The sequence below is a fragment of the Pseudomonas sp. R4-15 genome (genome assembly GCF_055768815.1).
The window spans coordinates 732,128-787,698 of sequence record NZ_CM147293.1; the positions used below are offsets into that span (position 1 = coordinate 732,128).

Here is a 55,571-nt window from a genome sequence, read left to right on the forward strand (position 1 = left end):
CATGATGTTCAAGGGCAGCTCGAAGACCGGGCCGGGCGAGTCCTCGTTGATCCTGCGCGACCTCGGCGCCCAGGAGAACGCCTTTACCTCCGACGACTACACCGCCTACTACCAGGTGGTCGCGCGTGATCGCCTCGGCGTCGCCCTGGAGCTGGAGGCCGACCGCATGGCGACCCTGGCGCTGCCCGCGGCGGAGTTCGCCAAGGAGATCGAGGTCATCAAGGAGGAGCGCCGGCTGCGCACCGACGACAAGCCCAGCGCGCTGGCGTTCGAGCGCTTCAAGGCGATGGCCTATCCGGCCAGCGGCTACGGCATTCCCACCATCGGCTGGCGCGCCGACCTCGATCGCATGCAGATCGACGAACTGCGCCAGTGGTATCGGCGCTGGTATGCGCCGAACAACGCGACCCTGGTGATCGTCGGCGACGTCAGCGCCGACGAGGTCAAGGCCCTGGCGCAGCGCTGGTTCGGCGGCATTGCGCGGCGCGAACTGCCTTCGGCCAAGCGCCCGCTGGAGCTCGCCGAACCCGGTGAGCGGCGCCTGACCCTGCACGTGCGCACGCAATTGCCGAGCCTGTTGATGGGCTTCAACGTGCCGGGCCTGGCGACCGCCGAGCAGCCGCGCCAGGTGCAGGCGCTACGCCTGGCCGCGGCCCTGCTCGACGGCGGTTACAGCGCGCGGTTGTCCGCGCACCTGGAGCGCGACCAGGAGCTCGTGGCCGGCGCCGGTGCCTGGTACAACGGCTACGTGCGCGGCGACAGCCTGTTCATGCTTTCGGCCACGCCCAACCCGCAGAAGTCCGTCAGCCTGGAGCAGGTCGAGCAGGGCCTTTGGAACGAACTCGAGGCCCTCAAGCAGGCGCCGCCGAGCCCCGAGGAGCTGGCCCGCGTACGCGCCCAGCTGATCGCCGATCTGGTCTATGAGCGGGACTCCATCACCAGCCAGGCCTCGACCATCGGCACCCTGGAAAGCGTCGGCCTGTCCTGGAAGCTGATCGACGAGGAGCTCGCCCAGCTCGAGGCCGTCACCCCGCAGGACGTGCAGGAAGCCGCGCGGACCTTCTTTACCCACAGCCGCCTCGCGGTCGCCTACGTTCTGCCCGAGGAGCGCGCTCAATGACCCGTCCCCGCCAAGCCCTGCTCGGACTCTTCCTGGTCATCCTGGTGGGTCTGCTGATCTACGCCTTCGGTCTCTCGGCGGGCAAGCCGGCGTTCCAGCACGCCAGCGCGCAGAAGTCGGACAGTGCCGCGCCGCGCCTGACGTCGCTGGCCGAGCTGGATGCCGAGGCGCCGCCGCGGCGCCAGTTGCAGATCCAGAGCTGGAAGACCGCCGAGGGCGCCAAGGTGTTGTTCGTCGAGGCCCATGAGCTGCCGATGTTCGACCTGCGTCTGGTGTTCGCCGCCGGCAGCGCCCGCGATGGCGACACCCCAGGGCTCGCCCAATTGACCAACGCGATGCTCAACGAAGGCGTGCCGGGCAAGGACGTCAGCGCCATTGCCGCCGGCTTCGAGGACCTCGGCGCGGAGTTCGGCAATGGCGCCTATCGCGACATGGCCATCGCCAGCCTGCGCAGCCTGAGCCAGGCGGATGAGCGCGAACCGGCGCTGGCGCTGTTCGCCCAGGTCGTCGGCCAGCCGACCTTCCCCGCCGACTCACTGGCGCGCATCAAGAACCAGATGCTCGCCGGTTTCGAGCAGCAGAAGCAGAACCCCGGGCGCCTGGCTGGGCTGGAGTTGTTCCGCAAGCTCTATGGCGAACATCCCTACGCGCACTCCAGCGAGGGCAATGCGGCGAGCGTGCCGGGGATTTCCGTGGCGCAACTGCAGGCCTTCCATGCCCGCGCCTACGCCGCCGGCAATACGGTGATCGCGCTGGTCGGCGATCTCGATCGCGCCCAGGCCGAGGCGGTCGCCGCGCAGGTTTCCGCCGCCCTGCCGAAAGGCCCGGCGCTGGCGGCGACCGTCGAGCCGCAGATCCCCGAGCCCGGCCTTTCGCACATCGAGTTTCCCTCCCAGCAGACCCACATCCTGCTCGCCCAGCTCGGCATCGCCCGGGGTGACGACGACTATCCGGCGCTCTACCTCGGCAACCAGATCCTCGGGGGCGGTGGCTTCGGCACCCGCCTGATGACCGAAGTGCGCGAGAAGCGCGGGCTGACCTATGGGGTCTACTCCGGCTTCTCGCCGATGCAGGCGCTGGGGCCGTTCACCATCAGCCTGCAGACCCGTGCGGAGCAGAGCGAAGGCACCCTCGAGCTGGTCCGGCAGATCGTCGCCGACTACCTGCGTGACGGGCCGACGCAGAAGGAACTGGACGATGCCAAGCGCGAGATGGCCGGCAGCTTCCCGCTGTCCACCGCGAGCAACGCGGACATCGTCGGTCAGCTCGGCGCCATCGGCTTCTACGACCAGCCGCTGGACCAGTTGGAACGCTTCATGAACCAGGTCCAGGCGTTGACCGTCGAACAGGTGAGGGACGCCATGCGCCGCCACCTGGATGCCGACCGCTTCGTGGTGGTCACCGCCGGGCCCAGCGTCGAGCAGCAGCCGCTGCCGCCGCCCACCGAGCGCCCGGCCGAAATGCCCGCCGGCGTCCCGGAGCACTGATGCAGGATAGGCACCACCGATCAGCCAACAGCAGGATGGGACAGCCGATGCGCGGCAAGACCGTGAAACCGCCCAGCAACGCCGCGGGCAAGGCCCATGGCGGCGAAGGCTCGCTACGGATCATCGGTGGCGAATGGCGCAGCCGCCGCTTCGCCTTTCCCAGTGCGCCGGGGCTGCGGCCGACGCCGGACCGGGTCCGCGAGACGCTGTTCAACTGGCTCGCCGCCTACGTACCCGGCGCCCGCGTGCTCGATCCCTTCGCCGGCAGCGGAGCGCTGTTCCTCGAAGCCTTGTCGCGCGGGGCCGGCGAGTCGCTGGCGCTGGACCTCAATGGCGAGGCGCTGGCCTCGTTGCGCCAGCATCTGGCGGCTCTGGCGTGCAGCCATGCGCAACTGGTGCAGGGCGATGCCCTGCGCTACCTGGAGAAGCAGCCGGCGCAGCCCTTCGACCTGGTGTTCCTCGACCCGCCGTTCCACCAGAACCTGCTGCAGCCCGCCTGTGCGCTGCTCGAAGAACGTGGCTGGTTGGCGCCGCGGGCCTGGATCTATACCGAGAGCGAGGCCGCGCCCTCCAGCCTGGGTTTGCCCGGTCGTTGGCGTTTGCACCGCGAGAAGGGTGCCGGGCAGGTCCACTACGCGCTGTGGGAGCGGGACATCGAGGGCTGAGAGCGGCTATGCGAATGGACTTCCACCCCGCGCGCTGGCTGCCCGGCGCGCACCTGCAAACCCTCTTCGCCCCCTTTTGCCGCCGTCCAGCGCAACTGGCCCGACGCCGCGAGCGCCTGTGGCTGCGCGACGGCGACTTCATCGACCTCGACTGGCACGGCCCGCACTCGGCCGAAGCGCCCCTGGTGCTGGCGCTGCACGGCCTCACCGGCAGCTCCTCCTCGCACTACATCCTCGGCCTGCAGCAGGCGCTGGAAGGGCTCGGCGTCGCCAGCGTGGCGATCAACTGGCGCGGTTGCTCCGGCGAGCCCAACCTGCTGCCGCGCGCCTACCATTCCGGCGCCAGCGACGACCTCGCGGAGGTCGTCGAGCATCTGCAGGTCACCCATCCAATGGCACCGCTGATGGCCGTGGGCTATTCGCTGGGCGGCAACGTGCTGCTCAAGTACCTTGGCGAGCGCGGCGACGATTGTCCGTTGCAGAAGGCGGTGGCGGTCTCCGTGCCGTTTCGCCTGGACCAGTGCGCCGATCGCATCGGCGAGGGCTTTTCGCGGGTCTACCAGGCGCACTTCATGCGCGCCATGCTCGGCTACGTGAAGGACAAGCAGCGGCTGTTCGCCCACCAGGGCATGCTCGATCGACTGTCGGTGCTCGAACGCCTGGGGCCGCTCACCGGGGTGCGCACCTTCTGGGACTTCGACGGCCGCATCACCGCGCCGCTGCACGGCTACGCGGATGCCGCCGACTACTATCGGCGCGCCTCCAGCGGCTATTTCCTCAAGGACATCCGCACCCCGACGCTGCTGCTGCAGGCCGAGGACGATCCCTTCGTGTTTCGCGGCAGCGTGCCCCGCGCCGAGGATCTGCCGATGGGCGTGAGCCTGGAGCTGCACGCCCACGGCGGACACGTCGGCTTCGTCGAAGGCTCCTGGCGCGAGCCGGGGTATTACCTGGAGCGACGCATCCCGCAGTGGTTGATGCAGGGCTGAGCCGGCGGTGGCTGGCAGCCGTCAATCCCAGTCCGGCGCGAAGTCGGGGTTGGCCAGGCGCTCGCCGCGATCGAGCGTGGCGATAGCGACCATTTCCTCCTCACTCAGGTGCAGGCGTTGTGCTTCCAGGTTGGCGGCGAGGTTCTCGCGCTTGGTCGAGGATGGAATCACCGCGAAGCCCAGTTGCAGCAGCCAGGCGAGGGCGATCTGCGCGGGGCTTGCCGAGTGGGCGGCGGCGATGCGTTTTAGGGTTTCGTCCTGCATCACCTTGCCGTAGGCCAGCGGCATGTAGGCGGTCAGATGCAGGTTCTGGCGGTTGGCGAACTCGACCAGTTTGCGGTTTTGCAGGAACGGGTGAATCTCCACCTGGTTGGTGGCGATATTGCCGGCGCCGACCGCGTCCTCCGCCTGTTGCAGTTGGGCGACGGTGAAATTGGAGACACCGATCTGCGCCGTCAGGCCTTGCTCGCGGGCCTGCAGCAGGCGAGGCAGGTAGTCGGCGATCGCCAATTCCTTCGACGGCCAATGCACCAGCGTCAGGTCCACCTGCTCCAGGCGCAGCTTGGCCAGGCTTTCCTGCAGGCTCGGTAGCAGTCGATCCTCGCCCAGTTGGTCCAGCCAGATCTTGGTGGTGACGAACAACTCCTGGCGCGGCACGCCGGACTCGGCGATGGCCTGGCCGACCTCGGCTTCATTGCCGTAGATCTGCGCCGTGTCTATGTGCCGGTAGCCCAGCTCCAGGCCCATGCGGACGGAATCGATGACCTGTTGGCCCTTGAGGCGGAAGGTGCCCAGGCCGAAGGCGGGAATGCTCATGGGGGTCTCCTGTGTGTCGTTGAATGCGGGTCCGGCATGCGGCTTTGCCGGCGGAACCGCGCGATCATGGCGTAGACCCGTCGAAGGTCCGGTCGTTTCATCGCGCTGGCGCGGCTGGAGAAGAAGCTCGCCACCACCCTGCTGCGACGTACCACCCGGCGCCTGGAGCTGACCGAGGAGGGCGCGGCCTTCCTGCTCCAGGCACGGCGCATCCTGGCCGATGTGGAAGCGGAGCAACTCGCACGGCGTCACCAGCAACCGGCGGGACGCCTGCGCGCGCTGGCCCTGGCGCAACCGCGCACTGGCGGCGCGCATCGCCTGCTTGCTCGACTTCCCCGCCACGCACCTGGCGAGCTGCAGCTGGAATGCGCGGCGCTGAGGCGCCGGTTACAGCCAGCCGTGCTCGGCGAGTGACAACGGCTCGCCATCACCGACGATGAAGTGATCCAGCACGCGCACCTCGACCAACGCCAGGGCGTCTTTCAGGCGCTGGGTCAGCAGGCGGTCGGCCTGGCTTGGCTCGGCCACGCCTGAGGGGTGGTTGTGGGTGAGGATCAGCGCCGCGGCGTTGTGCGCCAGCGCCCGGCAGACCACCTGGCGCGGATGCACGCTGGCGCCGTCGATACCCCCGTGGAACAGCGCTTCGAAGGCGATCACCCGGTGCTTGCTGTCGAGAAACAGGCAGGCGAAGACCTCGTGGGGTTCGTGGCGCAGGCGCGCCTTGAGGTAGTCGCGCACCGCCTGCGGGCTCTCCAGCGCGCTGTCGCGCGCCAGGCCCTCGGCCAGCTGCCGGCGGGCCATCTCCAGCACCGCCTGCAACTGGGCGAACTTGGCCGGGCCGAGCCCGGCGTGGGCGCAGAAGCCATGCAGATCGGCGGCGAGCAGCGCGCGCAGGCCGCCGAAGGCCACCAGCAGCTCGCGGGCCAGGTCCACCGCGCTACGCCCGGGCAGGCCGGTGCGCAGGAAGATCGCCAGCAGTTCCGCATCGCTCAGTACGGCGGCGCCGCGGGCCAGGAGTTTCTCCCGTGGGCGCTCCGTGGCCGGCCATTCCCGTATGCTCATTCCCCCTCCTTGGGCTCTCTGATCGCCTGGCGGCGCTGTGCTATCTTAGCCAGCCATCGCGTCTGGCCCGGCCTGGGCCGTCCAACACATGCGCGAGTTCACACAAAGGCGAGTCCATGCAGCGGTTGTATCGAAAACGCATCGTCCTCGGCGTGGGCGGTGGCATTGCGGCCTACAAGAGCGCGGAGCTGATTCGTCGGTTGCGCGATCAGGGCGCCGAGGTGCGGGTGGTGATGACCGCGGGCGGACGCGAGTTCATCACCCCGCTGACCCTGCAGGCGCTATCCGGCCATCCGGTGCACCTGGAACTGCTCGACCCCGCCGCCGAAGCCGGGATGGGGCACATCGAGCTGGCGCGCTGGGCCGATCTGGTGCTGATCGCGCCGGCCACCGCCGACCTCATGGCGCGCCTGGCCCAGGGCATCGCCAATGACCTGCTGACTACCCTGGTGCTGGCCACCGACGCCCAGGTCGCCCTGGCGCCAGCGATGAACCAGGCCATGTGGCGTGATCCGGCGACCCAGTCCAACGCCCGCGCGCTGAGCCTGCGCGGCCTGCACCTGTTCGGCCCGGCCGAAGGCGTGCAGGCCTGTGGCGACGTCGGCCCCGGGCGCATGCTCGAACCGCAGCAGCTCGCCGAGCTGTGCGCCGAGCGCTTCGTCAACGGCGTGCTCGACGGCCAGCACGTGCTGATCACCGCCGGGCCGACCCAGGAAAACATCGACCCGGTGCGCTACATCACCAACCATAGCTCCGGGAAGATGGGCTTCGCCCTGGCCGAGGCCGCCGCCGAGGCGGGCGCGCGCGTGACCCTGGTGAGCGGCCCGGTGCACCTGCCCACGCCCGACCGGGTCGATCGCATCGACGTGGTCAGCGCCCGCGACATGCTCGCCGCCTGCGAAGCCGCGATGCCCGCCGACCTGCTGATCGCCGCCGCGGCGGTGGCCGACTACCGCCCCGAGGTGGTCGCCCCGCACAAGTTGAAGAAAGACCCCGCCAGCGGCGAGGGCCTGTACCTGCAGATGGTGCGCAACCCGGACATCCTGGCCACCCTCGCGCAGCGCGAGGACCGGCCGTTCAGCGTCGGCTTCGCCGCCGAGACCGAGCACCTGCTGGACTACGCGTCGCGCAAGCTCAAGGACAAGAACCTCGATCTGATCGTCGCCAACGACGTGGCCAATCCGAGCATTGGCTTCAACAGTGAGGACAACGCCATCACCATCATCGACCGTACGCTCGCGCGCACGGATTTCGCCCAGACCAGCAAGGGCAAGATTGCCCGCCAGCTGATCGCCTTCATCGCCGACCGACTGCACAAGGCCTGACATGCACGCCCTGCAAGCCAAGATTCTCGATCCCCGCCTGGGTAGCGACTTCCCGCTGCCCAGCTACGCCACCCCCGGCTCCGCCGGCCTCGACCTGCGCGCCATGCTCGCCGAGGACACCGTCATCGCCCCCGGGCAGACGCTGCTGATCCCCACCGGCCTGGCCATCCACATCGCCGACCCGGGCCTGGCCGCGCTGGTGCTGCCACGCTCCGGGCTGGGTCACAAGCACGGCATCGTGCTCGGCAACCTGGTCGGCCTGATCGACTCCGACTACCAGGGCGAGCTGATGGTCTCCTGCTGGAACCGTGGGCAGAGCGAATTCACCGTCAGCGTGGGTGAGCGCCTCGCCCAGCTGGTATTGGTGCCGGTGGTTCAGGCACATTTCGAACTGGTCGAAGCTTTCGACGATAGCAGCCGTGGCGCCGGAGGTTTCGGGCACTCCGGCAGGAACTGATCCTCTTTCAGCAAGGAGTCGCGCATGGCCCTGTTTCGGCGCAAAGGCAAGGAGGTCACGCCACCGGCGAGCACGCAGGCGAACCCTGCGGAAAAGCGTCGGCAGCGTTTCGAGCCGCCTCCCTTGGCCGCGCTGGGGGTTCTGCTGCTGGGGGTGGTCGCCGGCCTGGGCCTGCTCTGGGTAATGCTCTTGCAGCCGGGCGCCAGCGCGCAACGCGACACCCAGGTGCGAGCCTGGGGCGAAAGCCAGGCCAGCGCTTTGCGTCAGCAACTGGCAGGGCTCAAGGCGGAGTTGCAGGCCGCCGCCGGCGATCCGCGGTGGCTCGCGGCGCTGGAGAGCGGAGATCCGGCGCAGGTCGAGCAGGCGCAACGCTCGCTCGGCTACCGCGCCGGGGTGGTCCAGGCATTCCTCCTGCCCACGGATGCCGACACGCCGGACGAAAGCGGCGCCGCGCCGCTCAACTATGCGGCGCTCGATCTGGCGCATCGCGCCGCGCGGCGCGATGCGTCGGGCGCCGTGGTGGAGGCGTACCGGGTTGGCAAGCGCTGGTTGCTGTACCTCGCCACGGCATTGCCGAGCGATCCGCAGGCGCCCGCGCGCGGGGTCCTGCTGATGGCCTTCGATCTGCAGCGACTGCTCGCGGGGCTCCCCGACTTGCCGGCCGACGCCGGACAACTGCAGTTGCTGCAGCACTTCGATCGGGGTCCCGAGCAACTGCTGGCCAATCGTGGTGGGCCGGCTGAAGGTACGCCGCTGACCCTGCCTAGCGGAAATCCGCCCTGGACGCTGCGCTTCACGCCGGCGGATAGCGCCTCCGTCAGTCCGTTGCCGCTGCTGCTCGCCGCGCTGCTGGTGCTGCTCGGTGGCTTGCTGGCCCTGCTGTTGCAGCAGCGCCGCCAGCAGCGCCTATTGGAGAGCGACGCGGAGCATCTGGATCAGTTATGCCAGGAACTCTACCGGGGCAAACCCATCAAAGCTGCGAGCTTGAGCCTGCCCGCGCTGGATCGCGTGGCCCGCTGGCTGTCGCGTCTGCCGCCTCGGCAAGCGGCCGTCACTGGCGCCGAAGCGCAGTCGGCGACCCGGCGCGCGCCGGCGCAGGCGTCTCAGGACTGGATGGATCCGCTGTTCCAAACCACGGACATACTCGACATCGACATCCTCGAGGAGGACCAGGACGCTCTGGGCCTCGAGGCCCAGGAGAGCCATCCCGCCATGAATGCCATGCCCCCGAGCATCCCCGCGAACATCTTCCGTGCCTACGACATCCGAGGCGTGGTGGGTGACTCGCTGACTCCCCAGGCCGCCTACTGGATCGGTCGCGCCATCGGCTCCGAGAGCCTCGCCCGTGGCGAGCCGGACGTCGCCGTCGGGCGCGACGGTCGTCTTTCCGGCCCGGAACTGGTGGAACAGCTGATCCGCGGCGTGGCCGAGAGCGGCTGCCGTGTCAGCGACATCGGCATGGTGCCCACCCCGGTGCTCTACTACGCGGCCAATGTGCTTGCCGGCAAGTCCGGCGTGATGCTTACCGGCAGCCACAACCCGCCGGATTACAACGGATTCAAGATCGTCATCGCCGGCGAAACCCTGGCCAACGAGCAGATCCAGGCGCTGCGCCAGCGCATCGAGAGCGGCGACCTGGCCAGTGGCGAGGGCAGCGTGGAGCCGGTGGAAATCCTCGACGACTACTTCACCCGTATCCGCGACGACATCGCCATGGCCAAGCCGCTGAAGGTGGTGGTGGACTGCGGCAACGGCGTCGCCGGGGTGATCGCCCCGCGGCTGATCGAGGCCCTGGGCTGCACGGTGATCCCGCTCTACTGCGAGGTGGACGGCAACTTCCCCAACCACCACCCGGACCCGGGCAAGCCGGAGAACCTCGAAGACCTGATCGCGCGGGTGAAGCAGGAGGGCGCCGACCTCGGCCTGGCCTTCGACGGCGACGGTGATCGCGTCGGTGTGGTGACCAACAAAGGCACCATCGTCTACCCGGACCGCTTGCTGATGCTGTTCGCCAAGGACGTGGTTTCGCGCAACCCCGGCGCGGACATCATCTACGACGTGAAATGCACGCGGCGCCTGGCCAAGCTGGTCAGCGGCTACGGCGGTCGTCCGGTGATGTGGAAGACCGGCCATTCGCTGATCAAGAAGAAGATGAAGGAGAGCGGCGCGTTGCTCGCCGGCGAGATGAGCGGCCACGTGTTCTTCAAGGAGCGCTGGTACGGCTTCGACGACGGCATCTACAGCGCCGCGCGTCTGCTGGAGATCCTCAGCCAGGAAAGCCGTGACGCGGAAGCCGTGTTCGCCGCCTTCCCCGAGGACATCTCCACCCCGGAGATCAACGTCAAGGTCACCGAGGAGAGCAAGTTCGCCATCATCGACGCGCTGCAGGCCAAGGCCGACTGGGGCGAGGCGAATCTGGTGACCCTCGACGGCGTGCGCGTCGACTACCCCAAAGGCTGGGGCCTGGTGCGGGCGTCCAACACCACGCCGGTGCTGGTGTTGCGTTTCGAGGCGGAAACCGAGGAAGAGCTCGAACGCATCAAGCAGGTGTTCCGCACGCAGATTAACGCGGTGGCCCCCGACATTTCGCTGCCCTTCTGACCTATCCTATGCGGCACCGCGCGCGACGCCTCGGCGTCGCGCTTTCATTTCCACTCCACATGAAGGTTGCAATGGAGCCACCCATGACCCTCAGTCGCGAAGACGCCTCGCAAGTCGCCCAGGTACTCTCCGAGGCGCTGCCCTACATCCGCCGCTTCGTGGGCAAGACCCTGGTGATCAAGTACGGCGGCAACGCCATGGAGAGCGACGACCTCAAGGAAGGCTTCGCCCGCGACATCGTGCTGATGAAGGCGGTGGGCATCAACCCGGTGGTGGTGCATGGCGGCGGCCCGCAGATCGGCGATCTGCTCAAGCGACTGAACATCGAGAGCCGTTTCATCGACGGCATGCGCGTCACCGACAGCCAGACCATGGATGTGGTGGAGATGGTCCTCGGCGGCCAGGTGAACAAGGACATCGTCAACCTGATCAACCGCCATGGCGGCAAGGCCATCGGCCTGACCGGCAAGGATGCCGAGCTGATCCGCGCGCGCAAGATGCAGGTCTCCCGGCAGACCCCGGAGATGACCAAACCCGAGATCATCGATGTCGGCCAGGTCGGCGAGGTGGTGGGCATCAACACCGGCCTGATCAACATGCTGGTGCAGGGTGACTTCATTCCGGTGATCGCGCCCATCGGCGTGGGCGCCGACGGCGCGTCCTACAACATCAACGCCGACCTGGTGGCCGGCAAGGTGGCCGAGGCGCTGAAGGCCGAGAAGCTGATGCTGTTGACCAACATCGCCGGCCTGATGGACAAGCAGGGGCAGGTGCTCACCGGGCTGACCACCGAGCAGGTGGATGCGCTGATCGCCGATGGCACCATCTACGGCGGCATGCTGCCGAAGATTCGCTGTGCCCTCGAAGCGGTGCAGGGTGGCGTGAGCAGCGCGCACATCATCGACGGCCGCGTGCCCCACGCGGTGCTGCTGGAGATCTTCACCGATACCGGCGTGGGTACGTTGATCACCAACCGTCGACGCCACTGAGGGCGAAGGCGCGCGGGCCTTACTGCGCGCCCACTTCCGGCTACTGGCTGCCGAGTAGTTCGGCGAGGCGCTCGCGGTCGGCGGCGAAGGCTTCCTGGGCTTCCTGGCGATCGCTTTCATAGCGTTGCAGGTCGCGCTCCAGGCGCGCCTGCTCGCTACGCAGATCCTGCATTTGCTGCTGGGTCGCCTCACTCACCGGGTTGCCGGCGCGCTGTGCGGCGGCCGCCTCGCTACGCAGGTTGCTCTGCTGCAGTTGCAGCGACTGCAGGTTGCCACGGGCGATGCCCGCCACCGAGTCGATTTCCGCCAGCTTGCGCTGCAGTGCGTGGTCGACGTCGGCCACGCTGCTGTACAGGCGCAGCAGCTTCTCGTCGGAGTGTTGCTGGGCACGCTTGGCTGCCAGCGCGGCGCGCTCCTCGGCGGTCGGTGCCGGCGGCACGACGCTGATCACTCGGCCTTGGCCGTCTAGCACCTGGTAACCCTTGCCGATGTACTGCGGCGGCACGCCCTGGCGATCGAGCACGGTCACGCCCTTGTCGTCGACGTAGCGATACAACTGCGCCGCCTGCACCAGAGGCGCCAGGCAGCAGAGCAGGCAGGCGAGAAGCGGGGAGTGGCGCATCGACGGCCTCCTCGAGGGGGTCAGGCGACGCCATAGCGAGCCCGATAGGCTTCCACGGCGGGCAGGTGCTTCTTCAGCTCGCGGTCGTCGGCAAGGTATTCCAGTACCTGGTTCAACGTGACGATGCTGATGACCGGCATGCCAAAGTCGCGCTCGACCTCCTGGATCGCCGAGAGCTCGCCCTGGCCGCGCTCCTGGCGGTTCAGCGCGATCAGCACGCCGGCGGGGCTGGCGCCCTGCGCCTTGATGATCTGCATGACTTCGCGAATCGCGGTACCGGCGGTGATCACGTCGTCGACGATCATCACCCGGCCGTTCAGCGGTGCGCCGACCAGGCTGCCGCCTTCACCGTGGTCCTTGGCTTCCTTGCGGTTGAAGCACCAGGGCAGGTCGCGACCGTGTTCATCGGCCAGCGCGACGGCGGTGGTCGCGGCCAGCGGGATGCCCTTGTAGGCGGGCCCGAAGAGCACATCGAAGGCGATGCCGCTGTCGGCCAGCGCGGCCGCATAGAAGCGCCCCAGTCGAGCCAGTGCCACGCCGCTGTCGAATAGCCCGGCGTTGAAGAAATAGGGACTGGTGCGCCCGGATTTGAGGGTGAACTCACCGAAGCGCAAAACCCCGCGCTCGATGGCGAAACGAATGAACTCGCGCTGGTACGCCTGCATGAAGAAAAGTCCCGGACGGCACGGATTTAGCTAAATGACTAGAGCTCGGGTATCATACACGCACGTGTTTTTGGGGGCCATTTATGCGGATCATCAGTGTGAACGTGAATGGTATTCAGGCTGCCGCCGAGCGAGGACTCCTCAGCTGGCTGCAAGCCCAGAATGCCGACGTGATCTGCCTGCAGGACACCCGCGCCTCCGCCTACGAACTGGATGACCCGGCTTTTCAGCTGGATGGTTATTTCCTGTACGCCAGCGAGGCCGAAGTGCCCGCACAGGGCGGTGTCGCGCTCTACTCTCGGTTGCAGCCCAAGGCGGTCATCTGGGGCCTTGGTTTCGAGCTGGCCGACCGTTACGGGCGCTACCTGCAGGCTGATTTCGACAAGGTGAGCATCAGCTCGCTGCTGCTGCCGTCCGGGATGGATGGCGACGAAGGCTTGAACCAGAAGTTCAAGTTCATGGAAGACCTCAGCCACTACCTGGACAAGCAGCGCCGCAAGCGCCGCGAGTACATCTACTGTGGCTCGCTGTTCCTCGCGCATCAGAAACTGGACGTGAAGAACTGGCGCGAATGCCAGCAGATGCCCGGCTTCCTGCCGCCCGAGCGCGCGTGGATGGACGAGGTGATCGGCAACATGGGCTATATCGACGCCCTGCGCGAAGTCAGCCGCGAGGGTGACCAGTTCAGCTGGTGGCCGGATAGCGAGCAGGCCGAGATGCTCAACCTCGGCTGGCGCTTCGACTACCAGTTGCTCACCGCCGGGATGCGTCGCTTCGTGCGCAGCGCCAAGTTGCCGCGCCAGCCGCGTTTCTCTCAGCATGCGGCGCTGACGGTCGACTACGACTGGCTGCTGACGGTCTGATCCGTGTAGCCGGGAAAACGGAAACGGCGCCCTCGGGCGCCGTTTTCTATTTCAGCCAGCGGATCGAGAAGGGGTAGCGATAGTCGCGCCCCTCGTTGGCGCGAATGCCGGCGATGACCACCAGCACCAACGCCACCAGGCTGACCAGCGCCATCAATGGAAAGCCGATCAACACCCAGGCCAACAGCCCGCAGAGGGCGAGCATCAGGCTGACGTTGATCTGGAAGTTCAGCGCTTCCTTACCCTGGACGTCTACGAACGGGTCGAGGTCCTTCTTCAACTGCCAGACCAGCAAGGGGCCGATGACGTTGCCGATCATCGGTGCGATGAACCAGCAGAACGCCGCGTAATGACAGAGCATGGCCCAGCGCCGGGCCTCGGGGCCCGGCGTCGGCACCGGCAGGTGCTCGGCCATCAGGCCTCGGCCAGCGCCGCGCGCTGGGCGTCGAACAGTTGCTGCAGGCCCTGGCGCGCCAGCTCCAGCATGGCATTGAGCTCTTCGGGCTGGAAGGGCGCGCCTTCGGCGGTGCCCTGCACTTCGATGAAGCCGCCGGCATCGGTCATCACCACGTTCAGATCGGTCTCCGCCGCCGAGTCCTCCAGGTAGTCCAGGTCGAGTACCGGCTCGCCCTGGAAGATGCCCACGGAAACCGCCGCGACCATCTGCTTGAGCGGATCGCCGCCCTTGCAGCCGCCCCGTTTCTTCAGTGCCTTGAGGGCGTCCACCAGTGCCACCATGGCGCCGGTGATCGACGCGGTGCGGGTGCCGCCGTCGGCCTGGATCACGTCGCAGTCGACGTAAAGGGTGAATTCGCCCAGCTTGCTCATGTCCAGTGCGGCGCGCAGCGAGCGGCCGATCAGGCGCTGGATCTCCAGGGTGCGACCACCCTGCTTGCCACGGCTGGCCTCGCGCTGGGTGCGCTCGCCGGTGGCGCGCGGCAGCATGCCGTACTCGGCGGTCAGCCAACCCTGGCCCTGGCCCTTGAGGAAGCGCGGTACACCGGACTCGACGCTCACGGTGCAGATCACCTTGGTGTCACCGAACTCCACCAGCACCGAACCCTCGGCATGCTTGGTGTACTGGCGGGTGATGCGGATCGGGCGCAGCTGGTCGGCGGCGCGGCCACTGGGACGCTTCATGGAAATACCTGCAAAGATCGGAATTAGCCGGGGGATTATAGCGGTGGCGCATCGTCGATTGGGCGTGGGTCCTCGGTGCGCTACAATTTCCGCTTTTCACCTGCCATCGGATAGATCCCCGCATGACCCACAGCATGACCGCCTTCGCGCGGGTCGAGCGCAACGGCGCGCAGGGCTCCCTGAGCTGGGAGCTGCGCTCGGTCAATCACCGCTACCTGGAGCCGACCTTGCGCCTGCCCGAGGCATTGCGCGATCTCGAGAGCGCGGTACGCGAAACGCTGCGCCAGGGACTCTCACGCGGCAAGGTGGAATGCACCCTGCGCTACAGCGAGACGACCGGCGAGGCGGCGCTGCGGGTCGATGCCGAGCGGGCGCGGCAACTGATTGCTGCCGCCGAGGAGGTCGCTGCGGCGATCGCCCGGCCGGCTCCGCTCGATCCGCTGGCGGTGCTCGCCTGGCCGGGCGTGCTGGTCAGCCAGGGCGTCGATGGCGAGGCGCTCGCGGCAGCCGCGCTGGAGGCCTTCGACGCGGCCCTGGCGCAACTGAAGGCGGATCGGGCCCGTGAGGGCGCCGAGCTGGCACGGCTGATCGGCGAACGCCTGGACGCGATGCTCGCCGAGGTCGCCACCCTGCGTGAGCTGCTGCCACAGATGCTCGCCAACCAACGGCAGAAGATTCTCGACCGTTTCGCCGAACTGAGCCTGGAGGCCGATGCCGGACGCCTGGAGCAGGAGCTGGTGATGCTCGCGCAGAAGAGCGACGTCGCCGAGGAGCTGGACCGGCTGACCACCCATGTCGGTGAAGTCCGGCGGGTGCTGGCGGGCGAGGGCGCCGTTGGTCGGCGTCTGGACTTCCTCATGCAAGAGCTTAACCGCGAGGCCAATACCCTGGGGTCCAAGGCCTTCGACCCGCGCTCGACGCAGGCGGCGGTGAACCTCAAGGTGCTGATCGAACAAATGCGCGAACAAGTGCAGAACATCGAATAAAGGCGGACTCATCATGGCTAGCGGCACTCTCTACATCGTTTCCGCGCCCTCTGGCGCCGGCAAGACCAGCCTGGTCAAGGCGCTCACCGAAAGCGATGGGCACATCCGGGTCTCCGTCTCCCACACCACCCGCGGCATCCGCCCCGGCGAGGTGGATGGGGTCAACTATCACTTCGTCGATCGCGCGCGCTTCGAAGCGATGATCGAGGCCGGTGACTTCCTCGAGCATGCCGAGGTGTTCGGCAACCTTTACGGCACCTCGCAGCGCTGGATCGAGCAGGCCCTCGCCGAGGGCGACGACCTGATCCTGGAGATCGACTGGCAGGGCGCCCAGCAGGTGCGTCGACTGATGCCCGAGGCGCGCTCGATCTTCATCCTGCCGCCGACCCAGGCGGCGCTGCGCCAGCGCCTGGTGGCCCGAGCCCAGGACGATGCCTCGATCATCGAGCGGCGCATGCGCGAAGCGGTCAGCGAGATGAGCCATCACGTCGAATTCGACTACCTGGTGATCAACGACGACTTCCGTCATGCTCTCGAGGACCTCCAAGCGATCTTCCGTTGCAACCGCCTGCTGGCGCCGCTGCAACAACGTCGACACGCCGAACTGCTGGCTCGCTTGCTCGACTGATCGCCTGCCTCTTCCACTTGGGCTGGCGATTTTTTAAACTAGCCAGTCGGCTCGCTATCACGAGTCGGCCCCATTCGCATCACTTTCCGAGGAACACCATGGCCCGCGTCACCGTTGAAGACTGCCTGGACAACGTCGATAACCGCTTTGAACTGGTCATGCTCGCCACCAAGCGCGCGCGCCAGCTGGCTACCGGCGGCAAGGAGCCGAGAGTCGCCTGGGAAAACGACAAGCCCACCGTCGTAGCGCTGCGCGAGATCGCCGGCGGCGAGGTCGACGAGGAATTCATCGCCCAGGAAGACCTGGTCGAGGAAGAGCCCTTGTTCGCCGCGTTCGAGGAAGAGCCCAGCGAGGGTCTCTGAAGCATGCCGGGTCGACGACCGCCGTCCTGCGCGGGAAGGGATACCTGACATGGCCGGTATCGAAACCTTCGCCGAGCGGCTCTCGACCTATCTGAGTGCGGAACAGGTCAACCTGGTCCGCCGCGCCTATTTCTACGCCGAGCAGGCCCACGACGGGCAGCGCCGGCGCAGTGGCGAACCCTACGTCACCCACCCGCTGGCCGTGGCGAATATCCTCGCCGACATGCACATGGATCATCAGAGCCTGATGGCCGCCATGCTGCACGATGTCATCGAGGACACCGGCATCGCCAAGGAAGCGCTCACCGCGCAGTTCGGCGAGACCGTCGCCGAGCTGGTGGACGGGGTCAGCAAGCTGACCCAGATGAAGTTCGAGACCAAGGCCGAAGCGCAGGCCGAGAACTTCCAGAAGATGGCCATGGCCATGGCGCGCGATATCCGCGTGATCCTGGTCAAGCTCGCCGACCGCCTGCACAACATGCGCACCCTCGATGCGATGCCGCACGAGAAGAGCCGGCGCATCGCCAAGGAAACCCTGGAAATCTACGCGCCCATCGCCAACCGGCTGGGCATGCACAACATGCGCGTGGAGTTCGAGGACCTGGGTTTCAAGGCGATGCACCCGATGCGTTCGTCGATGATCGCCAAGGCGGTGAAGAAGGCGCGCGGCAACCGCAAGGAGATCGTCGCCAAGATCGAGCAGTCGCTGACCGCCTGCCTCGAGCGCGAGGGCCTCGGTGGCCAGGTCAACGGCCGCGAGAAGCACCTCTACAGCATCTACCGCAAGATGCGCGGCAAGCGCCGGGCGTTCAACGAGATCATGGACGTCTACGCGTTTCGCATCGTGGTCGACAAGGTCGACACCTGCTACCGCGTGCTCGGCGCCGTGCACAACCTGTACAAGCCGCTGCCGGGGCGCTTCAAGGACTACATCGCGATTCCCAAGGCCAACGGCTACCAGTCGCTGCACACCACGTTGTTCGGCATGCACGGCGTGCCCATCGAGATCCAGATCCGTACCCGCGAGATGGAGGAGATGGCCAACAACGGTATCGCCGCACACTGGCTGTACAAGTCCAGTGAGGACGAACTGCCCAAGGCGACTCACGCGCGCGCCCGGCAGTGGGTCAAGGGCGTGCTGGAAATGCAGCAGCGCGCCGGTAACTCGCTGGAATTCATCGAGAGCGTGAAGATCGACCTGTTCCCGGACGAGGTCTACGTGTTCACGCCCAAGGGCCGCATCATGGAGCTGCCCAAGGGCTCCACGGCGGTCGACTTCGCCTACGCGGTGCATACCGACGTCGGCAACACCTGCATCGCCTGCCGCATCGGCCGACGCCTGGCGCCGCTCTCGCAACCGCTGGATAGCGGCGAAACGGTGGAGATCGTCACCGCCCCCGGCGCCCGGCCGAACCCCGCCTGGCTGAATTTCGTGGTCACCGGCAAGGCGCGTACGCACATTCGCCACGCCCTCAAGCAGCAGCGTCGCTCCGAGTCGATCAGCCTCGGCGAGCGCTTGCTGGAGAAGGCACTGGGCAGCTTCGATACCGCGCTGGAGCAGATTTCCATCGAGCGTATCCGCAGCGTGCTCGCGGAGTACCACCAGGATGTCCTGGAGGATCTGCTCGAAGACATCGGCCTGGGCAATCGCATGGCCTACGTGGTCGCCCGTCGCCTGCTGGCCAGCGAGGGCGAGCAGGCGCCGAGCCTGGAGGGCCCCCTGGCGATCCGCGGTACCGAGGGGCTGGTGCTCAGCTACGCCAAGTGCTGTACGCCGATCCCGGGCGATCCGATCGTCGGTCACCTGTCCGCCGGCAGGGGCATCGTCGTGCACCTGGAGAGCTGCCGCAACATCGCCGAGATTCGCAGCAATCCGGAGAAGTGCATCCCGCTGTCCTGGGCCAAGGACGTTCCCGGCGAGTTCAATGTCGAGCTGCGCATCGAGGTGGAGAGCCAGCGTGGCCTGATCGCCTTGCTCGCCAGCACGGTGAGCGCCGCCGACGGCAACGTCGAGAAGATCGGCGTCGACGAGCGCGACGGTCGCACCAGCGTCGTGCAGGTGCTTATCAGCGTCCATGACCGCGTCCACCTGGCGCGCGTCATTCGCAAACTGCGTACCCTGGCCGGCGTCATCAAGATCACCCGGGTCAAAGCCTGACATTCAGCGCCGGCCCTCTGCGCCGGCTCACAAGGAGTCCCCATGAGCAAGACCGTCATCAACAGCAGCAAGGCCCCCGCCGCCATCGGCACCTATTCCCAGGCGATCAAGGCCGGCAACACCGTCTACCTGTCCGGGCAGATCCCGCTGGACCCGCAGACCATGGAGCTGGTGGAAGGCTTCGAGGCGCAGGCCGTGCAGGTCTTCGAGAACCTGCGGGCGGTGATCGAGGAAGCCGGCGGCAGCTTCAAGGACGTGGTCAAGCTGAACATCTTCCTCACCGACCTGGGCAACTTCGCCACCGTCAATGAGGTGATGGGCCGCTACTTCCAGCAGCCCTACCCGGCGCGTGCCGCCATCGGCGTGGCCGCCCTGCCCAAGGGCGCACAGGTCGAGATGGACGCCATCCTGGTCCTCGAATAAGTCCTCCGACGGGGTTAGGCGCGTTCCCTCAGAGCGCGCCTAGCCCCGCCAGCAGCAAGCCGCCTCCCAGCGCCAGCAGCAACGCACCGCAGCCGCGATCCAGCCAGCGTACCTGTTGCGCCAGCCAGCCCCGCCAGCGCGGACGGTCGATCAGGCGTACCAGCGCCAGATCCCAACAGAGCACCACGCCGCACATCCAGGCCATCGCCAGCAACAGCCCTACCTGAGGCACCTGCGCCTCGCGCAGCAGGCCAAACAAGCCGGCGTAGAACAGCGGCAGCTTGGGGTTCAGGCTGCTCGCCAGCAGCCCCTGGTAAAGCCCGCGGCGCCAGTTGCCGCGCTCGCCGGGCGTGGTCGACGCCAGCGCCAGACTGCGCCGGGAACTCAGTGCCTGGGCGCCGAGCCAGACGAAGTAGCCCCCGCCGAGCACTTGCAGCGTGCGCCACAGCAGGCCGCCCTCGCTGGGTAGCAGGCCCAGGGCGACCTGTACCAGCAGCATGCTCAGCAGGTTGGCCAGGGCGATGCCGCTGGCGCAGCCGTCCGCCTGCCGGCGGCCGTGCGCCACGGCGCTGCGCAGCAGCAGGAAGAAATCGGGACCGGGCGAGAGCAGCGCGGCGAAGTGGCTGCCGGCGACCAAGAGACAGAGCGCGAACATGGGGACCTCCGAAGCATGCGCCGCAGAGTCTCGCGGTGCCGGCGTCGGGCGGTCTTGTAGAAAACTCAGGCGCTCTGGCGGAAGCGTCCCGGACTGACGCCGGTGAAGCGGCGGAACACGTGGCCGAAGTGCGCCTGGTCATGGAAGCCCAGCTCCAGCGCCAGTTCGGCCAGCGCCGCGCCTTGCAGCAGACGGCGCTTGGCCTCGGCGACACGGCGCTGCAGCAGGTAGGTGTGCGGCGGCACGCCCTGGGCGCGGCGGAAAGCCTCGATCAGGTGACGAGGGTGGCGTTGCAGCAGTTCGCCCAATTGCTCCAGGCTCGGATGCTCGCGGTAGTGACTCTCCAGATAGTCGCGCAGGCGCTCCACCGTGCCACCGTCGCGGGGGGGCGCGCGGCGCGGGCGCATTCCGCCATGCCGGGTGAACACCTGTTCGAGCAGCTCCAGCAGCTCGCTTTCCAGGGCCAAGGGGTCGTTGCTTTCGAACTGCGCGGCGACCCGCGCCAGGCTCGCCGCGACAGCGCCGTCGTCGGCCGGGTTGAGCACCGCAAAACCCCGCGGCAGCTGCTTGCGCCCGAGCAGTGCGAGCAGCCGCGCCTCTTCCACGTAGAGCATGCGGTAGACCAGCCGCGGCGATTCGGCATGCCCGGTGTGCGGTTCACTGGGATTCATCAGCGACAGGGTGCCGGCCGGGAGTACATGGCGCGCCCCCTGGCAGTGGTAGCCGCCCGCCCCCTGGAGGATCGCGCCGATGGCGAAGGCGTCGTGGCTATGCCGGCCGAAGGGCTGACCGGAGAAGTCCGCATGGAACAGCTCGACGCCAGGCAGCCATGGCCGCAGCAGCAGCCGGTTGGCGTCCATCAAGCGTCGCCCGCCGCGATGATCTCGGCATAGCCTTCGCGGTAGCTGGGGTAGCGAGGCGCCCAGCCCAGTGCCCGCGCGCGGCCGTTGCTGCAGCGCTTGCTACCGGCGCGGCGCACGCTCTGCTGGCCTGAAACGGCCTCGACGGCGAGCTGCACGCGCAGCCATTCGACCACCTCGTGCAGCGGCGCCGGATCGTCGTCCACGCCCAGGTAGAGCGCGTCGAGCTCGACACCGGCGGCATCCTGCAGCAGCAGGTGGGCGAGCAGGGCGGCGGCATCGTCACGGTGGATGCGATTGGCATACAGCGGCGGTTGGCGCTGCACGTCGTAGCCCTGGCGCACCTGGTCGAGCAGCCAGCGACGGCCGGGACCATAGAGCCCGGCCAGGCGCACGCTGCTGCAGGGAATCCCGCTGGCCGCGGCCAGGCGTTCGGCTTCGAGCATGATGCGGCCGCTGTAGCGCTCGGCCTCGGCCGGCGTGGTTTCGTCGACCCACTCTCCGGCCTGCTGGGCATAGACCCCGGTGCTGGAGACGAACAGCAGCCGGCGGGGGCGTTGTGCGTGCTGGTCGGTCCACTGCAGTACGCGGCGCAGGCCGTCCAGGTAGGCCTCGCGGTAGCCTGGCTCATCGTGCCGGTTCGCCGCGGCGCTGTAGACCAGATAGTCCAGCGGGCCGCTTGGCCAGGCGTCCGGGCAGGCATCCTGGGCAAGATCTCCGGGGACCGGCGAGACGCCTTCCGGCAGCGCGGCAACCTGCCGGCGCAGGCCATGCACCTGCCAGCCCTGTGCCAGCAGCAAGCGTGCGAGACGGCTGCCGAGGTCGCCACAACCGGCGATCAGTAGCGAGGTTGGGTGCTGCATTTCGCACTCCTGCAGAGATAAAGGCGGAGCGGCAGTTTAGCGCGGTTGGTTGCGACCGTAGCAGAGGCTATCCTGTAGGTCGGCCTGATGGAATTGTCCTATGACGCTCACCGAACTCCGCTACATCGTCACCCTCGCCCAGGAGCAGCACTTCGGCCGCGCCGCCGAACGTTGCCACGTTAGCCAGCCGACGCTCTCGGTCGGTGTGAAGAAGCTCGAGGACGAGCTCGGCGTGCTGATCTTCGAGCGCAGCAAGAGCGCGGTGCGCCTGACGCCGGTGGGCGAGGGCATCGTCACCCAGGCGCAGAAGGTTCTCGAGCAGGCCCAGGGCATCCGCGAACTGGCGCAGACCGGCAAGAACCAGCTTGCCGCGCCGCTACGCCTGGGGGCGATCTACACCGTCGGGCCGTACATCTTCCCGCACCTGATACCGCAGCTGCACCGGGTGGCGCCGGACATGCCGCTGTACATCGAGGAAAACTTCACGCACATCCTGCGCGACAAGCTGCGCACCGGCGAGCTCGACGCGATCATCATCGCGTTGCCGTTCCAGGAAGCCGACGTGCTGACCAAGCCGCTCTACGACGAGCCCTTCCAGGTGCTGCTGCCGGCCGGGCATCCCTGGACGGCGCGTGAAAGCATCGATGCCTCGATGCTCAACGACAAGAGCCTGCTGCTGCTCGGCGAGGGCCATTGCTTCCGCGACCAGGTGCTCGAAGCCTGTCCGACCACCGGACGCCGGGGCGAAGAAGCGAGCAAGCACACCACGGTGGAGTCCAGCTCGCTGGAAACCATCCGCCACATGGTCGCCTCCGGCCTGGGCATCTCGATCCTGCCGCTGTCGGCGGTGGACAGTCATCACTACGCGCCCGGCATCCTCGAGGTGCGGCCGATCAGCCCGCCGGTGCCCTATCGCACCGTGGCGATCGCCTGGCGCGCCAGTTTCCCGCGGCCCAAGGCCATCGAAGTGGTCGCCGACTCCATGCGACTGTGCTCGGTGGCGCAGGCTCCGGCCCGGGACGACGCGCGCCGCGCATGAGCGAGCTCGCCCAGCTGCCGGTGACCGCCCTGAAGGGGGTGGGCGCCGCGCTCGCCGAGAAGCTCGCCAAGGTTGGCCTGGAAAACCTCCAGGACGTGCTCTTCCACCTGCCGCTGCGCTACCAGGACCGCACCCGCATCACCGCCATCGGCGCGCTGCGCCCGGGGCAGGATGCGGTGGTCGAAGGCACGGTGGCCGGCGCCGACGTGGTGATGGGCCGGCGCCGCAGCCTGCTGGTGCGCCTGCAGGACGGCAGCGGCACCCTGAGCCTGCGCTTCTTCCACTTCAGCCAGGCGCAGAAGGACGGCATGGCCCGCGGCACCCAACTGCGCTGCTACGGCGAGGTGCGCCCGGGCGCCACCGGTCTCGAGATCTACCACCCCGAATACCGCGCGGTGGACGCTGCCGCGCCGGCACCCGTGGAGCAGAGCCTGACGCCGATCTACCCGACCACCGAGGGCCTGACCCAGCAGCGCCTGCGCCAGCTTTCCGCGCAGGCGCTGGCGCGCCTGGGTCCGCATAGCCTGCCGGACTGGTTGCCGGCGGAAATGGCCCGGGACTACGACCTGGGCCCGCTGGCCGAAGCCATCCGCTACCTGCATCGACCGCCGCCGGACGCCGACCTGGAGGAGCTCGCCGAAGGCCGGCACTGGGCGCAGCACCGCCTGGCCTTCGAGGAGCTGCTGGCGCACCAGCTTTCCCTGCAGCGCCTGCGCGAGCGCATCCGTGCCCAGGCCGCGCCGGCCTTGCCGGCGGCCCACGAACTGCCCCCGCGTTTTCTCGGCAACCTCGGTTTCACGCCCACCGGCGCGCAGCAGCGCGTGGCCGCGGAGATCGCCTACGACCTGGCCCAGGACGAACCGATGCTGCGCCTGGTGCAGGGCGACGTCGGCGCCGGCAAGACGGTGGTCGCCGCGCTGGCCGCGTTGCAGGCGCTGGAGGCGGGCTACCAGGTGGCGCTGATGGCGCCCACCGAGATTCTCGCCGAGCAGCATTTCCTGAACTTCTCCCGCTGGCTGGAGCCGCTCGGCCTGGAGGTCGCCTGGCTCGCCGGCAAGCTCAAGGGCAAGGCGCGTGCCGCCGCACTGGAACGCATCGCCGGTGGTGCGCCTATGGTGGTCGGCACCCACGCACTGTTCCAGGAGGAGGTGAAGTTCGCCCGTCTGGCGCTGGTCATCATCGACGAACAACACCGCTTCGGCGTGCAGCAGCGTCTCGCGTTGCGGCAGAAGGGCGTCGACGGACGCCTTTGCCCGCACCAGTTGATCATGACCGCCACACCGATCCCGCGGACCCTGGCGATGAGCGCCTATGCCGACCTGGACACCTCGATTCTCGACGAACTGCCGCCGGGGCGTACGCCGGTGAATACCCTGGTGATCGCCGACAGTCGGCGCATGGAGGTCATCGAGCGGGTGCGCGCGGCGTGCCGCGAGGGGCGGCAGGCGTATTGGGTGTGCACGCTGATCGAGGAGTCCGAGGAACTCACCTGCCAGGCCGCGGAGACCTCATTCGAGGAGTTGTCCGCGGCGCTCGGCGAGCTCTCGGTGGGGCTGATCCACGGACGCATGAAGGCCGCGGAAAAGGCCGAGGTGATGGACGCCTTCAAGCGTGGCGAGCTGCAACTGCTGGTCGCCACCACGGTGATCGAGGTGGGCGTCGATGTGCCCAACGCCAGCTTGATGATCATCGAGAACCCCGAGCGCCTCGGTCTGGCACAGCTGCATCAGCTGCGCGGGCGGGTCGGCCGGGGCAGCGCCGCGAGCCATTGCGTGTTGCTCTACCATGCACCGCTCTCGCAATTGGGGCGCGAGCGCCTGGGCATCATGCGCGAGACCACCGATGGCTTCGTCATCGCCGAAAAGGACCTGGAACTGCGCGGGCCTGGCGAGATGCTCGGCGTGCGCCAGACCGGCCTGCTGCAGTTCAAGGTCGCCGACCTGATGCGTGATGCCGAACTGCTGCCTTCGGTGCGGGACGCCGCCCAGGCACTGTTGCAGCACTGGCCCAGCCATGCCAGTCCGCTGCTGGAGCGCTGGCTGCGACACGGCCAGCAGTATGGGCAGGTCTGAATCTCGGTGCTTTCTGACGAGCCGAGCACAGACGCCGCGCAGGCTGGTTATACTCCGGAGTGAAAAAAGAGCCCTGGAACATGTCATGACCGATCCCCTCCAGGTGGCCGCCGCCGCCTTCCACGCGCCCCTTCCCGTATTGCAGCACCTGGCCAAGCTGGGTGTGCCGCTGTTGGAACGCCAGGATGCCTTGGGCATCCCCGATGAGGCACGGGTGCAGAGCGTGTTGCTGGGCGACAGCATCGGCAGCCTGTTGGTGTTGTTTCCGCGCAGCCACCTGCTGGATCTCGCGGCGCTTGCCGAACTGACCGGGCGGCGTCTGACGGCGCTGGCGCCAGCGCAGTTGCAAGCGCTGCTCTCCGGCCAGCAGTTGGAGGGCCTGCCGGGCCTGCCGCTGTTGGCCAACGCGCCCTGCCTGTACGACGAGCGCCTGCTCGCGCAACCGCGCTTGCTGCTCGACTCGGGCACGCCGGGGCTGTTCCTCGAACTGTCGCGCGATGCCATGCGCAGCCTGCTGGGCAAGGCCAGTGCCGCACGCTTCGCCGTGGACCTGGCCGGGATCAACCCCAATCGCAGCCGGCCGGCGGACGACCATGCGCAGATCACCCGCGCAGTGGAAACCTTCACCGCGCGGCGCATCCGCCAGCGTCTGGAAGAGACCATCGAGATTCCGCCGCTGAACCTCACGGCGCAGAAGATCATCAAGCTACGGGTCAATCCCGAAGCCAGCGTGGAGGACGTCACCGATGTGGTGGAGACCGATCCGGCACTGGCCGCGCAGGTGATCAGTTGGGCCGCCTCGCCCTATTACGGCTCCCAGGTGAAGATCCGCTCCGTGGAGGACGCCATCGTCCGCGTGCTCGGTTTCGACCTGGTGATCAACCTCGCCCTCGGCCTGGCCCTGGGCAAGACCATGGCGCTGCCACAGGATCGTCCGCGGCCCGCGACGCCCTACTGGCAGCAGGCGATCTACACCGCGGCAGTGGTCGAAGGCCTGGTCCGTGCGATGCCCCGCCATCTGCGCCCGGAGGCTGGCCTGGCCTATCTTGGCGGGCTGCTGCACAACTTCGGCTACCTGGTCCTGGCGCACGTTTTCCCGCCGCACTTCTCGCTGCTGTGCCGGCACCTGGAGGTCAATCCACACGTCGAGCACGACGACCTCGAGCAACACCTGCTCGGCGTGACCCGCGAGCAGATCGGCGCCTGGCTGATGCAGCACTGGGAGATGCCCGCGGAGATCGCCACCGCACTGCGCTTCCAGAACGATCCGGACTACAGTGGCGAGCACGCCACCTACGCCAATCTGCTGTATTTGGCGCTACGTCTGCTGCGTAGTCGTGGCATCGGCTCCGGCCCGCAGGAAGCGATCCCGCCAGCGCTGCTCGAACGCCTGGAACTGACCGAAGCCGGTGCCCAGGATGCGCTGCAGCGCATGCTCAACGCCGAAGCCGCATTGCGCGACCTGTCGCGCTCGTTGCCGGCCTGATCCGCCACTGTCGCAACTGAATCGGGCGCCCTAGGGCGCCCGATTGCGTTAAGCGGTGAATGCCTCAGCCAATGGCTTCGCGCAGCGATTTGCCAGGCTTGAACGCCACGGTGTTGCTGGCGCGGATGGGCACCGGCTGGCCGGTCTGCGGGTTCTTCCCTGTGCGCGCGCCGCGATGGCGCTGGACGAAGGTGCCAAAGCCCACCAGGGTCACACTCTCCTTGCGGTTGAGCGCCTCGGTGATGGCATCGAGCATGGCGTTGAGGACACGGTTGGCCTGGTCACGGCTCAGATCGGCCTTGTCCGCGATGACCGCGGCGAGTTCGGGTTTGCGCATGTTTTGCCTCTCGACGGTTTGTTGTTGTTGTGTCGCGCCGCCCTTCCCGGGCAGGCGCCAAGGTTGCTGCGACGCCTCTGCGTCGCACTACGCAGCTCCCAGAATGGCACGCCTGGGGAGTGCCATTCCATTAGCCTGCTACCGAGCCGCGGGCGCCTACAGCGCGCCCATCAGCGGATCGACCAGGCCGATCACGAAAAAGCCGATCAGCCCGATGACGCCGGCCATGACCAGATAATAGAACGTCGGCAGCAACGTCTTGCGCAGGGTCACCCCTTCGCGACCGAGCAGGCCGACAGTGGCCGACGCCGCCACCACGTTGTGGATGGCGATCATGTTGCCCGCCGCCGCGCCCACCGACTGCAGCGCGACCATCAGCGCACCCGATAGCCCGAGCAACTCCGCCGTACCCAGCTGGAACTGCGAGAGCATCAGGTTGGACACGGTGTTGGAGCCGGCGATGAAGGCTCCCAGGGCACCGACCGCAGGGGCGAACAGCGGGTAGATACCGCCCACGCTGTTGGCGACCAACTGCGCCATCGCCACCGGCATCGACACCAGATCCGAGCCGTTCACCCCGGAGTTGATGAGGATGCGCACCATCGGAATGGTGAACACCAGGACGAAGCCGGCACCGACCAGGGTACGGCTGGATTCGGAGATCGCCGCGGCCAACTGCGGCCCGCGCATACGGTGCAGGAAGAAGGTGATCAACACCACCACGCAGAGGATGCCGCCCGGCAGATAGAGAGGCTCCAGGCTGCCGTTCACCCCGGTCTCCCCGAGGATGTTCTTCCAGCCCACCGCGATGCCCAATAGAAACGCCTTGAGCTCGGGAACGGTACGGGTGAGGACCAGCAGCACCGCCAGCAGCACGTAGGGAATCCAGGCCATCAGTACCGAGATCGGCTTGCGGTCCGGATACTGGTCGAGGTTCATCTTGATGGTGCCCAGCCACTCGGGCGGCCATTGCGAGGCCTCGGGAAAGTCCCAGGCTTCCTTGGGTACCAGGAAGCCCGCCTTGGCGGCCGGGACCACGATGGCCAGACCGACCAGCCCGCCGACCATGGAGGGGAACTCCGGTCCGAGGAAGACCCCGGCCAGGGTGTAGGGCACGACGAAGCAGATGGCGGTGAACAGTGCGAAGGGGAACATCGCCAGGCCATCGGCCCAGGATTTGTTCTTGCCGAAGAAGCGCACCATCACGCTGACCATGATCCACGGCATCAGCACGCCACACAGGGCGTGGATGATCACCACCCGGTCGACGATCAGGTCGAAGAAGATGTCCCAGCTGCTGCCGTTGGCCACCAATTGCTCACTGATACCGGTGCGATCCAGGCCCGAAGCCACACCGACCAGGATCGGTGTGCCGACCGCGCCGAAGGAGACCGGCGTGGATTGCACCATCATCCCGACCACCACCGCAGCCAGCGCCGGGAAGCCCAGCGCCACCATCAGCGGCGCCGCCACTGCGGCGGGCGTGCCGAAGCCGGATGCGCCCTCGATGAAGCAACCGAACAGCCAGCAGACGATCAGCGCCTGTACCCGGCGGTCCGGGCTGATGCCAGAGAAGCCACGGCGAATCGCGGCGATGCCACCGGAATGCTTGAGCGTGTTGAGCAACAGGATCGCGCCGAAGATGATCCAGAGGATCGCCGCGGTGAGAATCAGCCCCTGCAGACTGGATGCGAGGACGCGCACCGGGGTCATGTCCCAGGCGGTGAGACCGATCAGCGCAGTGAGGATGAAGACCAGGGGCATGGCGTATTTCGCCGGCCAGCGAAAGCCGATCAGTAGCACCCCCGCCAGCACCAGCGGCAGGAAGGCCAATAACGACAGCATCGTTTGACTCATGGGTTGGGTCCTTTTTTGTTCTTGTGAACCGCTGTTTTCCTGGCGTTACCTCGGGCTCCATGAGAACCACCGTTTCGCAGGCCACGCCAGGAAGCGAGCCGGATGAGCGAAAGCCCCTGCAGCAAGCGTTGTAAGGGCCTTCGTAGACTAGCTCAGCGACTCGCCGAGGGCACCCATTGACTGACCAGTCGACTCAAAAAAGCACATAAACCGGGAATGCTTACTTGGAGACTCAAGCCCATGGGCGCCAAAAGTATGGGGCGGAGGTCCATGGGACAGAGAATATGGTCAATAGCGGTGCTGAATACGACGGGGTGCAATGGGATCTTTCCGGTACTCGATGGTGGTGTTCCTATTGTGAACTGCCTACGCGGCAGTGAAGGAGCCCATCCGCCCACCTTTTCGGCAGGTATATTTCTGAGCTGCCTACGCGGCAGTGAAGGGCTCAGATACGTGCCGGCCAGTAATCGGAAATTTCTGAGCTGTCTACGCGGCAGTGAAGGTACGCGCCTGGCGAATACCGCATTCGTGCGCTTTCTGAGCTGCCTACGCGGCAGTGAAGCCCCGCACACGCTTATTTCGCCGCAGCGTGACTTTCTGAGCTGCCTACGCGGCAGTGAAGGCTAGCGCTGCATATGCCCCTGGGCAGCTTCTTTTCTGAGCTGCCTACGCGGCAGTGAAGAGCGGCACGCTACACACCACGTACCGGTCGTATTTCTGAGCTGCCTACGCGGCAGTGAAGAGGGTGCTGGAGCGCCACCAGTTCCGCGGCATTTTCTGAGCTGCCTACGCGGCAGTGAAGTTGGTTCTGGTAATGAATTGGCGTATCTGCGCTTTCTGAGCTGCCTACGCGGCAGTGAAGGCCAACTGGTCGAGCGTGGCGCCTTACTTCGATTTCTGAGCTGCCTACGCGGCAGTGAAGCCAACTCGGCGAAGTAGACGCGCATCCACTGTTTTCTGAGCTGCCTACGCGGCAGTGAAGTTGCTCAGTCCGGTGGTGCTGCATCGTCGGCATTTCTGAGCTGCCTACGCGGCAGTGAAGAGTCCCGCTTCGAGCACCGCCGCCAGATCGGCTTTCTGAGCTGCCTACGCGGCAGTGAAGGTCGCCACCTGCGGCGGATAACCCGCCCCGTATTTCTGAGCTGCCTACGCGGCAGTGAAGAACAGCCGCCCTCTGTCGCCGTGGCGAGCACTTTTCTGAGCTGCCTACGCGGCAGTGAAGAGCATTACGAATATTAATGCCGATCTTATTAATTTCTGAGCTGCCTACGCGGCAGTGAAGGAGGCCTGCCAGCGCGAGGGCTGCAAGGATGATTTCTGAGCTGCCTACGCGGCAGTGAAGCTCGCCCTTGCGATCCTGCTCAGTGCGACAGCTTTCTGAGCTGCCTACGCGGCAGTGAAGCAGCGGCGCCACGTCATCGACGGTCACGCTCTTTTCTGAGCTGCCTACGCGGCAGTGAAGTTCGTCAGCGGCGTGCTCGCGCACGGCGGCAATTTCTGAGCTGCCTACGCGGCAGTGAAGAAATCTATGACGTTGTCCGAGATCCGTGCCCATTTCTGAGCTGCCTACGCGGCAGTGAAGTGATAAATCTGGATCTCTGTTCGTTACAGTTATTTCTGAGCTGCCTACGCGGCAGTGAAGACAAGCGCCTGCGGATCAGGCTGCAGCAGGACTTTCTGAGCTGCCTACGCGGCAGTGAAGTCCGACCAGAGCAGCAGGCGTGCGAACCCGGCTTTCTGAGCTGCCTACGCGGCAGTGAAGCCAGCGGTGCATGACAGTGGCTTCGAGACGAATTTCTGAGCTGCCTACGCGGCAGTGAAGGCGCCAGGGGCAGATAGGATGCCGCTTGGCTGTTTCTGAGCTGCCTACGCGGCAGTGAAGGAGCCATCGCCTGCGCCGAACGTCGTGCCGATTTTCTGAGCTGCCTACGCGGCAGTGAAGGGGGTGCCGGGGACGGCTCGGTTAGCTGGGCTTTTCTGAGCTGCCTACGCGGCAGTGAAGTCCTTCTGCGCGATCCAGTAGCACCCGCCGTATTTCTGAGCTGCCTACGCGGCAGTGAAGCTTTTCGCCGGCGACGTTCGAGCTGCAGCAAGTTTCTGAGCTGCCTACGCGGCAGTGAAGGAACGTAGCGAATTTGAAGCCATTTTCCTGGATTTCTGAGCTGCCTACGCGGCAGTGAAGAGCAGGGACGCCCCTGGACTTCCATTGAGTGATTTTCTGAGCTGCCTACGCGGCAGTGAAGGCGCTGGTGTTGGATGAGCCGCAGAGTTTGCATTTCTGAGCTGCCTACGCGGCAGTGAAGCGGCTTTTTCCGTAACCACACTGTTCATCTGATTTCTGAGCTGCCTACGCGGCAGTGAAGTAGAGCCTGGGAAGCCTAACGGTTTGTTTGTTAAAGAACTCTTGCGCCGTTTTCCTGAAAACCCTTTTTTCGGAGCTGCCTGCAAGTCCTTGATTTTGCAGGAGCTCCCTTTGTGAGGAAAAAGAGGGTCAGAACCAGGGAATGGTCGCCTGATTGCTCAGGCCATAGGCGCCAAAGGCGCCGGGGACGGGGTTGTCGAGCAGTGGGCCGTGGCGGATGAATAGTCGGAAGCTGTGGCCGTTGCTACTGCTGCGCAGGGTGGCATAGGGCAGGTCGCAGCGTTTTTCGGCGCTGTCGGGGATGCGTTGGCGTGCCTCTGCTTCGCTGATAGCGTGCCGCTTGATCAGTCTCCGGCGCGCACGCTCCGGGTTACTGTCCACCTGCACACGGCTGACGCAGCGCCATTGCACCTGCGCCGGGATCGGCCGCAGGTCAGCCAGTTTCAGGTGGTCGCGCATGCCGCGCAGCCAGTCCAGGGCGAGCAGCCGGTCCAGCGCCTCGGACGAGCCATGCAAACGCAGGCGCGGTCCTAGGCCTTGGGTGTCGCCCTCCACATCCGGAAAACTAATGCCCACATCCGTCCGACGCAGGTCGTGCAGACCCCGGTGCAACTTGGCCAGCAGCGCGTTCATCAGTTGCGTCGCCGGGAATTCCGGGTCGGGCAGCAGTGTGAGATCGAGGTAGTGATCCACGGTCATTTCTCCTCGGCGGCGCCGAACACGCCACCCCGGATCAGGTTGGCGATCACGTAGTGCTGCTGCTCCACTGCCGGCTCGGCGTCCTTGAGCACCCAGGCATCGAACAGACTGTAGAAGTCGGCCTTGTCCTTGGGCTGGCGGTAGGCTTTGCCCTGCGAGGTGACCGAGCCATAGGGTTCGACGGCGATGGGACCGAGCTCGCCGGCTTCCGGGTACCAAGTGTCGATGGTGCGCAGGGCGTTGCCGATCTTCTGCGAGTGGATCGCTGCCACGTCGCGCACCTGGTAGAGCGTCTTGCTCTTGCCGCCCTTGTCGCCGCGGTCGAGTATCAGTTCCTGCGAGGGGAACACCTCAAGGCCGGCGCCGATACGCACGAAGGCGACTACTTCCAGCAGCAGATGGCCCTTGCCGGCCAGGCCGTCGGCGATCACGGCGCCGAGGCTGTCGACCTCCGCCTGGGCGGCAAAGCTGCGCAGCGACAGGTCGAGCCCGTCGAACACCCAGCGTTGCGCCGCTTCACCGTTCTGCAGTCGGGCGATGCGTACCTCGACGGCTTCGGCGCCGACCCGGTTGCGCCAGAGGAAACGGCCGTTGGCCAGGTTGGCGGCGTAGCGCCGGCCCAGTTCGCTGAAGCCGTGCTGTTCGACATAGGCGCGCACGGTGGCCAGCAGCTTGGTCTGATAGTCGGCGTCGTTGCAGGCCGAAGGGGTGCCGGCGCCGCCGAGCACGCGCAGGCTGAAACGTACCTTGAGGGTGTCGGCATCGGCGGGAAGGGCGGCGACGTCGACGGTCTGCAGGTTGGGCGCCTGGATCGAGGCATCCAGTTTGGCCGGATCACGATCCTTGGTTTTCAGGCGGTTGGAGATGGTGCCGCGCACGGACTTCTCGCGGATTTCGATGGGCTGCCAGGCGTTGCTGTCACGCTCGCTCCAGCGTCCGGCATAGAGCAGCGCGTCGGAAGGGTCGAGCTTGCGCTCGAAGGCAAGTACGGAGGCGGTGGTCAGTTCGGTGGTCTTGGCCATGTCGGATGTCCTTATGCGAGGGCTTCGAGATTGAGGAAAGGGGTATTGCAGCGGAACAGGCCGGTCTCAGGCTCGGCCTGGTGGTACCAGAGCAACTGGCGGATATCGGTGAAACGATGTGGGCTACGCCACTCGCCCAGGCCGTAGAGGCTTTCGACGAAATGGAACGGCACGCTGCGGTCGCGGGCGTTGCGCACGTGGCCGGGCTCATGGGCCGACAGCGAGCGGTAGCCCAGCGGGATAGGTACCAGCCAGCCGCTGCGTGGGCGCAGGTGCCAGCCGTCGCCTTCGCCAGGTGGATCGACGTTCAGGCGGCTGAGGTCGAGCAGGGCATCCAGGGCATCGAGGCTCGGGTCGCTTGCTTGTAGGGCTGACGTATGGGTGCTGAGCAGGTCGTCTCTGGGGATCAGCGCAAAGCCGGGCAACAACCGTTGCGCCAGACGGCGGCTGAGGCGGACCTCCTCCTCGGCATTGCCGGGCCACTCGATCAGGCTCGGTTGCTGGCGCTCGCTGGGTTTCCTGGCCGGCGGCAGCAGGCTGCCGCCGGCCAGGCGCATGCCGAGGGCGATATCCCAGGCGCGCTGGGCGATGGTTTCTTTATCCAGCAAGCCGTCGAGCACATCGCCGGAGACGCCGATCAGCAGGCTCACTTCCAGATGGATACGGCCTTCTTCGACGATGGCGGCGGTACCGCCATCCTTACCGACCGGGTTGCGCGTCAGGTGGAAGACCTGAGTGCGTTTGCCCGCAGGTTGCGAGGTCTGTGCCTGGTGCTGATGGCAGACGATCGCGACGCCGTCCAGGTCGATGTCCATTTCCTCACGCAGCTTGCGTTGCAGGGCATGGACGAAACCGGTGAAGGCCGTGACGGCGGGAAACCCCCAGGTCAGTGGACCGGAAATGGCATTGGCGCTCTGCACCCGCAGGTGCGGTAGCAACAGCAGGGCTTCAGGCGCGTCCATCGTCGAGCATCTCCTTGAACAGTTTCAGTTCGTCGTGCAGTTCGCCGCGCCAGTAATCCGCTTCGGCTTCGCCAACACGCAGGCTGTCGTGGTCGAGCCTGGCGTTGAGCCAGTTGCCGAAGCGCTTGCTGACCTGCTCCGGCCAGTCGCGCCACAGGTGGGCGCTGTGGAACTCGCTGTCGTCGTGGGCGCGCAGGGGGTCGAGCCAGTGCCGTTCGCTGTCGTCCAGGCGGCAATCGGCCTGGGCACTCCAGCCGGCGGCCAGATTGCCGCTGCGATTGGCCTCCAGCAGTTCGGCGGCGTATTGGTGGAAGGCATCGGCGATCTCGCCGAGCAGTCGCGCGCGCTTGCGGCGGATCTGCCAGTTGTTGTGCTCGGTGACGCGCAAGAAGTGCTGCAGCTCGGCCACGCGCCCGCGCAGCGCCCGGTCGTTGCGATAGACAAACTCGAAGGCCGAGTCGCGGCGCAGCGGCGGGCGCAGGTCGAGGGTGCGCCACTGTGGTGGCAGTGAAGGCAACAGCCAGTTCTCGCCGTAGCGCTCGCTGTTGAGCTGGGAAATGTTCTGCGGCTTGGTGCCGCCGAACTTCTGGATCGCCAGGTTGGGGTATTCGCAGTAACCATGGGTGAAGGGCTGCCGAGCCTTGTGCGCCTCACGCGCGGCCTTGGCCGTCTCGCCGAAACGGTCCTCGCGCATGCGCTTGTGCACCCGCTGCACCAGGCTGGTGGGGAACAGCGGGGCGAGCAGGTGATAGCTGCCGTCCGCGAGAGGGAAGTAGACCTGTTTGGCCAGTGAGTGCGAGGCCGGAGCCCCACGACTCTCGGTGATGGCGATGAAGCAAGCGCGCCAGGCTTCAGCTTGCTCGGCATCGTCGCTCAGGGCGGCAAGCAAGTCCTCATCGTGCTCGAGCATGCGCTGCAGCAGGCTAAGGCCTGCGTGTTCCAGCTTGAGGAACTTGAACACATCCAGCGCCGCCGCGTTGCCCACCACGTCGTCTTCCCAGCCGCTGCGCAGGCAATGGCTGGATACCAGCCCGGGCAGTTCGACGGCGGGTGGCGGCGCGTGCAGGCTGCTGCCGCGGGCATCGGGGTGCAGCGGCTTGAGCGTGTGGGTGGCCAGCTGGATCTGCGCCACTCGGCGCGCGGCATCGGCCAGCCAGGCGTCGGGGCGATGCTCTTCGAGCAGTTTCTGGCGTTTGGGATCGTCCTCGGCCAGCTTGTCGAGCTTGGCCTGCAGACGGGTATGGATGAACGTGTGAATCAGGTCGCGGAGTGCAGCTGTAGTGGGTGACGGAGCCATAGCGATCTTCCCTGTCGAATCGGCTTTCCTCAGCCTAGAAGGCATTCTTGGTTTTTCCAAGATACTTTCAGTGATTCAACTAACCTGAGAGCACTGCCGGTGTGGCAGCTCAGAGAAAGATGCTTTCCGGATACACTGCCGAACAGGCAGCTCAGCGACATACCGGATTGGCAAGAAAGTGTGAGCCCGGTTCACTGCCGTATAGGCAGCACAGAAAGGATGAAACATGGCCTATCGCCCGCCGCAATTACCCTTCGCCGAGGACATCGAGACGCGTGCCGTATTGCGTAAGCTGGCGCGCGCTCACCAGGCTTTGGCCGAGCTTAAGGGGGTGGCCGACAGCATGCCCAATCAGGACATCCTGATAAACACGCTGTCGCTTCAGGAAGCCAAGGACAGCTCGGCCATCGAGAACATCATCACCACGCAGGATGATCTTTACCGTAGCGACAGCATTGGCCGCCACTTCGTCAGCCTGGCGGCCAAGGAGGTGCACAACTACGCCCGCGCGCTCAAGGAGGGATTCTCCGAGGTTTTCGCCGCCTGCCGGGCACTCAGTTGAAGAACCAGCAGACGGGTGAGGTGGTTTATAGCCCGCCGCAACATCCGGGCGAAGTCATCGCGCTGATGGGGAATCTGGAACGATTCATCAACGAGACCGAGGTCTGTGACTGGGATCTGCTGACGCGCATGGCCGTGCTGCATCATCAGTTCGAGAGCATCCATCCGTTCTACGACGGTAATGGTCGTACTGGTCGCATCCTCAATGTGCTGTATCTGGTGCTTTGCGACCTGTTGGGTAGTCCGGTGCTTTACCTGTCGCGCTACATCAATCAGAACAAGGCGCGTTATTACGAGCTGCTGCAAGCGGTGAGGGATCACGGGCGTTGGGAAGAGTGGGTGTTGTTCATGCTCGATGCCGTGGAGCAGACGGCCGCGCAGACGACCCAGCTGATATACGGAATCAAGGAGCTGATGCAGCAGTACAAGGAAACACTGCGCGCCCAGCGGCCCAAGGTGTACAGCCAGGACTTGCTTAACAACCTGTTCTGGCACCCATACACCAAGGTGGAGTTCGTTCAGGCGGAGTTGGCGGTTAGCCGTCCGACGGCGACCAAGTACCTTGAAGCTGCAGTTGATTTGGGGTTGCTGAGCAAGCATCGTCTCGGTAAGGAAAACCTCTATCTCAATGACGCGTTGTTCGAGCTGTTGGCCAACGCAGCTCACGTCGACAACGTGTAAAAGAAATCGGATTTTTTTTACACGTGTCGGCGCACGTGTAAAAAAAAGGGAGTTTTCTTTACACGTCCGTGCAAGCCTTGCCCCTTGTTAGCGAGTTGTGTTCCTCCGGCAGGTCGACGATCAGCCGCAGGTCCAGGCCTTCCAGCACCTGAAAACAACTTGCCCCACTGCACGTTTTCGCTGCCGCGCCCGACCTTGCCGAGGAAGTTCACTCTGACGCCGATGCTACCGGCGGCGTCCTGGCGAATGTTCTGCGTCCTACGCGCGAGGTGCGCCCATTGGCCGAGTTCATGGGCGTTCTCGCGTGTGGCCTGCATATCAAATCCTCATCGTCATGAGGATTATTTGTCGCGGGCAAAGCCGAGCAGGGGGTGCCAGCGCCAGCTCAGGTCAGTGGCGGTGCCGTCGTTGTACTGGCAGTCGAGGCTCACCTGACCGTAGCGCATGGCGCAGTCGCGCAGGCTGAGGTTCTTCTGCTCGGCCAGGGCAACCAGCTCTGCCGCATAGCCAACCTGCCCCCAAGAGTGGACACGCGGCCCCTGTTGCAACGGCAACTCGCTGTACAGGTTGCCTACGGCTCGCCAGGTACCGTCTTGTTCGTCGCGCTGGAAGCTGAAGCTCGATGCATCATCGTCTTCGGGCAGCAGGGCGTAGTCGAGCTGCGGCTGCCCTTGGCGAAAGCGTTGTTGGTGCTGCAACACGCCGCTCAAGGGGGCCGGGCTCTGCCACCACAGCGGGGCGCTGAACGCGGTGCTGCTGGCGCCCTCGCCGAGCAGGCCGGCGCGCAGGCGCGCGTGCTCCAGATCGACCAGGCGATTTTTCGGCTGCAGCGTCTGCGGCTCGACGATGCGCGGCGTGGCGTCGATGGCGAATGAGTCTTCCGGCAGCAGCTCGCGCAGGTCATGGCTGGCGAGGTGCCAGTGCTTGTCCTCGAATCCTGGTCGGACGAAGGCTTCAGCCTGACCCTGCAGGGCCTTGAGGTTGTGTGACAGCAGGTAGAGGTTGGCGGCTTCGCAGGCGGCGGGACGATGGCGGCGGATGCGTCCGGCCAACTGGATGATTGAGCGCATCGAAGACGGCTCGACGATGGCCCAGTCGTAGTCGTGATCGCGCCCCACCTCGGCCACCGGCGAGGCCAGCACGACGAACAGGTGGTCCGCCTCCGGATGCTGCGCCAATGCCTGCCGTACGGTCGGCTGGTCGAAGATGGCCTCGGGTTGGTGACGGCGTAGCAGGCTGTCCAGTTCACGCTCGATGGACGAGCGTTGCAGCAACGGAAAGCGCGAGTGGTAGACGCAAAGGTGCAGGCGAACGCCTTGTGGTGCGCCCTGGGCATACAGCGCCTGAGCCAGTTCGATCAAAGGGTCGATATTGGCCAGCCGCAGCAGGCCGAAGCTGACCCGCTGGCCGCTCGGTGCCTGGCTGTGATGCCGGGTGTGCAGTTCGCCCATCCAGGTAGGCAACTGCGTGGCCAGCTCGGCACAGATGGCTGCGCGCTCGCGGCTGGCAACGGCGACCGGGACGACTTCTGCGCGGCGACGGATGGGCTGCCGACCTAGATGGCCAAGGCGCTGCGTGATAAAGGCAGCATGCTGCTCGGCGAAGCTCTCGCCTAACGCGTGGCTGGAGCTTTGGCAGCCGAATTCATCGAACCAGGCGCAGCAGATCTCAGCCGAGGTACTGGGTTCGCCACGGTGCTGGCGATAAGCCGCGCGCCCCGCGTTGTAGGCCTCGAACAGGGCACGAAGCAGTGCGGGCGGCAGGGTGGCGGAAGACAGCAGCACACGGCTGCCGAGCAGCCCGGCCCAATGCACCAGGCGGATGAGGGCGGGCAGGTCGGCCAGGTCGAAATCATCCGGCTCGTCCAGTACCAGATCGGACGTCAGCAGGCGCAGCATGGGAGCGATCTGTCGGCCGCCGCGAGTGCTCTCGCAGGCGGGGATCAGGTGGTCGACGGTGCAGGCCAGTACCGGCGCGCTGACCAGCCGGTGGGCGTGCGTATCCTGCTGGAGCCAGTCACGCAGCGGGCCGTCTTCGAGGTTGGCCTCGTAGTGCACGTGGCTGTTGTCCAGCGCCTCGGTCGACTCGCTGCCGGTCGCTTCGGCCCGACGCTGGCGGGCGCCCAGCTCGAACAGCTCGCGTACCGCCAGGCCGCCCACCTGTACCGCCAGGTCGTCTGCGCCGAGGCCGAGCTTTTCCCGGTAGGCCTCGCCTGTCTGCAGGGTCAGGGTGCGCAGGCCGAGGGCGATGGAGAAGCGGGCGCCACGCTGTGGATCGGCCAGGGCATAGAGAATACGGCCGTTGGCCAGGGTCTTGCCGCAGCCGGTGGAGGCCAGGTTGACGCCGAAGAAGCCTTGCCGCGCGGAGGTTTCGCGCAGGCCGCTTGCGAGGTCGAAGGCTTTGTCCTGCCAGCGGAAGCGTTCATCCCCGGCGCGGCGCTTGAAGCCCTTGTGCCGGGCGATGCGCGGCAGACTGCGCTCCAATCTCGGCAGCAGGCCGGTAATGCGTCGCGCGTCCTGAGCCACGCCGAGCAGGTGTTCGTCCAGGCGTTGTTTCAATGCGCCGCCCTTGTCGGTATTGGCATAGGCGGGAAAGTCGCGGGCACCCAGCTGGGCGTTGGCCCGCAGACTGGAGTAGTGGTGGTCGGCGAGCATCAGTACCAGCCGCGACAGGTGCATCAGGTAGGGATCGTTCGGCCAGTCGCTGATGCGTTGCAGGAGTGCGGGGCGCTGCAACAGTGCCTGGGCACAACGGGCCGCGCGCTGCCGCCAGGCGCTACTGGCAAAGGGCAGATGGCCCTCGGCGAAGTGCCAGCAGGCCGCCTTGTCCTGCTCGCTGGCCCCAGGCCGTGCGCCGCACCAGTCGGCCAGGATCGGACGTGGCAGCGCAAGGAGCCGTCGGGCATTGGTCTGTGCCTCGGGTAGGCGGTGATGGCTGACGATAAGCCAGCCGATGGCCTGGGCCAGCGGCGGTAGATGCTCCCTGATAAAGGGGCCCGGTTGCGCCTGTGGATAGTCGCAGCGCAGCCGGAGGAGCGCGTCATCGTAGCCTTCGCCGCTGAGGCGCTGTAGCCAGTCGGCATCGCTGCTGCCGCTGCCAACGAAGGCTTCGAACAGGCGCAGCGACACCCACTCATGACGATAGGCGTCAGCCACTGGCTGACGGCTGCGCAGCTTGGCCTGAAAAGCGGCGTTGGCCTTGCCGATGTCATGGAACAGCGCCGCCATCTGCGCCAGCAGCTTGATGTCCTCGGCGCTGTGCCAGTCGTTCTCGTCATCCTTGCGCAGCACGTCGCGGCGGGTGCTGTTGGTCGGTACGGTGCCCTGGGCGTTGAAGCGGTTGGCGTCGCCGACGATCCACAGCAGCTCGCTGTGATCCTTGCCGCGGATCCAGTGGCAGGCCACGGCGGTGTTGCGCCGGGCACTCTTCTTCAGCAGCTTGCGCAGGGTATCCAGCCCGGCCTGAGTGATCGGCGTTTGCCAGGTGCGTTCGCCACGGCGCTCGGCGAACTGATCGAGAATGCGCCGGCTCTCCACCAGCGCGCGTTTTTCACACTGGGCGATCAGCAGCACGTTCACCGGTCGATCTCCTCGGCCACCGCCTTGAGGGTATCGATCATGAAGTCCAGCGACTCACTGCGGGTGAGGTTCTCGATGCAGGCCTGACGGAACTCCTGCTCCTCGTCGCCGCGCACCGCCGAAACGAAGGCCTGCGGCAGGATGCTGGCGTCCTTGACCAGATCGGCCACGTCGAACACCAGCCCACCGCGGCGGGTTTTTCCATGCAGCACGGCGAGCCCGTGGGGAATGCCCAGCACCCAAGTGGCGCTGGCAGCCAGGCCATAGGCGAGGTAATTGCCGTGATCGAGGAAGCGATTGGCCGGGTCGCTACCGCTGCCTTTCTTGGCGCGGGTGAATTCGCCGTAGTTCACGGCGCGGGCGGCGAGGGCGAACAGCAACTTACTCAGGCGGGCTTCTTCGGTGAGCAGGAAGGTGTTGTCTGGCGCGGCGGCGATGGCGGTCTGCGAAGCGCTCAACGCATTTTCCAGGGCGGCGGCATCGACAGCGAAGCCGGCGTCCTTCAGCGGGCGGCTGTTTAGCCAACCTTCGCGGATACGATGCAGCCGTGCGAGCTGGAAGGCCTTGGCCGCCTGCAGGCGCTTCCCGTCATCGAACCAGAATTTCACCCATTGCTGCAGGTACTCGGTGGGGCGGTACTCGCTCTGTGGTGAAAACCAGGCCACCTCCACGTCCATCTCATTGGCCGAGAACAACGGCGTACCGCCACCGCCGCAGAAGCCCACCAGTACGCCGGCCTTGGCCAGCTCACGCATGGCCGCCTGGGTGATGGAGGTGCCGGTGCCGAGCAGGATGGTGGTGGTGTTGGCGATGGGGATATTCCAGTACAGCGACTGCTTACCGGCGTCGGTCACGTATTCGACGCGCCCGCCATTGACCAGTACCCGGCAGTGCTGCAGGTAGTACAGGTTGGCGCGCTTGGAGTGGAGGATGGTCTTGAGATCGGAGGGGCTGAAATCATCCATGATCGTGCTCCGTGGGACGTCATGGCGATTTAGCATCTTTTCGTATTGTTGCCGACCCTCTTTTTCCTACCCTTGAGCCAAGGCTTTAAAATCAATGGCTTACAGATATCTAAGAAAAGAGGGTTTTCTTGGCCGATTCCTTTGAAGGCCTGGGCAGACAAGGCCGTAGCCGTTATCTTCTCTACTTCACTGCCGTGTAGGCAGCTCAGAAATGGGTGTGATGAGCAGCTCGAGATGTTCGGGGCTTCACTGCCGTGTAGGCAGCTCAGAAAATCATCATATCGATGACAGGCTGCCAATCTCGCTTCACTGCCGTGTAGGCAGCTCAGAAATCATCAAGCTGGCGTTTGAATTCCGGCCCCTTCTTCACTGCCGTGTAGGCAGCTCAGAAAGCGAGCGCTGCATCAACGAACTGGCTGGCCGCCTTCACTGCCGTGTAGGCAGCTCAGAAAAGCCTGCGCGGAAGCTGCAAAGCCATGGGCAACTTCACTGCCGTGTAGGCAGCTCAGAAATGGAGGACAAGATCGCGCAGGTTCAGGCGCTGCTTCACTGCCGTGTAGGCAGCTCAGAAAACAAGGGTCCCGGCGGCGTCGAAATCAATCGGCTTCACTGCCGTGTAGGCAGCTCAGAAAACGAAAGCAAAAAGGAATACCCGGGCTGCGTGCTTCACTGCCGTGTAGGCAGCTCAGAAATGACGGCCCCCACCATCCGTGCCGGCTCACCCCTTCACTGCCGTGTAGGCAGCTCAGAAATCCCTGTTCCCGTCACTCGCAACGCTCCGTTGCTTCACTGCCGTGTAGGCAGCTCAGAAAGTAACCACACTGTTCATCTGAGGTTTCTATGCCTTCACTGCCGTGTAGGCAGCTCAGAAAATGAGGCCTACACGTTCTGGACCGGCGAGCGCCTTCACTGCCGTGTAGGCAGCTCAGAAAACTGTTGGCTAGCACGGTGACGCGCACGGTACCTTCACTGCCGTGTAGGCAGCTCAGAAAACCCCAACTCCTCAACCAGCGGCCACCCGAGACTTCACTGCCGTGTAGGCAGCTCAGAAAAGCACGTCGTTCGGGTCGGTGGTGACGACGTCCTTCACTGCCGTGTAGGCAGCTCAGAAACCTGACCCGGCGGGTACGGAGTCGGGCACCACCTTCACTGCCGTGTAGGCAGCTCAGAAAGCGACGAACCGCTGCTCAAGCTGCGCTGGGTGCTTCACTGCCGTGTAGGCAGCTCAGAAAAGCATGGACGAGATCGAGGCCCGCTCGCAGGACTTCACTGCCGTGTAGGCAGCTCAGAAATCGCGGAAGTGCAGGAGAGCGGGGGCGGCGCACTTCACTGCCGTGTAGGCAGCTCAGAAAATGCACCAGGCTCAAGGACTCGCACCTGAGCACTTCACTGCCGTGTAGGCAGCTCAGAAATGGGTAGGCGAATGGGCGCATACCCCAGAACTCTTCACTGCCGTGTAGGCAGCTCAGAAATTTCATATGCCGCCTGGCTGACGATTCCGCGACTTCACTGCCGTGTAGGCAGCTCAGAAAAGTCCTCAGGGGGCGTGTCAGATAATTGTAGACTTCACTGCCGTGTAGGCAGCTCAGAAAATCAAGTCTCCGAAGCCCCAGGAGGGCCATGACTTCACTGCCGTGTAGGCAGCTCAGAAATGCCCGATCACCGCCGAGTTGATGAACACCTGCTTCACTGCCGTGTAGGCAGCTCAGAAACTATGGCGGCGAGGCTGGGGAGTGGACCGATACTTCACTGCCGTGTAGGCAGCTCAGAAATGCGCGCGGCCATTGCGGCGCTCCTGCGCGTCCTTCACTGCCGTGTAGGCAGCTCAGAAACTGAGCGCCGCGCCGTTCGGCTGGCTCAAAGCCTTCACTGCCGTGTAGGCAGCTCAGAAAGTAAGGGTGGCGCACAAGGAGGTGCGCCATGATCTTCACTGCCGTGTAGGCAGCTCAGAAATCAACGAGACCCTGGAGCAGCAGCGCAAGAAGCTTCACTGCCGTGTAGGCAGCTCAGAAAGCTGGGCCGGTGCTGACCCTGCGCCAGGCCCTCTTCACTGCCGTGTAGGCAGCTCAGAAAGATCGGTTCGCTGGCCCGTTCACACTGCGGGACTTCACTGCCGTGTAGGCAGCTCAGAAACGACGCGCAGAACCGTCTGCTCTGGCTTTGGAACTTCACTGCCGTGTAGGCAGCTCAGAAATCCCCGGCATCGCGGGCGGTGAGCTGGGCAACCTTCACTGCCGTGTAGGCAGCTCAGAAAATAAGGATCATCGTGAAGGGCGCGTAGCCAGGCTTCACTGCCGTGTAGGCAGCTCAGAAATGCTCGCGCTTCCACATGCAGGCGGCAGTAGTCTTCACTGCCGTGTAGGCAGCTCAGAAATCATCGCCACTCTGTCGGTGGCAGCTAACTACGGGCATACAAGCCACCGAGCTTATCTCAAAGAAAGAGCCCGGCCCGGGTATATCTCCGGGTCGGGCTCTTTCGTTCAGCGTGCCGCTCAGGCCTGGGCTTTGAACTTCAGGCGCCAGGCGTGTAGCAGCGGTTCGGTGTAGCCGGCCGGTTGTTCGCGGCCTTTGAACACCAGGTCGCTGGCGGCGCGGAAGGCGTAGGAGCCGGCGAAGTCGGCGGCCATCGGGCGGTAGGCCGGGTCGCCGGCGTTCTGTCCGTCGACCACCTTGGCCATGCGCTCCAGGGTCTCGCGGACTTGCGCTTCGCTGACCACGCCGTGGTACAGCCAGTTGGCGATGTGCTGGCTGGAGATGCGCAGGGTGGCGCGGTCTTCCATCAGGCCGACGTTGTGGATGTCCGGCACCTTGGAGCAGCCGACGCCCTGTTCGACCCAGCGCACCACGTAGCCGAGGATGCCCTGGCAGTTGTTGTCCAGCTCCTGCTGCTTGTCGGCGTCGCCCCAGTCCGGGGTGGCGGTGACCGGCACGCTGAGCAGGTCGTTGAGGATGCCATCACGGGCGGCAGTCAGGTCGACCTGTTCCAGCTCCTGCTGCACGGCCTGGACATCCACTTGGTGATAGTGCAGCGCATGCAGTACGGCGGCGGTGGGCGAGGGGACCCAGGCGGTGTTGGCGCCGGCTTTCGGGTGGCCGATCTTCTGCACCAGCATGTCTGCCATCAAATCCGGCATGGCCCACATGCCCTTGCCGATCTGAGCCTTGCCGCGCAGTCCGGCGGTGAGGCCGACCAGCACGTTGTTGCGCTCGTAGGCGGTGATCCAAGGCGTGCTCTTCATCGCGCCCTTGCGCAGCATGGGGCCGGCTTCCATGGCGGTGTGCATCTCGTCGCCGGTGCGGTCGAGGAAGCCGGTGTTGATGAAGGCGACACGGGCGCTGGCGGCCTCGATGCAGGCCATCAGGTTGACGCTGGTGCGCCGCTCCTCGTCCATGATGCCCATCTTCAGGGTGTTCGCCGGAACGCCGAGCAACTGCTCGACGCGGCCGAACAGCTCGGCGGCGAAGGCGACTTCCGCCGGACCGTGCATCTTCGGCTTGACGATGTAGACGCTGCCGGTGCGCGAGTTGCCGCGACGCTTCAGGTCATGCAGGGCGATCAGGCTGGTGCACACCGCGTCGAGGATGCCCTCGGGGATCTCGCGGCCTTCGCCGTCGAGGATTGCCGGGTTGCTCATCAGGTGGCCGACGTTACGGATGAACAGCAGCGAGCGTCCGTGCAGGGTCAGCGTGCCGCCGTCGACGGCGCTGTATTCGCGGTCCGGGTTGAGGCGACGGGTCTGGGTGCGGCCGCCCTTCTCGAAGCTGTCTTCGAGATCGCCCTTCATCATGCCCAGCCAGTTGCGGTAGACCAGCACCTTGTCGTCGGCGTCGACGGCGGCGATGGAGTCCTCGCAGTCGAGGATGGTGGACACCGCGGCCTCCATCAGCAGGTCTTTGACGCCGGCCGGGTCGGTCTTGCCGATGGCGCTGGAGGCGTCGATCTGGATCTCGATGTGCAGGCCGTTGTTCTTCAGCAGCACCGCGCTTGGTGCGCTGGCGTCACCCTGGAAACCGACGAATTTTTCCGGCTGGGCGAGGCGAGTCTGCTCGCCGTTCTTGAGGGTGACCTTGAGCTGGCTGCCGTCGATGGCGTAGCTCACCGAGTCACGGTGCGAGCCGCTGGCCAACGGTGCGGCTTGGTCGAGCACGTCGCGGGCGAAGGCGATGACCTTGGCGCCGCGCACTTCGTTGTAGCCCGGACCCTTCTGCGCGCCGTCGTCCTCGCTGATCGCGTCGGTGCCATAGAGCGCGTCGTACAGCGAGCCCCAGCGGGCATTGGCAGCGTTCAGCGCGTAGCGCGCATTCATCACCGGCACCACCAACTGCGGACCGGCCTGGGTAGCGATTTCGCTGTCGACGTTGCTGGTGGTCGCCTTCACGCCGGTCGGCTGCGGCAGCAGGTAGCCGATGGACTCGAGGAAACTGCGGTAGGCCGGCATGTTCTTGATCGGGCCGGGATTGGCCTTGTGCCAGGTGTCCAGCTCGACCTGCAGGCGGTCGCGCTCGGCGAGCAGTGCGCGGTTCTTCGGCGCCAGGTCGTGGACCAGGGCGTCGAAGCCTTTCCAGAAACTCTCCGCGTCGAGGCCGGTGCCCGGCAGGGCTTCGTCTTCGAGGAATGCCTTGAGGTTGGCGGCAACCTGCAGGCGCTGGCAGTTGATACGGTCGTTCATGCGATTCTCCTGGCCGTGCCGCTGGGGCACGGGTGTGTCATCTGGGATGTTCAGAGGGCGGCGATGCCGGCCTTGGCGACTTGCGCGTCCTGTTCGGGGGTGACGCCCGAGACGCCCACCGCGCCGACCACCTGGCCGTCGACCAGGACCGGCACGCCGCCGGCCAGGCTGGTCATCAGCGGCGCGGTGACGAAGGCGGTGCGCCCGCCGTTGACCATGTCCTCCAGCAGTTTGGTCTCCTTGCGCGCCAGGGCAGCGCTACGCGCCTTCTCCGGGGCGATGTAGGCGCTGTTGGGCGAGGCGCCATCGAGGCGTTCCAGCGCCAGCGGGTGACCGCCGTCATCCGCCACTGCGATGCAGACCGCCCAGCCATTGGCCTGGGCTTCGGCGCGGGCGGCGGCGAGGATGCGCGAGACTTCGTTCTGGGTCAGTACGGCTTTGCTGAGCATGAGCACTCCGAAAAGGTTGTTCTTGTTGAGATTCAATGGGACTTCATTGGCGTCAGGATGCACCCCTGCGCGCGTCTCGGGAATAGCCAAAAAGCCGTTTCTGTCGATACTCTAGGTATCGAATATGGGCTTGGGATTCCCCATGGATCGCTATACCGAGTTGTACAGCTTCGTCCAGGTTGCCAATCGCGGCAGCTTCGCCGCTGCTGCGCCGCTGGTGGGGGTGACCCCGGCGCTGCTCGGGCGGCGGCTGGATACGCTGGAACGGCGGCTCAACGTCAAGCTGATGCATCGCTCGACCCGCGGCCTGACGCTCACCGACGAGGGCGAGCAATTGCTCGAGCAGGCGCGCCGCCTGCTGCGTGAGTTCGACGACGTGGAGGCGAGTATCGCCGCCAGCGGTGCGTCGCTCAGCGGCCATCTGGTGGTTTCCGCGCCGGCGGGCTTCGGCCGACGCCACGTGGCGCCCCATGTGCTCGGTTTCCGTCAGCGTTACCCGGAGCTGCAGTTGTCCTTCGACTTCACCGATCGGGTGGTCGATCTGGTCGGCGAAGGCTACGACATGAGCATCCGCATCGGCGGTAGCCCGGATGCCGACTATGTTGCGGTGCCGCTGTGCGCCAATCGCCGGGTGGTGTGTGGCACGCCGGGATACTTCGCGCGGCACGGCCGGCCGGCCACCCCCGAGGCGCTGCCGCGACACAATTGCCTGGCGTTCAATCCCCAGGGCGGCGCGCAGCGGGGCTGGACCTTTCTCAGCGAGGGGCGGCCGCTGACGGTGAAGGTCGCCGGAGACCTTTCCTGCAACGACGGCGAGCTGCTCTATGCCTGGATTCGCCAGGGCCTGGGCATCGGCTGGCGCTCCACCTGGGAGATCCAGCGCGAGCTGGCGCGGGGTGAGCTGGAAACCGTGCTAGATGACTTCGCCCTGCCGGACTACGACATCCAGGCGGTGTACCCGCAGCGCCGACACGTTCCGGCCAAGGTGCGCCTGTTCGTCGACTACCTGCGCGAGCTATACAACGCCCCGGACTACTGGGCGCAGGATTGGCCGCTGTAGTCAGGGAGTGTGGCGCGTTGTAGTCGCGCGGCAACGATGGGTATCGCTGCGCTCTACCCATCCTACGGACTAGCACACCACCAGAGATGGAGCCGTAGGATGGGTTGAGCGAAGCGATACCCATCAGCTCGAGCGGGCTAGCCCAGCGCCTCGTCGACCACCTCGATCCAGTGCTGCACCGGGGTGCGTCCGGCGCCGTCCAGGTGCGTCTGGCAGCCGATGTTGGCGGTGACGATCAGCTCCGGGTTGCCGCTCTCCAGGGCTTCGAGCTTGTTGTCGCGCAGACGCTTGGACAGCTCCGGCTGGGTCAGCGAGTAGGTGCCGGCCGAGCCGCAGCACAGGTGCGCATCGGGCACCGGGCTAAGGGCGAAGCCCAGACGTGTGAGCACCTCCTCCACGGCGCCGCCGAGCTTCTGCGCGTGCTGCAAGGTGCAGGGGCAGTGAAACGCCAGGCGCCGTTCGGCGCAGGGTTGGAGGTTTTCCAGGCGCTCTTCGCGCAGCACCTCCACCAGGTCCTTGGCCAGTTCGCTGACCCGCGCCGCCTTGGCCGCGTAGCGCGGATCGTCCTTGAGCAGCAGGCCGTATTCCTTGACGAAGGCGCCGCAGCCGCTGGCGGTCTGCACGATGGCCTCGGCGCCGGCTTCGATGGCTGGCCACCAGGCATCGATGTTGCGCCGGGCGCGGGCGAGGCCGGTGTCCTGGGCGTTCAGGTGATAGTCCACGGCGCCGCAGCAGCCGGCTTCGCGGGCGGGGAGCACGGCAATGCCCAGACGATCCAGCACGCGCGCCGCGGCGGCGTTGGTGTTCGGCGAGAAGGCCGGCTGCACGCAGCCCTCGAGCATCAGTACCTGGCGCTCGCGCGGGGCGCTGGGGCGTTCGCGAGGCGCGCGGATTTCCCGCGGCAGCTTGGCCTTGAGCGGCGCTGGCAGCAGCGGGCGCAACGTTTGCCCGGCGCCGACCAGCGTCTTGAACAGCGCCGGACGCGGTACCACGCTGCGCAGGCCGGCGCGCAGCAGGCGTTCCCCCAGCGGACGCGGTACGCGCAGCTCGATGGCGGCACGGCCGATATCCAGCAGCTTGTGGTACTCCACGCCGGAGGGGCAGGTGGTCTCGCAGTTGCGGCAGGTCAGGCAGCGGTCCAGGTGCTCCTGGGTGTTCTCGCTGATCTCGCCGCCTTCGAGGAACTGCTTGATCAGGTAGATGCGCCCGCGCGGGCCGTCCAGCTCGTCACCGAGCAACTGGTAGGTGGGGCAGGTGGCATTGCAGAAGCCGCAGTGCACGCAGCTGCGCAGCACCGCCTCGGCTTCATCGGCGCGCGCCAGACGGCGCGCCTCGGGACTCAGATTGGTTTGCACGAATCAGACCTCCGGATACAGCCGGCCGGGGTTGAACAGGCCCTGCGGGTCGAGTTGTGCCTTGAGCTGGCGGTGGTAGCGCAGCAGCGTCGGCGGCAGGGGCTGGAAGGGGGTGTCGGTGACGCCAGGGGTGAAGCAGGTGGCGTGGCCGCCGACCTCACTGACGATGGCGCGGATCTGCTGCGCATCGGCGTCGGACTTCAGCCAGCGCTGCGCGCCGGCCCAGTCCACCAGTTGCTCGCCGGGCAGCGCCAGCGCGCCGCAGTGGCTGGGCAACGACAGCCGCCAGAGCGCGCCGGGGCCGGCGAAGAACGACAGTCGCTGCTCGCGCAACGCCTCCCAGAAGTCCGGCGCCTCGCGTTCGCCGCCCAGGCGCTGGCAGGCCGAGTGCACCGAGCCTTCACCGCCCTCCAGGCGCAGTCGCAGCACCTCGCCGTCGTGGCAGGCGGCGCTGATCGGCAGCGGTTGCTGACCCCACTCGGCGAGGCGCTCGAGCGCCTGCGGCAGGTCCAGCGCCAGGCGCAGGCTGGTGCAGGCACGCGGGATCGGCAGCACCTTGAAGGACACCTCGGTGATCACCCCGAGGCAGCCGAAGCTGCCGGCCATCAGCCGCGACAGGTCGTAGCCGGCGACGTTCTTCATCACCTCGCCACCGAAGCGCAGCAGCTTGCCTTCACCGCTGATCACCCGGGTGCCGAGGGCGAAGTCGCGTACCGCGCCGGCCCAGGGACGACGGGGGCCGGAGAGCCCGGCGGCGAGGGTGCCGCCGACGGTGGCGGCGGAGAAACGCGGTGCCTCGCAGGGCAGCATCTGGCCATGCTCGGCCAGTGCTGCTTCCAGCTCGGCGAGTGGGGTGCCGGCGCGGGCGCTGATCACCAGTTCGGTGGGATCGTAGCTGACGATGCCGCGATGGCTGCGCAGGTCGAGCGGCTCGGCTTGCACCGGGCGGCCGAGGAAGGCCTTGCTGTCGCCGCCACGGATGCGCAGCGGGGTGTTCTCGCGCAGCGCCTGGGCGACCTGCTCCAGCAGCGCGGCGCTGTTGTCCTGGTCGTGGCTCATCAGAAGCGCTCCAGCTCGGGGAAGGGCAACTGCCCGTGGTGGATGTGCATCGCGCCGAATTCCGCGCAGCGGTGCAGGGTGGGGATGTTCTTGCCGGGGTTGAGCAACCGCTGTGGGTCGAACGCGGCCTTCACCGCGTGGAACAGGGTCAGTTCGTCCGGCTGGAACTGGGCGCACATCTGATTGATCTTCTCGCGCCCCACGCCGTGCTCGCCGGTGATGCTGCCGCCGACCTTCACGCAGAGTTCGAGAATCTTGCCGCCGAGGGCTTCGGCGCGTTCCAGCTCACCGGGCTGGTTGGCGTCGAAGAGAATCAGCGGGTGCATGTTGCCGTCGCCGGCGTGGAAGACGTTGGCCACCCGCAGGTCGTACTCGGCGGACAACTCGGCGATGCCACGCAGCACGCCCGGCAGCTCGCGCTTGGGAATGGTGCCGTCCATGCAGTAGTAGTCCGGCGAGATGCGCCCGACCGCCGGGAAGGCGTTCTTGCGCCCGGCCCAGAACTTGGTTCGCTCGGCTTCGTCACGGGCCTGGCGCACCTCGCTGGCGCCGGCCTTTTCCAGCACCTGGCGGACCCGCTCGCAGTCCTCGGCGACGTCCGCCTCCACGCCGTCCAGCTCGCAGAGCAGGATGGCCTCGGCCTCCACCGGGTAGCCGGCATGGATGAAGTCCTCGGCGGCGCGGATCGCCAGGTTGTCCATCATCTCCAGCCCGCCGGGGACGATGCCGGCGGCGATGATGTCGCCCACCGCGCGACCGGCGGCTTCCACCGAGTCGAAGCTGGCCAGCAGCACCTTGGCCACTTGGGGTTTGGGCAGCAGCTTGACGGTCACCTCGGTGACCACCCCGAGCATGCCCTCGGAGCCGGTGAACAGTGCCATCAGGTCGAAACCGGGAGCGTCCAGCGCGTCGCTGCCCAGGGTCAGGCGTTCGCCCTCGACGGTGAGAATCTCCACCTTGAGCAGGTTGTGCACGGTCAGTCCGTACTTCAGGCAGTGCACGCCACCGGCGTTCTCGGCAACGTTGCCGCCGATCGAGCAGGCGATCTGCGAAGACGGGTCCGGCGCGTAGTACAACCCATAAGGCGCGGCAGCCTGGGAGATCGCCAGGTTGCGCACGCCCGGCTGCACCCGGGCGAAGCGCCCGGCCGGGTCGATCTCGAGGATGCGGTTGAAGCGCGCCATCACCAGCAGCACGCCTTTCTCCAGCGGCAGCGCGCCACCGGAGAGCCCGGTACCGGCGCCGCGCGGCACCACCGGCACGCCACGCGTATGGCACAGCGCGAGCAGCGCCTGCACCTGTTCCAGGCGCTCGGGCAGCACCACCAGCAGCGGGCGGGTGCGGTAGGCCGAGAGGCCATCGCATTCGTAGGGGGTAAGGTCTTCGTCGCGGTGCAGGACCGTCAGGTCCGGCAGGCGCTCGCGCAGTTCGGCGAGCAGGGCGGCACGGTCGACCGTCGGCAGCGCGCCATCGACGCGCTCGTCGTAGAGGATGCTCATCAAGGACCCCGGTTGTTGTTGTGTGGGTGTCTGACCATCAGGCTTCGCCTATCTTCCAAGCTGGCGCATCTGCTCGTCCAGTGGCTCGCAGAGTGGTCCTACCAGTTTGCCTGTGCTTTGATAGGTCCTTTAATTCGTTCAGCCCGCGTCTTTCAAGGGAATGGATCGGTTCGTCATGGGGCTTGGAAATCGCTTTGTTGATTGGTCGTACCAGTTTGGGAGGAGCCATGCAGACCCCTGAGCGGCGCCAACTCGCCGATGTCGTCGCCGAGCGTATCGAGCGCCTGATCCTCGATGGCGTGCTCAAGCCCGGCCAGGCGCTGCCCTCCGAACGGCGCCTGTGCGAGAAGCTCGGTATTTCCCGTTCGGCACTGCGCGAGGGCCTGCGGGTGCTGCGCGGCCGTGGCATCGTGGACACCGCCCATGGGCGCGGTTCCTACGTCGCGGAGCTCTCCAGCACCCGCGACGCCACGCCGTTGATGCACTTGTTCCACTCCCAGCCGCGAACGCTCTACGACCTGCTGGAGGTCCGCGAGCTGCTGGAGGCCGAGTCGGCGCGGCTGGCGGCGACGCGGGGCACGGAGGCGGACTTCGTGCTGATCCGGCGGCGCTTCGAGGCGATGGGCGCCGCGAGTGATCTCGACCCCCAGGAACACGCGCGGCTGGACCACGCCTTCCACCTGGCGATCTGCGAGGCCTCGCACAACCCGGTGCTGGTACACACCCTGCAATCGCTCACCGATCTGTGGCTCTCCAGCGTCTACGCTTCGGTGAACAACCTCTATCACCGGCCACTGCACAAGCGGCAGATCGACCGCCAGCACACCCGCCTCTACCACGCGGTGATCGAGCGCCTGCCAGAGCAGGCCCAGCGTGCGGCGCGGGAGCACATCGTGCGCATCCGTGAGGCGCTGCAGGAGATCGAGCAGGAAGAGCAGCGCCTGGTGCGCGCCAGCATGCGCCTGGAAGGCTGGAACTGAACCGGATAAGTCGACCAGGCCACATTCCTGGCGACCGTTGCCCCTCATCTCGACGTTTTGCCCGCCATTTCACATCTCCCCGCGCGTCCTCCCCCTAGTCTCGGCGCTCTTTTACCGTGGCCGTATCGATCAGGGACGATTCTTGGACGCGCTTCTCCAGCATTGCCTGCACCTGGCTCGCAGCCCCGTCGGTGACGATTTCGCCGGCGAGGACCCGCGCTACAGCGAGTGCTTCGAGCAGATCGAGCAGCAGCTCGAGTGCGAGACGGCGCTGCAGGAGGGCCAGGTCGTCGACTGGGCCTGCGTTGCGCAGCTCGCGGACGAACTGCTCACGCATACCGCCAAGGACTTGCGCGTCGCCGCCTGGTACGCCTGGGCCTTGCAGCGCCGGCATGCCGCGGGCGGACTGCGTGCCGGCGTGGCCCTGCTGCGCGCCCTCTGCGAGGCGCACTGGGAGGCGCTGCACCCGCGCAAGCCGCGGACGCGCCTGGCCGCAATGGGCTGGTTGCTCACGCGCCTGGAACGCTGGCTGGAGGACCTCCCCCCGGCGCCGGGTGACGCCACGCTGCGCGCCCTGCTGGAAGAACTGGAAGCTCTCGACCGCTGCCTGGGCGAGCGCCTGGAAGACCTGAGCCCCGATCTGCAACCCCTGGTGCGGCGCCTGCAGCAACTGACGCGGGAATCCGACACGCCTCGTGCCGTGCCGCAGTCGACCCGGCCCGCTGCCGAGAGCGAAACCCTGGCCGCGCCGGGCAACGAGCGAGATGCCCATCGCAGCCTGCGCGCGCTGCAGGAGACCAGCCGTGGCCTATGCGACTGGTGGCGCGAGCAGGGCCCGGCGGATCCGCGTTGGATGCGTCTGTCGCGCACCCTCCTGTGGTTGCCGATCGATACCCTGCCGGCGCACGACGGCGACGGTGTCACCAGCTTGCGTGGTCTGCCAGCGGAGCGACTGAAGGCCTATCGCGAGCGCTTCGAACAGGCTCGCTACGCCGAATTGTTGGGCGAGCTGGAGGCCAGCATCGCCCGTGCGCCGTTCTGGCTGGATGGCCAGCGGCTGGTCTGGGAATGCCTGCAGCAGCTCGGTGCGGAGTCGGCGATGCGCGAGCTGGAAGGCCAGCTCGCGGGATTGCTGCTGCGCCTGCCCGGGCTCGAGCGACTGAGCTTCCATGACGCCACGCCCTTCGCCGAGCCTGCCACCCGGGCCTGGCTGCTGGCCTGCTCCACGCCTGCCGAAAGTACTCCGCCGACCGAGCCCGAGCCGCCGCCGCGCGATGCCTGGGGCAGTGCCTTGGGCGAGGCCCAGGCGCTGCTGCGCAGCGAGGGCCTGCGTCCTGCGGTGCGCTTGCTCAAGCAGGGCTTGCAGCAGGCGCAGGGTGGGCGCGAGCGGTTTCTCTGGCGGTTGGCACAGGCGCGGTTGTGCCTGTTCGCACGCCAGTACGAGCTGGCACGCACGCAACTGCAGGCGCTGGACCAGGAGCTCGGCGCGGTCGAGCAGGCCTGGGAGCCGGCGCTCCTGCAGCAACTGCTGCAACTGCAACGGCAGTGCTGCGAAGCCCTGCCCCAGAACGCCGGCGTGCGCGAGCAACGCGATGCGCTGCAACGCAGGCTCTGCTGCCTCGATCTCGAGGCGGTTCTCGAATAACCCCCCACAGGAGAAGGATCATGGCCAAGGACGCATCCGTCGCGCCCAAGGAGCGCATCAACGTCACCTTCAAGCCCAGCCACGGCAACGTCCAGGAGGATGTCGAGCTGCCGCTGAAGCTGATGGTACTGGGTGACTTCACCCAGCGCCGGGATACCCGCGTGCTGGAGGAGCGTAAGCCGATCCAGGTCGACAAGGGCAGCTTCGACGAAGTGCTCGCCAAGCAGGAAATCCGCCTGGAGTTCAACGTGCCCAACCGTTTGCAGGAGGCCGACGAGGCCGGGCCGGAAGACCTCGCGGTGGCGCTGCAGATCGACAGCCTGAATGACTTCCATCCCTCGGCCCTGGTGCAGCGGGTGCCCGAACTGGCCCGTCTGATGGAGCTGCGCGATGCGCTGGTCGCGCTCAAGGGCCCGCTGGGCAACACCCCGGCCTTCCGCCGGGCGATCGAGACGGCGCTGGGCGACGAGGCGTCCCGCGCCCGGGTGCTCGCCGAACTGGGCCTGCAGAGCGAGGCGTCCGACGATGAATGACAGCGCCATTGCCCTGCAGGGCAGCCTCCAGTCCGGCGATGACGCCGGGATTCTCGACAGCATCATCGCGCAGACGCGCCTGAGCCCCGGCGACGAGGCCTATGACATCGCCAAGCGTGGCGTGAGCGCCTTCATCGAGGAACTGCTCAAGCCGCAGAACCAGGACGAGCCGGTGAAGAAGGCGCTGGTCGACCGCATGATCGCGCAGATCGATGCGCGCCTGAGCCGGCAGGTGGACGAGATTCTCCACCACCCGCGCTTCCAGTCGTTGGAGTCGAGCTGGCGCGGCCTGAAGCTGCTGGTGGATCGCACCGACTTTCGCGAGAACACCAAGCTGCAGTTGCTCAACGTCTCCAAGGAAGACCTGCTGGAGGACTTCGAGGACAGCCCCGAACTGGTCCAGTCCGGCCTCTACAAGCACATCTACACCGCGGAATATGGGCAGTTCGGCGGCGAGCCGGTGGCGGCGCTGGTCGCCAACTATCACTTCGGCCCAAGTGCGCCGGACATCAAGACGCTGCAACAGGTCGCCGCCGTCGCCTGCATGGCGCATGCGCCATTCATCGCCGCCGCCGGGCCGGGTTTCTTCGGCCTGGAGAGCTTCACCGGGCTGCCGGACATCAAGGACCTCAAGGACCATTTCGAGGGTCCGCAATTCGCCAAGTGGCAGAGCTTCCGCCAGCGCGAGGATGCGCGCTACGTCGGCCTGACGCTGCCGCGCTTCCTGCTGCGCACGCCCTACGACCCGGAGGAAAACCCGGTGAAGCGCTTCGTCTACCAGGAGGACGTCAGCGCCAGCCACGAGCACTACCTGTGGGGCAATACCGCGTTCACCTTCGCCTCGCGCCTGACCGAGAGCTTCGCCCGTTTCCGCTGGTGCCCGAACATCATCGGACCGCAGAGCGGGGGCGCTGTGGAAGACCTGCCGCTGCACCATTTCCAGAGCATGGGCGAGATCGAGACGAAGATTCCCACCGAGGTGCTGATTTCCGATCGCCGCGAGTACGAACTGGCCGAAGAAGGCTTCATCGCCCTGACCATGCGCAAGGGCAGCGACAACGCCGCGTTCTTCTCGGCCAGTTCGGCGCAGAAGCCCAAGTTCTTCGGCCACAGCGAGGAGGGCAAGAGCGCCGAGCTCAACTACCGGCTGGGTACGCAATTGCCCTACCTGTTCATCGTCAATCGCCTGGCGCACTACCTGAAGGTGCTGCAGCGCGAGCAGATTGGCGCCTGGAAGGAGCGCACCGACCTGGAGCTGGAGCTCAACAAGTGGATTCGCCAGTACGTTGCCGACCAGGAGAACCCCAGTGCCGAGGTGCGTGGCCGCCGCCCGCTGCGCGCGGCGCAGGTGCTGGTCAGCGACGTCGAGGGCGAGCCGGGTTGGTACCGCGTGGCGCTCAACGTGCGGCCGCACTTCAAGTACATGGGAGCCGACTTCACCCTGTCGTTGGTCGGCAAGCTGGACAAGGAGTGAGTGGGGATGGCCTACGGTAGCCTCATCGAGCGCCTTTCCGGCGAAGCGCAACAGCGCAGCGGCCTGAGTCGTGAGGCTGCCGCGATGGCCTCCGTGGCGGCGCACCTGTCGAAGATGCTCAGCGTCCGTGCGGGCAGCGTGCAGGCGCTGCCCGACTACGGACTGCCCGATCTCAACGACATGCGTCTGGCGC

General features: G+C 66.3%; 48 protein-coding genes, 1 pseudogene and 2 CRISPR repeat arrays (2 of these 51 running past the window's edge). Of the genes and pseudogenes, 27 read left to right on the top strand and 22 right to left on the bottom strand.

The window, feature by feature from the left end:
* The 4 genes in view from ACYRGX_RS03450 to ACYRGX_RS03465 are tightly spaced (at most 47 nt apart) and all read left to right on the top strand, a layout consistent with a single transcriptional unit that may run on beyond the window.
* Positions 1-1,120: the 3' portion of a M16 family metallopeptidase gene (locus tag ACYRGX_RS03450; RefSeq protein ID WP_473055218.1), read on the top strand. 224 nt of this gene lie to the left of the window's left edge; 1,120 of the gene's 1,344 nt are visible here — the last part of the coding sequence; its start codon lies beyond the left edge, outside the window; the stop codon is at positions 1,118-1,120.
* A complete protein-coding gene (locus ACYRGX_RS03455) occupies positions 1,117-2,607 on the top strand; it encodes a M16 family metallopeptidase (RefSeq protein ID WP_473055219.1) in 1,491 nt (496 codons plus the stop codon). The genes ACYRGX_RS03450 and ACYRGX_RS03455 overlap by 4 nt, the downstream gene beginning before the upstream one ends.
* A 47-nt stretch (positions 2,608-2,654) precedes the next feature.
* The gene (rsmD, locus tag ACYRGX_RS03460) at positions 2,655-3,272 is read left to right on the top strand and encodes a 16S rRNA (guanine(966)-N(2))-methyltransferase RsmD (RefSeq protein ID WP_473055220.1); all 618 of its coding nucleotides are present in this window, start codon (positions 2,655-2,657) and stop codon (positions 3,270-3,272) included.
* A gap of 8 nt (positions 3,273-3,280) precedes the next feature.
* Complete coding sequence (locus ACYRGX_RS03465; RefSeq protein ID WP_473055221.1) at positions 3,281-4,261, top strand: hydrolase; 981 nt, start codon at positions 3,281-3,283, stop codon at positions 4,259-4,261.
* A gap of 21 nt (positions 4,262-4,282) precedes the next feature.
* On the opposite strand, the gene dkgB is transcribed toward ACYRGX_RS03465, so the two are convergent.
* Positions 4,283-5,077, bottom strand: a complete 795-nt coding sequence (gene dkgB / locus ACYRGX_RS03470; RefSeq protein WP_473055222.1) for a 2,5-didehydrogluconate reductase DkgB — start codon at positions 5,075-5,077, stop codon at positions 4,283-4,285.
* Between the two features lie 87 nt (positions 5,078-5,164).
* On the opposite strand from dkgB, the pseudogene ACYRGX_RS03475 reads away from it, so the two are divergent.
* Together ACYRGX_RS03475 and ACYRGX_RS03480 are read left to right on the top strand one after the other, a co-directional pair.
* A pseudogene (locus tag ACYRGX_RS03475) lies at positions 5,165-5,353 on the top strand (LysR family transcriptional regulator); the annotation flags it as partial.
* Positions 5,298-5,456 (top strand): hypothetical protein, encoded by a 159-nt coding sequence (locus ACYRGX_RS03480; protein ID WP_473055223.1) that lies wholly within the window; start codon positions 5,298-5,300, stop codon positions 5,454-5,456. The pseudogene ACYRGX_RS03475 and the gene ACYRGX_RS03480, both read left to right, overlap by 56 nt.
* Positions 5,457-5,464: 8 nt before the next feature.
* Here ACYRGX_RS03480 and radC read toward each other — a convergent pair whose 3' ends face one another.
* Positions 5,465-6,139: a RadC family protein gene (radC, locus tag ACYRGX_RS03485; RefSeq protein WP_473055224.1), complete on the bottom strand. Its 675-nt coding sequence runs from the start codon at positions 6,137-6,139 to the stop codon at positions 5,465-5,467.
* Positions 6,140-6,255: 116 nt separating this feature from the next.
* On the opposite strand from radC, the gene coaBC reads away from it, so the two are divergent.
* From coaBC to argB, 4 genes are all read left to right on the top strand, one after another.
* Positions 6,256-7,464 carry a bifunctional phosphopantothenoylcysteine decarboxylase/phosphopantothenate--cysteine ligase CoaBC gene (gene coaBC / locus ACYRGX_RS03490; protein WP_473055225.1) on the top strand — a complete coding sequence of 403 codons (1,209 nt, stop codon included), beginning with the start codon at positions 6,256-6,258 and terminating at the stop codon, positions 7,462-7,464.
* Between the two features lies 1 nt (position 7,465).
* Complete coding sequence (dut, locus tag ACYRGX_RS03495) at positions 7,466-7,921, top strand: dUTP diphosphatase (protein ID WP_473055226.1); 456 nt, start codon at positions 7,466-7,468, stop codon at positions 7,919-7,921.
* A 1,212-nt stretch (positions 7,922-9,133) separates the two neighbouring features.
* Positions 9,134-10,522 carry a phosphomannomutase/phosphoglucomutase gene (gene algC / locus ACYRGX_RS03500; RefSeq protein WP_473056627.1) on the top strand — a complete coding sequence of 463 codons (1,389 nt, stop codon included), beginning with the start codon at positions 9,134-9,136 and terminating at the stop codon, positions 10,520-10,522.
* 83 nt (positions 10,523-10,605) lie between these two features.
* Positions 10,606-11,511: an acetylglutamate kinase gene (gene argB, locus ACYRGX_RS03505; protein WP_473055227.1), complete on the top strand. Its 906-nt coding sequence runs from the start codon at positions 10,606-10,608 to the stop codon at positions 11,509-11,511.
* A 40-nt stretch (positions 11,512-11,551) separates the two neighbouring features.
* Here argB and ACYRGX_RS03510 read toward each other — a convergent pair whose 3' ends face one another.
* Both ACYRGX_RS03510 and pyrE read right to left on the bottom strand, forming a co-directional pair.
* A complete protein-coding gene (locus ACYRGX_RS03510) occupies positions 11,552-12,133 on the bottom strand; it encodes a DUF4124 domain-containing protein (protein WP_473055228.1) in 582 nt (193 codons plus the stop codon).
* A gap of 20 nt (positions 12,134-12,153) precedes the next feature.
* On the bottom strand, positions 12,154-12,798 hold the full coding sequence (gene pyrE, locus ACYRGX_RS03515) for an orotate phosphoribosyltransferase (protein WP_473055229.1): 645 nt from the start codon (positions 12,796-12,798) through the stop codon (positions 12,154-12,156).
* An 83-nt stretch (positions 12,799-12,881) separates the two neighbouring features.
* Between pyrE and ACYRGX_RS03520 the strand changes: the two genes are divergently transcribed.
* Positions 12,882-13,661 carry an exodeoxyribonuclease III gene (locus ACYRGX_RS03520; RefSeq protein ID WP_473055230.1) on the top strand — a complete coding sequence of 260 codons (780 nt, stop codon included), beginning with the start codon at positions 12,882-12,884 and terminating at the stop codon, positions 13,659-13,661.
* Positions 13,662-13,707: 46 nt separating this feature from the next.
* Here ACYRGX_RS03520 and ACYRGX_RS03525 read toward each other — a convergent pair whose 3' ends face one another.
* Both ACYRGX_RS03525 and rph read right to left on the bottom strand, forming a co-directional pair.
* On the bottom strand, positions 13,708-14,076 hold the full coding sequence (locus ACYRGX_RS03525; protein WP_473055231.1) for a DUF4870 domain-containing protein: 369 nt from the start codon (positions 14,074-14,076) through the stop codon (positions 13,708-13,710).
* Positions 14,076-14,801 carry a ribonuclease PH gene (gene rph / locus ACYRGX_RS03530; RefSeq protein WP_473055232.1) on the bottom strand — a complete coding sequence of 242 codons (726 nt, stop codon included), beginning with the start codon at positions 14,799-14,801 and terminating at the stop codon, positions 14,076-14,078. The genes ACYRGX_RS03525 and rph overlap by 1 nt, the downstream gene beginning before the upstream one ends.
* A gap of 122 nt (positions 14,802-14,923) precedes the next feature.
* Between rph and ACYRGX_RS03535 the strand changes: the two genes are divergently transcribed.
* From ACYRGX_RS03535 to ACYRGX_RS03555, 5 genes are all read left to right on the top strand, one after another.
* Positions 14,924-15,787 (top strand): YicC/YloC family endoribonuclease, encoded by an 864-nt coding sequence (locus tag ACYRGX_RS03535; protein WP_473055233.1) that lies wholly within the window; start codon positions 14,924-14,926, stop codon positions 15,785-15,787.
* A 13-nt stretch (positions 15,788-15,800) separates the two neighbouring features.
* A complete protein-coding gene (gmk, locus tag ACYRGX_RS03540) occupies positions 15,801-16,415 on the top strand; it encodes a guanylate kinase (protein ID WP_473055234.1) in 615 nt (204 codons plus the stop codon).
* Positions 16,416-16,513: 98 nt separating this feature from the next.
* Positions 16,514-16,777, top strand: coding sequence for a DNA-directed RNA polymerase subunit omega (gene rpoZ, locus ACYRGX_RS03545; protein ID WP_473055235.1), 264 nt, complete (start codon positions 16,514-16,516; stop codon positions 16,775-16,777).
* A 49-nt stretch (positions 16,778-16,826) separates the two neighbouring features.
* Positions 16,827-18,935 (top strand): bifunctional GTP diphosphokinase/guanosine-3',5'-bis pyrophosphate 3'-pyrophosphohydrolase, encoded by a 2,109-nt coding sequence (spoT, locus tag ACYRGX_RS03550; RefSeq protein WP_473055236.1) that lies wholly within the window; start codon positions 16,827-16,829, stop codon positions 18,933-18,935.
* 42 nt (positions 18,936-18,977) lie between these two features.
* Positions 18,978-19,358, top strand: coding sequence for a RidA family protein (locus ACYRGX_RS03555; protein WP_473055237.1), 381 nt, complete (start codon positions 18,978-18,980; stop codon positions 19,356-19,358).
* Positions 19,359-19,386: 28 nt separating this feature from the next.
* Here the strand turns inward: ACYRGX_RS03555 and ACYRGX_RS03560 are convergent, their stop codons facing one another.
* The 3 genes from ACYRGX_RS03560 to ACYRGX_RS03570 form a co-directional block, all read right to left on the bottom strand.
* Positions 19,387-20,013 carry a LysE family translocator gene (locus tag ACYRGX_RS03560; RefSeq protein WP_473055238.1) on the bottom strand — a complete coding sequence of 209 codons (627 nt, stop codon included), beginning with the start codon at positions 20,011-20,013 and terminating at the stop codon, positions 19,387-19,389.
* 65 nt (positions 20,014-20,078) lie between these two features.
* Entirely contained in the window at positions 20,079-20,873 is a 795-nt protein-coding gene (locus ACYRGX_RS03565; protein WP_473055239.1) for an AraC family ligand binding domain-containing protein, read from the bottom strand.
* Positions 20,873-21,736 carry an NAD-dependent epimerase/dehydratase family protein gene (locus ACYRGX_RS03570; RefSeq protein ID WP_473055240.1) on the bottom strand — a complete coding sequence of 288 codons (864 nt, stop codon included), beginning with the start codon at positions 21,734-21,736 and terminating at the stop codon, positions 20,873-20,875. The genes ACYRGX_RS03565 and ACYRGX_RS03570 overlap by 1 nt, the downstream gene beginning before the upstream one ends.
* 100 nt (positions 21,737-21,836) lie before the next feature.
* Here ACYRGX_RS03570 and ACYRGX_RS03575 point away from each other — a divergent pair, with 100 nt between their 5' ends.
* From ACYRGX_RS03575 to ACYRGX_RS03585, 3 genes are all read left to right on the top strand, one after another.
* Positions 21,837-22,775 (top strand): LysR substrate-binding domain-containing protein, encoded by a 939-nt coding sequence (locus ACYRGX_RS03575; RefSeq protein WP_473055241.1) that lies wholly within the window; start codon positions 21,837-21,839, stop codon positions 22,773-22,775.
* The gene (gene recG / locus ACYRGX_RS03580; RefSeq protein ID WP_473055242.1) at positions 22,772-24,847 is read left to right on the top strand and encodes an ATP-dependent DNA helicase RecG; all 2,076 of its coding nucleotides are present in this window, start codon (positions 22,772-22,774) and stop codon (positions 24,845-24,847) included. Before ACYRGX_RS03575 ends, recG begins: the two co-directional genes overlap by 4 nt.
* Positions 24,848-24,932: 85 nt before the next feature.
* Positions 24,933-26,333: an HDOD domain-containing protein gene (locus tag ACYRGX_RS03585; protein ID WP_473055243.1), complete on the top strand. Its 1,401-nt coding sequence runs from the start codon at positions 24,933-24,935 to the stop codon at positions 26,331-26,333.
* Between the two features lie 64 nt (positions 26,334-26,397).
* On the opposite strand, the gene ACYRGX_RS03590 is transcribed toward ACYRGX_RS03585, so the two are convergent.
* From ACYRGX_RS03590 to csy1, 6 genes are all read right to left on the bottom strand, one after another.
* Entirely contained in the window at positions 26,398-26,670 is a 273-nt protein-coding gene (locus ACYRGX_RS03590; protein ID WP_473055244.1) for an HU family DNA-binding protein, read from the bottom strand.
* Between the two features lie 156 nt (positions 26,671-26,826).
* The gene (locus ACYRGX_RS03595; protein ID WP_473055245.1) at positions 26,827-28,527 is read right to left on the bottom strand and encodes an L-lactate permease; all 1,701 of its coding nucleotides are present in this window, start codon (positions 28,525-28,527) and stop codon (positions 26,827-26,829) included.
* Between the two features lie 354 nt (positions 28,528-28,881).
* A CRISPR array of direct repeats spans positions 28,882-30,890; the repeat unit is 28 nt; unit sequence TTTCTGAGCTGCCTACGCGGCAGTGAAG.
* Positions 30,891-31,018: 128 nt separating this feature from the next.
* Entirely contained in the window at positions 31,019-31,582 is a 564-nt protein-coding gene (gene cas6f, locus ACYRGX_RS03600) for a type I-F CRISPR-associated endoribonuclease Cas6/Csy4 (RefSeq protein WP_473055246.1), read from the bottom strand.
* A gap of 2 nt (positions 31,583-31,584) precedes the next feature.
* Positions 31,585-32,610 carry a type I-F CRISPR-associated protein Csy3 gene (gene csy3, locus ACYRGX_RS03605; RefSeq protein ID WP_473055247.1) on the bottom strand — a complete coding sequence of 342 codons (1,026 nt, stop codon included), beginning with the start codon at positions 32,608-32,610 and terminating at the stop codon, positions 31,585-31,587.
* Positions 32,611-32,621: 11 nt separating this feature from the next.
* Positions 32,622-33,572 carry a type I-F CRISPR-associated protein Csy2 gene (gene csy2 / locus ACYRGX_RS03610; RefSeq protein WP_473055248.1) on the bottom strand — a complete coding sequence of 317 codons (951 nt, stop codon included), beginning with the start codon at positions 33,570-33,572 and terminating at the stop codon, positions 32,622-32,624.
* Positions 33,559-34,869, bottom strand: a complete 1,311-nt coding sequence (gene csy1 / locus ACYRGX_RS03615; protein ID WP_473055249.1) for a type I-F CRISPR-associated protein Csy1 — start codon at positions 34,867-34,869, stop codon at positions 33,559-33,561. Before csy1 ends, csy2 begins: the two co-directional genes overlap by 14 nt.
* Positions 34,870-35,095: 226 nt before the next feature.
* On the opposite strand from csy1, the gene ACYRGX_RS03620 reads away from it, so the two are divergent.
* Positions 35,096-35,431, top strand: coding sequence for a Fic/DOC family N-terminal domain-containing protein (locus ACYRGX_RS03620; RefSeq protein WP_473055250.1), 336 nt, complete (start codon positions 35,096-35,098; stop codon positions 35,429-35,431).
* Positions 35,428-36,111 (top strand): Fic family protein, encoded by a 684-nt coding sequence (locus ACYRGX_RS03625; protein WP_473055251.1) that lies wholly within the window; start codon positions 35,428-35,430, stop codon positions 36,109-36,111. The genes ACYRGX_RS03620 and ACYRGX_RS03625 overlap by 4 nt, the downstream gene beginning before the upstream one ends.
* Positions 36,112-36,452: 341 nt before the next feature.
* Here the strand turns inward: ACYRGX_RS03625 and cas3f are convergent, their stop codons facing one another.
* The 4 genes from cas3f to ACYRGX_RS03645 all read right to left on the bottom strand — a co-directional run bounded on the left by cas3f (position 36,453) and on the right by ACYRGX_RS03645 (position 45,773).
* Positions 36,453-39,689 (bottom strand): type I-F CRISPR-associated helicase Cas3f, encoded by a 3,237-nt coding sequence (gene cas3f, locus ACYRGX_RS03630; protein WP_473055252.1) that lies wholly within the window; start codon positions 39,687-39,689, stop codon positions 36,453-36,455.
* Positions 39,686-40,654: a type I-F CRISPR-associated endonuclease Cas1f gene (gene cas1f, locus ACYRGX_RS03635; RefSeq protein WP_473055253.1), complete on the bottom strand. Its 969-nt coding sequence runs from the start codon at positions 40,652-40,654 to the stop codon at positions 39,686-39,688. Before cas1f ends, cas3f begins: the two co-directional genes overlap by 4 nt.
* Before the next feature lie 184 nt (positions 40,655-40,838).
* Positions 40,839-43,028: direct repeats of the CRISPR family, unit length 28 nt; unit sequence CTTCACTGCCGTGTAGGCAGCTCAGAAA.
* A 118-nt stretch (positions 43,029-43,146) separates the two neighbouring features.
* Positions 43,147-45,324, bottom strand: coding sequence for a malate synthase G (locus ACYRGX_RS03640; protein ID WP_473055254.1), 2,178 nt, complete (start codon positions 45,322-45,324; stop codon positions 43,147-43,149).
* Between the two features lie 50 nt (positions 45,325-45,374).
* Positions 45,375-45,773: a heme-binding protein gene (locus ACYRGX_RS03645; protein ID WP_473055255.1), complete on the bottom strand. Its 399-nt coding sequence runs from the start codon at positions 45,771-45,773 to the stop codon at positions 45,375-45,377.
* 142 nt (positions 45,774-45,915) lie between these two features.
* Between ACYRGX_RS03645 and ACYRGX_RS03650 the strand changes: the two genes are divergently transcribed.
* Entirely contained in the window at positions 45,916-46,833 is a 918-nt protein-coding gene (locus tag ACYRGX_RS03650) for a LysR family transcriptional regulator (protein ID WP_473055256.1), read from the top strand.
* 137 nt (positions 46,834-46,970) lie between these two features.
* Here ACYRGX_RS03650 and glcF read toward each other — a convergent pair whose 3' ends face one another.
* The 3 genes from glcF to glcD are packed head-to-tail and all read right to left on the bottom strand — an operon-like array spanning position 46,971 to position 50,746.
* The gene (glcF, locus tag ACYRGX_RS03655) at positions 46,971-48,188 is read right to left on the bottom strand and encodes a glycolate oxidase subunit GlcF (RefSeq protein ID WP_473055257.1); all 1,218 of its coding nucleotides are present in this window, start codon (positions 48,186-48,188) and stop codon (positions 46,971-46,973) included.
* Between the two features lie 3 nt (positions 48,189-48,191).
* Positions 48,192-49,247: a glycolate oxidase subunit GlcE gene (gene glcE, locus ACYRGX_RS03660; protein ID WP_473055258.1), complete on the bottom strand. Its 1,056-nt coding sequence runs from the start codon at positions 49,245-49,247 to the stop codon at positions 48,192-48,194.
* A complete protein-coding gene (glcD, locus tag ACYRGX_RS03665; RefSeq protein ID WP_473055259.1) occupies positions 49,247-50,746 on the bottom strand; it encodes a glycolate oxidase subunit GlcD in 1,500 nt (499 codons plus the stop codon). The genes glcE and glcD overlap by 1 nt, the downstream gene beginning before the upstream one ends.
* A 227-nt stretch (positions 50,747-50,973) precedes the next feature.
* Here glcD and glcC point away from each other — a divergent pair, with 227 nt between their 5' ends.
* The 5 genes from glcC to tssE form a co-directional block, all read left to right on the top strand.
* On the top strand, positions 50,974-51,726 hold the full coding sequence (gene glcC, locus ACYRGX_RS03670) for a transcriptional regulator GlcC (protein ID WP_473055260.1): 753 nt from the start codon (positions 50,974-50,976) through the stop codon (positions 51,724-51,726).
* Between the two features lie 142 nt (positions 51,727-51,868).
* Positions 51,869-53,371: a type VI secretion system protein TssA gene (tssA, locus tag ACYRGX_RS03675; RefSeq protein WP_473055261.1), complete on the top strand. Its 1,503-nt coding sequence runs from the start codon at positions 51,869-51,871 to the stop codon at positions 53,369-53,371.
* Positions 53,372-53,391: 20 nt separating this feature from the next.
* Positions 53,392-53,904: a type VI secretion system contractile sheath small subunit gene (gene tssB / locus ACYRGX_RS03680; RefSeq protein ID WP_473055262.1), complete on the top strand. Its 513-nt coding sequence runs from the start codon at positions 53,392-53,394 to the stop codon at positions 53,902-53,904.
* Positions 53,897-55,378 carry a type VI secretion system contractile sheath large subunit gene (tssC, locus tag ACYRGX_RS03685; RefSeq protein ID WP_473055263.1) on the top strand — a complete coding sequence of 494 codons (1,482 nt, stop codon included), beginning with the start codon at positions 53,897-53,899 and terminating at the stop codon, positions 55,376-55,378. Before tssB ends, tssC begins: the two co-directional genes overlap by 8 nt.
* A 6-nt stretch (positions 55,379-55,384) precedes the next feature.
* Positions 55,385-55,571, top strand: the 5' end (the start) of a protein-coding gene (gene tssE, locus ACYRGX_RS03690) for a type VI secretion system baseplate subunit TssE (RefSeq protein WP_473055264.1). The gene runs 218 nt beyond the window's last position; 187 of the gene's 405 nt are visible here — the first part of the coding sequence; it begins with the start codon at positions 55,385-55,387; its stop codon lies off the right edge, out of view.

What these genes read in the sequence shown, in the direction of transcription:
- ACYRGX_RS03455 (WP_473055219.1), top strand. Translation starts at nt 1,117, where the DNA reads ATGACCCGTCCCCGCCAAGCCCTGCTCGGACTCTTCCTGGTCATCCTG.
- rsmD (WP_473055220.1), top strand. Translation starts at nt 2,655, where the DNA reads ATGCGCGGCAAGACCGTGAAACCGCCCAGCAACGCCGCGGGCAAGGCC.
- ACYRGX_RS03465 (WP_473055221.1), top strand. Translation starts at nt 3,281, where the DNA reads ATGCGAATGGACTTCCACCCCGCGCGCTGGCTGCCCGGCGCGCACCTG.
- dkgB (WP_473055222.1), bottom strand. Translation starts at nt 5,077, where the DNA reads ATGAGCATTCCCGCCTTCGGCCTGGGCACCTTCCGCCTCAAGGGCCAA.
- ACYRGX_RS03480 (WP_473055223.1), top strand. Translation starts at nt 5,298, where the DNA reads ATGTGGAAGCGGAGCAACTCGCACGGCGTCACCAGCAACCGGCGGGAC.
- radC (WP_473055224.1), bottom strand. Translation starts at nt 6,139, where the DNA reads ATGAGCATACGGGAATGGCCGGCCACGGAGCGCCCACGGGAGAAACTC.
- coaBC (WP_473055225.1), top strand. Translation starts at nt 6,256, where the DNA reads ATGCAGCGGTTGTATCGAAAACGCATCGTCCTCGGCGTGGGCGGTGGC.
- dut (WP_473055226.1), top strand. Translation starts at nt 7,466, where the DNA reads ATGCACGCCCTGCAAGCCAAGATTCTCGATCCCCGCCTGGGTAGCGAC.
- algC (WP_473056627.1), top strand. Translation starts at nt 9,134, where the DNA reads ATGAATGCCATGCCCCCGAGCATCCCCGCGAACATCTTCCGTGCCTAC.
- argB (WP_473055227.1), top strand. Translation starts at nt 10,606, where the DNA reads ATGACCCTCAGTCGCGAAGACGCCTCGCAAGTCGCCCAGGTACTCTCC.
- ACYRGX_RS03510 (WP_473055228.1), bottom strand. Translation starts at nt 12,133, where the DNA reads ATGCGCCACTCCCCGCTTCTCGCCTGCCTGCTCTGCTGCCTGGCGCCT.
- pyrE (WP_473055229.1), bottom strand. Translation starts at nt 12,798, where the DNA reads ATGCAGGCGTACCAGCGCGAGTTCATTCGTTTCGCCATCGAGCGCGGG.
- ACYRGX_RS03520 (WP_473055230.1), top strand. Translation starts at nt 12,882, where the DNA reads ATGCGGATCATCAGTGTGAACGTGAATGGTATTCAGGCTGCCGCCGAG.
- ACYRGX_RS03525 (WP_473055231.1), bottom strand. Translation starts at nt 14,076, where the DNA reads ATGGCCGAGCACCTGCCGGTGCCGACGCCGGGCCCCGAGGCCCGGCGC.
- rph (WP_473055232.1), bottom strand. Translation starts at nt 14,801, where the DNA reads ATGAAGCGTCCCAGTGGCCGCGCCGCCGACCAGCTGCGCCCGATCCGC.
- ACYRGX_RS03535 (WP_473055233.1), top strand. Translation starts at nt 14,924, where the DNA reads ATGACCCACAGCATGACCGCCTTCGCGCGGGTCGAGCGCAACGGCGCG.
- gmk (WP_473055234.1), top strand. Translation starts at nt 15,801, where the DNA reads ATGGCTAGCGGCACTCTCTACATCGTTTCCGCGCCCTCTGGCGCCGGC.
- rpoZ (WP_473055235.1), top strand. Translation starts at nt 16,514, where the DNA reads ATGGCCCGCGTCACCGTTGAAGACTGCCTGGACAACGTCGATAACCGC.
- spoT (WP_473055236.1), top strand. Translation starts at nt 16,827, where the DNA reads ATGGCCGGTATCGAAACCTTCGCCGAGCGGCTCTCGACCTATCTGAGT.
- ACYRGX_RS03555 (WP_473055237.1), top strand. Translation starts at nt 18,978, where the DNA reads ATGAGCAAGACCGTCATCAACAGCAGCAAGGCCCCCGCCGCCATCGGC.
- ACYRGX_RS03560 (WP_473055238.1), bottom strand. Translation starts at nt 20,013, where the DNA reads ATGTTCGCGCTCTGTCTCTTGGTCGCCGGCAGCCACTTCGCCGCGCTG.
- ACYRGX_RS03565 (WP_473055239.1), bottom strand. Translation starts at nt 20,873, where the DNA reads ATGGACGCCAACCGGCTGCTGCTGCGGCCATGGCTGCCTGGCGTCGAG.
- ACYRGX_RS03570 (WP_473055240.1), bottom strand. Translation starts at nt 21,736, where the DNA reads ATGCAGCACCCAACCTCGCTACTGATCGCCGGTTGTGGCGACCTCGGC.
- ACYRGX_RS03575 (WP_473055241.1), top strand. Translation starts at nt 21,837, where the DNA reads ATGACGCTCACCGAACTCCGCTACATCGTCACCCTCGCCCAGGAGCAG.
- recG (WP_473055242.1), top strand. Translation starts at nt 22,772, where the DNA reads ATGAGCGAGCTCGCCCAGCTGCCGGTGACCGCCCTGAAGGGGGTGGGC.
- ACYRGX_RS03585 (WP_473055243.1), top strand. Translation starts at nt 24,933, where the DNA reads ATGACCGATCCCCTCCAGGTGGCCGCCGCCGCCTTCCACGCGCCCCTT.
- ACYRGX_RS03590 (WP_473055244.1), bottom strand. Translation starts at nt 26,670, where the DNA reads ATGCGCAAACCCGAACTCGCCGCGGTCATCGCGGACAAGGCCGATCTG.
- ACYRGX_RS03595 (WP_473055245.1), bottom strand. Translation starts at nt 28,527, where the DNA reads ATGAGTCAAACGATGCTGTCGTTATTGGCCTTCCTGCCGCTGGTGCTG.
- csy3 (WP_473055247.1), bottom strand. Translation starts at nt 32,610, where the DNA reads ATGGCCAAGACCACCGAACTGACCACCGCCTCCGTACTTGCCTTCGAG.
- csy2 (WP_473055248.1), bottom strand. Translation starts at nt 33,572, where the DNA reads ATGGACGCGCCTGAAGCCCTGCTGTTGCTACCGCACCTGCGGGTGCAG.
- csy1 (WP_473055249.1), bottom strand. Translation starts at nt 34,869, where the DNA reads ATGGCTCCGTCACCCACTACAGCTGCACTCCGCGACCTGATTCACACG.
- ACYRGX_RS03620 (WP_473055250.1), top strand. Translation starts at nt 35,096, where the DNA reads ATGGCCTATCGCCCGCCGCAATTACCCTTCGCCGAGGACATCGAGACG.
- cas1f (WP_473055253.1), bottom strand. Translation starts at nt 40,654, where the DNA reads ATGGATGATTTCAGCCCCTCCGATCTCAAGACCATCCTCCACTCCAAG.
- ACYRGX_RS03640 (WP_473055254.1), bottom strand. Translation starts at nt 45,324, where the DNA reads ATGAACGACCGTATCAACTGCCAGCGCCTGCAGGTTGCCGCCAACCTC.
- ACYRGX_RS03645 (WP_473055255.1), bottom strand. Translation starts at nt 45,773, where the DNA reads ATGCTCAGCAAAGCCGTACTGACCCAGAACGAAGTCTCGCGCATCCTC.
- ACYRGX_RS03650 (WP_473055256.1), top strand. Translation starts at nt 45,916, where the DNA reads ATGGATCGCTATACCGAGTTGTACAGCTTCGTCCAGGTTGCCAATCGC.
- glcE (WP_473055258.1), bottom strand. Translation starts at nt 49,247, where the DNA reads ATGAGCCACGACCAGGACAACAGCGCCGCGCTGCTGGAGCAGGTCGCC.
- glcD (WP_473055259.1), bottom strand. Translation starts at nt 50,746, where the DNA reads ATGAGCATCCTCTACGACGAGCGCGTCGATGGCGCGCTGCCGACGGTC.
- glcC (WP_473055260.1), top strand. Translation starts at nt 50,974, where the DNA reads ATGCAGACCCCTGAGCGGCGCCAACTCGCCGATGTCGTCGCCGAGCGT.
- tssB (WP_473055262.1), top strand. Translation starts at nt 53,392, where the DNA reads ATGGCCAAGGACGCATCCGTCGCGCCCAAGGAGCGCATCAACGTCACC.
- tssC (WP_473055263.1), top strand. Translation starts at nt 53,897, where the DNA reads ATGAATGACAGCGCCATTGCCCTGCAGGGCAGCCTCCAGTCCGGCGAT.